Below are 56,150 nucleotides of genomic sequence, written 5' to 3' on the forward strand. Positions count from 1 at the left end.
CCCCACGCCCCGATGACCGCCTCCCCCGCTCCCGCAACCGTTCCGTTCCCGTGCGCCCGCTTCATCAAGGAAATCGGCCGCGGCCCGCACGGCGCGCGCGCGCTGTCCGCCGAGGATACCTACGCGCTCTATCGCGCGATGCTCGACGGACGCGTGTCGGATGTGGAACTCGGCGCGATCCTGATCGCCTATCGGTTGAAGGGCGAATCCGCCGACGAACTGGCAGCGATGCTGGCCGCCGCGCAAGCGTCGTTCGAGCCGGTGCACGTGCGGGACGCCGCGTTTCGTCCCGTGTCGATCCCGAGCTACAACGGCGCGCGCAAGCAACCCAACCTCGTGCCGCTGCTTGCGCTGCTGCTCGCGCGCGAAGGCGTGCCGGTGCTCGTGCACGGCGTCGAGCGCGATCCGGGCCGCGTGACCAGCGCCGAGATCTTCTCGGCGCTGTCGCTCGCGCCGTCGACGTCGCACGATGCGATCGAGGACACGCTCGCCGAGCGCCGCGTCGCCTTCGCACCGATCGAGGCGCTGGCGCCGCGCATCGCGCGCCTGCTGGCGATGCGCGGCGTGCTCGGCGTGCGCAACTCGACGCACACGCTCGTGAAGATCCTGCAGCCGTTCGCGCCGGCCGGCCTGCGGCTCGTCAACTACACGCATCCGCCGTACCGCGACAGCCTCGCGCAGCTGTTCCGCGATCATCCGGACGCCGCGCAGGGCGGCGCGTTGCTTGCGCGCGGCACCGAGGGCGAAGCCGTCGCCGACACGCGGCGCCAGGTGCAGGTCGACTGGCTGCACGACGGCGTGTGCGACACGCTGATCGAGGCCGAACGCTCGTCGGCCGATGCGCTGCCCGTCGCGCTGCCCGAATCGCGCGATGCGGCGACGACGGCGGCATGGACGGACGCCGTGCTGCGCGCAGAGGTGCCGGTGCCCGACACGGTTGCGCGACAGGTCGAGACGATCGTGCGGATCGCCCGCATCGCGCGTTGACGGCGCGCCGGGCTCGAGCGCCGGGCATTTGACAGGCGCCCGCATCCTGGCATAGAGTTGTCGCCATGCGTTCCTTTCCGAACACCCTCCGAATTACCTCCGGCCGCCTAGCGCGGCCGCTATCGCTACGACTAGCCTAAGGCTTTCGTAGCGCCGTGTGCTGTCCGCACGGTCCCTTCCAGCAGTTCCGCGGTTCCCCTCTCGCCGTTTTTACAACCCGAAGTCGTCAGCATTCGTCCGTCTATCCGTCGGTCGATTCGCGAAGATCATCCGTATCCGCAGCGCGATCGCGCGCCGCGGTGCGAGGCAGCGCCAACCGTCGCCCATGCCGCCCGTCTTCGCTCGCGACTTGAGACCCGAGGTCCAGAAGATGATGCGCAATCCGCAAGACAAGTACCGCCCGTTCGAGCCCGTCCGCCTCAATGGCCGCAAATGGCCGTCGCGCACCATCGAGCGCGCGCCCGTCTGGATGAGCACCGACCTGCGCGACGGCAACCAGTCGCTGATCGAGCCGATGAGCATCGAGCAGAAGCTCGCGTTCTTCGACATGCTGGTCGAGATCGGCTTCAAGGAGATCGAGGTCGGGTTTCCGTCGGCGTCGCAAACCGACTTCGATTTCGTCCGCAAGCTGATCGACGACAAGCGGATTCCCGACGACGTGACGATCGAGGTGCTCGTGCAATCGCGCGAGGACCTGATCGCCCGCACGTTCGACGCCCTCGAAGGCGTGCCGCGCGCGATCGTGCACCTGTACAACGCGGTCTGCCCGTCGTTCCGCCGCATCGTGTTCGGGATGTCGAAGGCCGACGTGAAGGCGCTCGCGGTCGACGGCACGCGCATCATCAAGGCGCACGCCGCCGCGCGCCCCGAGACGCACTGGACCTTCCAGTACTCGCCGGAAACCTTCAGCATGACCGAGCTGACGTTCGCGCGCGAGATCTGCGACGCGGTCGCGCAAACCTGGCGCCCGACCCGCGACCACAAGATGATCGTCAACCTGCCGGCCACCGTCGAAGCCGCCAGCCCGAACGTGTTCGCCGACCAGATCGAATGGATGGACCGCAACCTCGCGTACCGCGACAGCATCGTGCTGTCCGTCCATCCGCACAACGATCGCGGCACCGCGGTCGCCGCGGCCGAACTCGCGCTGCTCGCCGGCGCCGACCGTATCGAAGGCTGCCTGTTCGGCAACGGCGAGCGCACCGGCAACGTCGATCTCGTCACGCTCGCGCTGAATCTCTACACGCAGGGCATCGACCCGGGCCTCGATTTCTCCGACATCGACGCGGTGCGCCGCGTCGTCGAACGCTGCAACCAGATTCCCGTGCATCCGCGCCATCCGTACGCGGGCGACCTCGTCTTCACCGCGTTCTCGGGCTCGCACCAGGACGCGATCCGCAAGGGCTTCGCGCAGCAGCGCCCCGATGCCGCCTGGGAAGTGCCGTACCTGCCGATCGACCCGGCCGACGTCGGCCGCGGCTATGACGCGGTGATCCGCGTCAACAGCCAGTCCGGCAAGGGCGGCGCGACGTTCCTGCTCGAACGCGGGATGGGATTCACGCCGACGCGCCGGGTGCAGATCGAATTCAGCCACGCGGTACAGACGCTCGCCGACGCGTCCGGCGAGGAAGTGACGGGCGACGCGATCTGCGCGCTGTTCGCCCGGGAATTCTTCGAGACCGACGGGCCGGCCGCGCGTCACGGCGGCGGCGCGCGCTGGCGGAACCGCGAAATCGCGGCGGCGCCGGCGGCCGACGGGTCGCCCGAAGACGCCGTGCGACGTTTGGCCGCGGCATTCGCGGCGGCCGCCGGCGTCGCGATCGAGGTCGCCTCGTGCGAACACGCGCGCACGAAGGACGGGCGAAGCGCGGTATCGGTCGGGTGCCGGGTCGGCGATGCGCCGTCGCGGCACGGCGTCGGCCTGCACGCCGATGCATCGAGCGCGGCGCTCGACGCGGTCGTCAGCGCGATCAACCGCTCGGCCTGGCATTGCGCGGATCGCCGCGCGGCGGCCTGAGCGCCAGGCCCCGAATCAGGGTTCGAATATCAGCGAACGGAGCGCGACCGCCCGTGCGCCGCGCGATCCGCGCCGCACGAGGCAGCAAAAAGCGGCCCAGAAGGCCGCTTCGGTCGGGACATGAAAAGGGGCGCCATGCGCGCTCATGTCTCGGTCGCGCAGCGGGTCGCCTGCCAGGCGAGCAGGCACCAGCGGCCCTGCTCGTGAGTGTGGACGGACGTATAGGCAATCGGGAAGACCAGGCCGCCGTTGTTCGTTTCCATCTCGATCAGCGCGCGCCCGGTGACGACGCAGGTCTCGCCGCCGACGGGCAGCAGATCCTGCGACTGGACCTCGATCTGGCGATAGCGGCGGCGTCCGGCGACGATGGCATCGATGAACTGCTGCTTGGTTTCGCGTTTGCCGTTGGTGTGCACGAAGAACACCTTGTCCGACAACAGCGCGTCGAGCGCTTCGCCGTCCCCGTCCACCATCGCCCGGAACCGATCGCGCTCGAGCGCGCGGATCGCATCGACCAGCTTCGCCATCGCCTGACTCCTCGGCAACGCGCCCGCCTTGCGCGGGCGGGCCGATCAGAAGTTGTACTGCACGTAGAACTGGTGGAAATTTACCCCAGGATTCGGCTCTTTGATACCCGCGTTAGACACATGTTGAAAACGGTAACCGACCTGATACTGTTGCCGTTCTCCGAACTGTGCGCCGACGCCGGCGGTGGGCGCGAACTGGAACGCGGTCGACAGCGAGAAGTGGTCCGAGATCGTCGGGTGCGTCAGCAGCCGGACGCCGCCGCCGGCCTCGATGAACGGGCGGATCGGCCCGGCGCTCTTGATGAAGCGGAACAACGGCGTCACGCCGAATTCGCCGATGTTGCCGTGGACGTTGCCGCCCGTGTGCCAGTAGCCGGCGTGCCCTTCCACCACGAAGGCGAAGTGCCAGCCGCCGATTTCCCACCAGTTCCAGCCCGGATCCCACACGACGCCGAGATCGGCCTTGTCGATTCCGTGGCGATCCGAAAAGCCGCCGCCCGCCTGAATTCCCCACCGATCCGCGAATGCCGCACCCGATCCGCCCAGAAGGGACGCTGCCAGCATCGCATGCAGCGCAAGCCGGCTGCAGGGCCGGCGATTCTTCTTATTGTTCATCTGTCACTCCAACTTTGTGGGTTGAATGGAGCCTGCCGCTTCGGCCGGCTCGAGCGAACTGAATGGTATGGTAAAGGACTTTTCGGATCGGCATCACCAAGCGAAATGGCTTCCTTCCAAAACGACAAAAATCGAAATCGTCTACTGATTACCATCAGAAACAACGGCTTACGGAACTTCGGCTCACCCTCTCTGTCGCAAAGTAGACTATCGGCTCGACAATTCCAATAGAAAAACGGGAACTCCGATGTCCACGCCCGCTCTAAGGAATTAGCACTCGGATTGCGGGAGTGCTAAGATGGCCCACGGAATCTCATTCGAGACCGGGGGTTTGTCCCTGATTCCAAAGGAGTTTTTTAGTGAGCAACGCCCTGACCCTCCCGAACACCCTGAGCCCGACGCCGGCCAAGGCCGAATCGGCAGGCTCGCTGGCGCTCGCAGCACAATCGATGTTGCCCGGCCAGCTCGGCAACATCGACGCGTACATCCAGGCCGTCAATCGCATTCCGCTGCTGACGGCCGAAGAGGAACGCCAGTACGCGACCGAATTTCGCGAACACAACAACCTCGACTCGGCGCGCCGCCTCGTGCTGTCGCACCTGCGGCTCGTCGTGTCGATCGCGCGCAACTATCTCGGCTACGGGCTGCCGCACGGCGACCTGATCCAGGAAGGCAACATCGGCCTGATGAAGGCCGTGAAGCGTTTCGATCCGGCCCAGAACGTACGTCTCGTGTCGTACGCGATCCACTGGATCAAGGCCGAGATCCACGAGTACATCCTGCGCAACTGGCGCATGGTGAAGGTCGCGACGACGAAGGCGCAGCGCAAGCTGTTCTTCAACCTGCGCAGCCACAAGAAGGGCATGCAGGCGATGACGCCCGAGGAAATCGACGGCCTCGCGCAGGAGCTCAACGTCAAGCGCGAAGACGTGACCGAAATGGAAACGCGCCTGTCGGGCGGCGACATCGCGCTCGAAGGGCAGGTGGAAGATGGCGAGGAGTCGTACGCGCCGATCGCCTACCTGGCCGATTCGCACAACGAGCCGACTGCCGTGCTCGCCGCGCGTCAGCGCGACACGCTGCAGACCGACGGCATCGCGCAAGCGCTCGATGCGCTCGACGCACGCAGCCGCCGCATCATCGAGGCGCGCTGGCTGCATGTCGACGACGACGGCTCGGGCGGCTCGACGCTGCACGATCTCGCGGCCGAGTTCGGCGTGTCGGCGGAACGCATCCGCCAGATCGAAGCGAGCGCCATGAAGAAAATGCGCACCGCACTCGCCGAATACGCGTAAAGCCCGGCGATTTAGAGCAAATCATCGAAAACCGCTGCCCGACCGGCAGCGGTTTTTTTTCGGCCTTTTTTCGCGCTTTTCATTTCGCTCTCCGTTCATTGTCGGCCGATTAATTGACCTGATTCGTCAGGTAATACGCCATTTGCGGCCCCCTTCCGCATAACCTTGATCTGCCTCAAATCCGGGCCCGTGTTTCGCGACGGTCTGCCGCAGCGCAGCACTCGGCATCGGAAAGCACTCCTTTTAAAATTGGCATGTCAGGCGCAAAAGGATTAAAACAGCTTCACGGCCGTCATAAATCCAACGTAAAGTCGCCCCCCAAAACCGCCTTAAATCGATTCAGGATAATCGCCTTGATCTCGATCAATAAAGAGCCTGCGCCGCCTCCCGCGCGGCCGGCCGGCACGATCGGCTGGCGCGCGCGCATTGCCGCATGGGCACGCGGCCCGACCCTCGCCCGCGACATCACGCTGGTGCTGATCGTCAAGCTGATCCTCTTGATGTCGCTCAAATACGCATTCTTCAATCATCCGCAGGCTGAGCACATGTCGCTGCCGCCTGCCGCCGTCGCCGAGAAGCTGCTCTCGGTACCGGCGCCTGTATCTACCGAGGGAGACCACCATGATAAGTAGCGAAGTCGTCGATCTGTCGCGTCTGCAGTTCGGCATCACGGCGCTCTACCATTTCCTGTTCGTGCCGTTGACGCTCGGCCTGTCCTGGCTGCTCGTCATCATGGAAGCCGTCTACGTGATGACCGGCAAACAGGTGTACAAGGACATGACCCAGTTCTGGGGCAAGCTGTTCGGCATCAACTTTGCGATGGGCGTGACGACCGGCATCACGCTCGAATTCCAGTTCGGCACGAACTGGTCGTACTACTCGCACTATGTCGGCGACATCTTCGGCGTGCCGCTCGCGGTCGAAGGCCTGATGGCGTTCTTCCTCGAGTCGACGTTCGTCGGCCTGTTCTTCTTCGGCTGGAACCGGCTGTCGAAGGTCAAGCACCTGCTCGTCACGTTCCTCGTCGCGCTGGGCTCGAACCTGTCCGCGCTCTGGATCCTCGTCGCGAACGGCTGGATGAACAACCCGGTCGGCGCCGAGTTCAACTACCAGACGATGCGCATGGAGATGACGAGCCTGTTCGACGTGCTGTTCAACCCGGTCGCACAAGTGAAGTTCGTGCACACGGTGTCGGCCGGCTACGTGTCGGCGGCGATGTTCGTGCTCGGCGTGTCGTCGTGGTACCTGCTGAAGAAGCGCGACGTCGACTTCGCGCTGCGCTCGTTCGCGGTCGCGGCCGGCTTCGGCCTCGCGGCGACGCTCTGCGTGATCGTGCTCGGCGACGAGTCGGGCTATACGACCGGCGAAGTGCAGAAGATGAAGCTCGCCGCGATCGAATCCGAATGGGAAACGCAACCGGCGCCCGCCTCGTTCACGCTGATCGGCATTCCGAACCAGAAAGAACAGCGCACCGACTACGCGATCAAGATCCCGTATGCGCTCGGCCTGATCGCGACGCGCTCGATCGACGAACCGGTGATCGGCCTGCGCGATCTCGCGAAGCATAGCGAGGAGCACATCCAGAGCGGGATGATCGCGTACGGCGCGCTGCAGAAGATCAAGGAAGGCGATACCAGCGCGGCAACGCACGAACTGTTCGACCAGCACAAGCAGTATCTCGGCTACGGGCTGATGCTCAAGCAGTTCACGCCGAACGTGGTCGATGCGACGCCGGAGCAGATCAAGGCCGCCGCGAAGAAGACGATCCCGCCGGTCGCGCCCGTGTTCTTCTCGTTCCGGATCATGGTGGCCCTCGGCTTCCTGTTCGTCGCGACGTTCATTGCCGCGTTCTGGTTCTGCGCGCGCCGCGAACTGCTGCAGGACAACCGCCGCTGGTTCCTGCGCTACGCGGTGTGGGCGATCCCGCTGCCGTGGATCGCGATCGAATTCGGCTGGGTCGTCGCCGAGCTCGGCCGCCAGCCGTGGACGATCGCCGGCGTGCTGCCGACGCACCTGTCCGCGTCGAGCCTGACGCCGACCGACCTGTACCTGAGTCTTGCGGGCTTCATCCTGTTCTATACCGCACTGTTCGTCATCGAGATCAAGCTGATGTTCAAGTACGCGCGTCTCGGCCCGTCGTCGCTGCATACCGGCCGTTACCACCACGAACTCGCGGCCGCCAGCGAGCGCGCCCCGGCTTGAGCACGCAACCGAAACGGAACAAGGAATCGCTATGGACTATGCAACTCTCAAGCTGATCTGGTGGCTGCTCGTCGGCGTGCTGCTGATCGGCTTCGCCGTCACCGACGGCTTCGACATGGGGGCGACCGCGCTGCTGCCGTTCCTCGGCAAGACCGACGACGAGCGCCGCATCATCATCAACACCGTCGGCGCGACGTGGGAAGGCAACCAGGTGTGGCTGATCACGGCCGGCGGCGCGATGTTCGCCGCGTGGCCGCTCGTCTACGCCGCGTCGTTCTCCGGCTTCTACTTCGCGATGCTGCTCGTGCTGTTCGCGCTGTTCTTCCGGCCGGTGGGCTTCGACTACCGCAGCAAGCGGCCCGACCCGCGCTGGCGCGCGGGCTGGGACTGGGGCCTGTTCGTCGGCGGCTTCGTGCCGGCGCTCGTGTTCGGCGTCGCATTCGGCAACCTGCTGCAAGGCGTGCCGTTCCAGTACGACAGCGACCTGCGCGTCACCTACCACGGCAGCTTCTGGGCGCTCCTGAACCCGTTCGCGCTGCTGTGCGGGCTCGTCAGCCTGACGATGCTCGTCGCGCACGGCGCCGCGTTCATCCGGATGAAGACCGAAGGCGTGATCGCACGCCGCGCGTCGATCGCCCTGCGCGTGTCGTCGTTCCTCGCGGTCGTGCTGTTCGTGCTGGCAGGCGTGCTGGTCGCGTCGTATATCGGCGGCTTCCACATCACGCACGCCGCGCCGACCGACACCGTCGCGAATCCGCTGCTCAAGGACGTCGCCGCCGGCTCGGGCCTCTGGCTCGCGAACTACGGCGAGTTTCCGTGGATGATCGCGGCGCCCGTCGTCGCGATCGCGGGCGGCCTGCTCGCACTGCTGCTCGCCGGCTCGAAGCAGGAAAAGACGGCGTTCTTCTGCACGGGGCTGATGATCACCGGCGTGATCCTCACCGCGGGCTTCTCGATGTTCCCGTTCATCATGCCGTCGTCGCTCGACCCGCGCAGCAGCCTGACCGTGTGGGATTCGACGTCGAGCCACATGACGCTGCAGGTGATGCTGTTCGCGGTGATCGTGTTCCTGCCGCTCATCCTGCTCTATACGAGCTGGGTGTATCGCGTGATGCGCGGCAAGGTCACGCGCGAGGTGCTCGAAGAGAACAAGCATTCGATGTATTGAACCGGGCCGGGGCGCGCAGGCGCCCCCGTCCACCGTTTCGCAAGGAGTCGGATCATGTGGTATTTCAGCTGGATTCTCGGTATCGGCGTCGCGCTGTCGTTCGGCATCGTCAATGCGATGTGGCTCGAAGCGCGGCAGAAGACGCAGGAAGCACGCGCCGGCCGCGACTGACGCATGCGGCCGGTCACGCCGCGGCCGCCCGCAACGAACCTCGCCTCGCGCGAGGTTTTTTTTCGTCCCGGCCGGCCGGACAGGTCGCGCGAATCGATGCCAATTTAGCGCCAGATTGATACCACTTGAATACCAATAAAAGGTTTCATATGATCTTTTGACACGGCCGCAGACAGGCCGAATCCATCTGGGTGGGGGAGACATGCGCATCCCGTGTGAGGCGCGCGCCTGCGCGCCGTGTCGACGTCCGCGCGCGACGGCGCCCGCCGCCGCGATCGCGCGCGGCCGGCCGAATGCCGCCGCTTGCGACCGCCTCGCCGCCACGGCGCTTGCCGCGCGCAGCCGATGAGCACGCATCCGCCGCCCCGCCGATCCGATCGGCACGCCTGCCCGCCTCCCGTTCCGTAACGCACGCCCCCGCGTGCCGCCTGCGCGCGGTGCGGCCGCATCGCCCCGCACGCAGGCATCTCCCGCAGCTCCGTAGAAAGACCCGACCGCAGCGACGTCGTCCATCGACGCCGCCACGCCCCCTTTTTTTCAGGAGTTCGAATGAAACGTACCTTGCCATGCCTTCTTGCCGGCCTGCTGATCGCGGCGGCGCCGCCCGCCTCGATCGGCGCCCAGCCGGCGTCGGCCGCGCCCGGCGCGACCGCCCGTGCCGCGCTGCCCGCCACACCGCCCGCAGCAGCCGCGAGTCTCGCGGCGCTGCTGTCGAACGGCCTCGCGTTGCGCGTCGCCGTCGACAACAACCACGCGGCCGCGGCGGGCGTACCGTGCGCCGACCTCGGCGCCGACGGCGCGGCCTGCGCGACGGGCCGCCTGATCCTGCAGAACCGCGGCCACCAGGCGATCGCCGACGGCGGCTGGAAGCTCTATCTGCACAGCATCCGCCGCCTGCTGCGGATCGACCGTCCGGGCTTTGCACTACGGCGGCTCACCGGCGACCTGTACGAACTGACGCCGCAGCCGGGCTCGGTGCGGCTGGCGCCCGGCGAGCGCATCGAGCTGCCGTTCGTCGCCGAATACTGGCTGCTGCGCTACAGCGACGTGATTCCGCGCCCGTACGTGGTCGTCGACGGCGCGCCGCCCGCCGTGCTCCGCTACAACGACACCGACGACGAGCTGCGCTACGTCGAATCGCTGCCGGCCGACGCGCAGAACAACTCGACCGGCAATGCGCCGCCCGTGGCCGCGCGGCCCGATGCGAGCCGCACGCTGCCGAGCGCGAAGCGCCAGCAGGCGCTGCCCGGCACGCTCGACCTGCGCGGCGTCGAACTCGCGCTGCCGGACCTGCCCGACGCGCAGGTCGCGGCGCTGCGCGAACGCGCGGCGACACTCGGGCTCGACGGCGCGGGCATGCCGGTGCGGGGCGCCGTCGCGCCGCGCCGGCTGCCCGCCGACATCGCGATGCCCGGCGGCTACCGGCTCGCGATCGGGCCGCGCGGCGCATTCATCGAAGCATACGATCGCGCCGGCCTCTACTACGGCGTGCAGACGCTGTTCTCGCTCGCGCCCGCCGGCGGCGGCCCGATTCCGGCGATGCTGGTCGAGGACGCGCCGCGCTTCACGCATCGGGGAATGCACGTCGATCTCGCACGCAACTTCAAGCACCCGGCGACGTTGCGCCGCCTGATCGACCAGATGAGCGCGTACAAGCTCAACCGGCTGCACCTGCATCTGTCCGACGACGAAGGCTGGCGCATCGAGATTCCCGGCCTGCCCGAGCTGACCGAAATCGGCGGGCGCCGCTGCCACGACCCGGGCGAGACGCGCTGCCTGCTGCCGCAACTCGGCTCCGGCCCCGACAACCGTTCGGGCGGCGGCTACCTGACGCGCGACGATTACGTGGCGCTGGTGCGCTACGCGGCCGCGCGTTTCGTCGAGATCATCCCCGAGATCGACATGCCCGCGCACGCGCGTGCCGCCGTCGTGACGATGGAGGCGCGTTACCGGCGGCTCCATGCGGCCGGCCGCGAGCAGGAAGCGAATGCGTACCGGCTGCTCGATCCGCAGGACACGTCGAACCTGACGACAGTGCAGTTCTACGACCGGCGCAGCGACCTGAATCCGTGCGTGCCCGGTGCGCTCAATTTCGCGTCGAAGGTGATCCGCGAGATCGCGGCGATGCATGCGGACGCGCAGGCGCCGCTGCACGTCTGGCATTACGGCGGCGACGAGGCGAAGAACATCTTCCTCGGCGCGGGCTTCCAGCCGCTGAACGGCACCGACCCGGGCAAGGGGCGCATCGATCTCGCCGCGCAGGACAAGCCGTGGGCGCGTTCGCCCGCGTGCGCGGCGCTGCTCCGGCGCGGCGAGATCAAGTCGATCGACGAGTTGCCGACGCGCTTCGCGACACAGGTGAGCGCGGCGGTCAACGCGAACGGGATCGACACGATGGCCGCATGGCAGGACGGTATCAAGCACGCAAGCGGGCCGCAGGACTTCGGCACGCGCCACGTGATGGTGTCGTTGTGGGACACGATCTTCTGGGGCGCATCGGACAGTGCGCGCGACCTGAGCGGCAAGGGCTACCTGACGGTGCTCGCGCTGCCCGACTACCTGTACTTCGACTTTCCGTACACGCTCAACCCGCGCGAGCGCGGCTACTACTGGGGTTCGCATGCAACCGACGAGTACAAGGTGTTCTCGCTCGCGCCCGAGAACCTGCCGCAGAACGCCGAGGTGATGGGCGACCGCGACGGCAATGCGTTCGAGGTGACGGGCACGGGCCCCGCGCCGCGCATCGAAGGGATGCAGGGGCAGGCCTGGGGCGAGGTGATGCGCAACGGCACGTTCCTCGAATACATGGCCTATCCGCGGCTGCTCGCGCTCGCCGAGCGCGCGTGGCATCGCGCCGACTGGGAGCTGCCGTATGCGGCCGGCGTGCGCTACAAGCGCGGCGACACGCATCACGTCGACATGGCCGCATTGCAGCGCGACTGGGCCGGCTTCGCGACGCTGCTCACGCAACGCGAATTGCCGAAGCTCGACCGGGCCGGCGTCGGCTACCGGAAGCCGACCTTCACGCTGACGAACCCGTGAGCGGCTGAGCGGCCGGGCCGACGGGCAACGCGCGATGCGCACGCGTCGCGCCGTCGCCCGCCCCGAAACAAAAACGGCTTGCGACACATCGCAAGCCGTTTTTCGTGTTGCCGGCCGACCCGGATCCGCCGCGCGGATCGGGCCGGCTTCGCCGCATCAGGCCGGTTGTACGGCGGCCCCGCTGCCCGACGGCGGCAGGCGCGCGCCGAGCTGTTCGGCGTAACGCGCGGCCGCGTTGCCGCAGACGATGTGGAACGTGTCGAGCGACACCCACGCGACGTCGAGCGTGCCGAGACGATCGCGATCGACCGCCGACGGATCGCGGACGACGACGCGCAGGCGCGTGGTCGCGACCGCGTCGAGCGACGCGACGTTGGTCGCACCGCCGAACACCGCGAGCCAGCGGGCCGGTTCCGGATCGAGCGGGCCGGCGGACGCGCCCGTGACGGGCTGCGAGGCGGCGACCGTGCCCGTCGAGGCGGCGCCCGCTGCCGCGCCGATCGCGACACGCATCTCGTCGGCAATGATGTCTGCCTCGGGCCCGATGATCACCTGCACGCTGTTGCCGCCGCGCTTGAGCACGCCGCGCGCGCCGATCGATTTCAGTTCCGGCTCCGACACCTTGTCCGGATCGACGACGGTCAAACGCAGGCGTGTCGTGCAGGCGTCGACGACCGACAGGTTGCCCGCCCCGCCGAGCGCGGCGATGTAGCGTTGCGCGCGCGGCGCGGCAGCCGTCGCGGCCGGCGCGACGAAGCCGCCCGATGCGTCCGGTTCCGCGGCCGCATCGGCCGATGCCGGCTCACGGCCCGGCGTCGCCATGTTGAACTTGCGGATGAAGAAGCGGAACAGCCCGTAGTACGCGACGCCATATGCCACGCCGAGCGGAATCGCGATCCAGCCCTTCGTCGACAGCCCGTAGTTCAGCACGTAGTCGATCGCGCCGGCCGAGAACGTGAAGCCGAGCTTCACGCCGAGGATCTGGCAGATTGCGAGCGACAGCCCCGTCAGCACCGCGTGGATCACGTACAGCACCGGCGCGAGGAACATGAAACTGAATTCGATCGGCTCGGTCACGCCGGTCAGGAACGACGTGAGCGCCATCGAGAACAGCAGGCCGCCGACCATCGCGCGGCGCTCCTTCGGCGCCTCGTGCAGCATCGCCAGACACGCGGCCGGCAGGCCGAACATCATGATCGGGAAGAAACCGGCCATGAAGGTGCCCGCGGTCGGGTCGCCCGCGAAGAAGCGGTGCAGGTCGCCGTGCACGATGTCGCCGCCGGCGGGCGGCGTGAAGTTGCCGAACACGAACCACGCAAGCGAGTTGATGATGTGGTGCAGGCCCGTGACGAGCAGCAGGCGGTTCAGGAAGCCGAACACGAACGCACCGACCGCGCCCGCCGTCGTCAGCCACTGGCCGGCCGCGTCGATCGCATGCTGGACCGGCTGCCACACGTACCCGAACGCGATGCCGAGTATCACGCAGACCAGCCCTGTGATGATCGGCACGAAGCGTTTGCCGCCGAAGAACGCGAGGTAGTCCGGCAGCTTGATGTCCTTGTAGCGGTTGTACAGCAGGCCCGCGACCACACCCGCGATGATCCCGGACAGCACGCCCATGTTCAGCTTGGGATCGATGTCCTTCATGATCGCGGTTTCGATCAGGTAGCCGATCGCACCCGCGAGCGCCGCAACGCCGTTGTTGTCCTTCGCGAAGCCGACCGCCACGCCGATCGCAAACAGCAGCGGCAGGTTGTCGAAGATCGCGCCGCCCGCATCCGCGATCATCTTGATGTTGAACACGTCCGGCTGGCCGAGTCGCAGCAGGATGCCGGCGACCGGCAATACCGCGATCGGCAGCATCAGTGCCCGGCCCAGGCCCTGTATTTTCAGAAACGGATTCCCGTTCATTCAGTCCTCCAATCCTTGTCTCGTCATTAATCGTCGTTGAGCTGATTGCTTTCGTAGTGAAACGGGCCGCGAACCTGCCGTCGACGTTCAGTCGAGCGGCCAGACCTCGCGGCTTGCTGCCCTTACCGCCTGCGCCGAATCGAGCGCGAGCAGATCCTGCGCACGCTGACGGCACAGCTGGTAATCGAGGCGACGCACACGCGCCTTGATGCCCGGCACCGATACCGGGTCGACCGACAGCTCGGTCACGCCGAGGCCCACCAGGACCGGCACCGCGAGCGGATCGCCGCCGAGCGCGCCGCATACGCCGACCCACTTGCCGTGCTTCGCGGCGCCGCGCACCGCGATGTCGATCAGGCGCAGCACGGCCGGATGCAGGCCGTCGGACTGCGCCGCCAGGTCGGCCTGGCAGCGATCCATCGCGAGCGTGTACTGCGTCAGGTCGTTGGTGCCGATCGACAGGAAATCCGCGTGCTGCGCGAGCTGGTCGGCCAGCAGCGCGGCCGACGGCACCTCGATCATCACGCCGACCTCGATCGGCTCGGTACGGCCCTGCGCGCGCGCGAATTCGTCGATGCGCTTGCGCAACCGCACGAGTTCGCCCGCGTCGGTCACCATCGGCAGCAGGATGCGCACCGCGCCGTACGGCTTCACCGCGAGCAGGCCCTGCAACTGGTCGTCGAGCAGATCGGGGCGCACCTGCGCGAGGCGGATGCCGCGCAGGCCGAGCGCCGGATTCGGTTCGGGCGGCAGCGTCAGGTAGTCGACCTCCTTGTCGGCGCCGACGTCGAGCGTGCGGATGATCGCCGTGCGGCCTTGCAGCGCGTCGACGATCGACTGGTAGCTCTGCTGGTGCTCGACCACCGTCGGCGCGACCTGGCGATGAATGAACATCAGCTCGGTGCGCAGCAGGCCGATCGCATCCGCGCCGTTGTCGACCGCGGTGTGCGCGTCGTCGAGCGTCGCGATGTTCGCGGCCACCTCGATCGCGCGGCCGTCGACCGTCGCGGCCGCCGAACCGGCCTGTTGCCGGTTCGCCTCGCGCACCCCGTCCAGGCGCTGGCGCTCGTGCCGCGCGCGCTCGACGTCGAGCGCGGTCGGCGCATGTTCGAGCCGGCCCGCGCTCGCGTCGACGACCACCTGCGTGCCGTCCGGAATCGCGTACAGCGCGTCGCCGACCGCGACCAGCGCCGGGATGCCGAGCTGCCGCGCGATGATCGCCGCGTGCGACGTCGCGCCGCCGCGCGCCATCACGAGCGCGGTCACGCGCTGGCGATCGAGCGACGACAGATCCGACGGCGTGAATTCCTCGGCCGCGAGCACCGCCTCGTCGGGCAGCGCACGCGCCGCGCCGTTCGTATGGCCGAGCGCGCGCAGCACGCGCTTCTCGATGTCGCGCAGGTCGGCCGCGCGTTCGGCGAGCAGCGCGTCGTCGAGCTTCGACAGCGTGTCGATCTGCGTGCGGATCGTCGCGCGCCACGCGAACCCCGCGCTCTTGCCGAGGCTGATCAGGTCGCGCGCCGCGTCGATCAGCGTCGGGTCTTCCAGCAGCACGCGATGCACCGCGAAGATGCCCGCTTCGCCCACCGCGCCGCGCGCCGAAGCGTTGCGCACCGTTTCGTCGAGTTCGCCGTCGACGGCCTTCAGCGCCTGATCGAGGCGGCGGCTTTCCGCCGCCGGCGTGCCGGACGCCTGCTCGGGCGGCACGATTTCCGCATCGTCGAGACGCACCAGCGTGCCGACCGCGATGCCGGGCGCCGCGCACACGCCCGCAAGCGTGTGCGGATCGAGCGGCGCGCCGTCGCGCGGGAGCCCGGCGTTGCGCACAACCGCCTGCGGCGCGGGCGACTTCAGTCGCGCCGGCTGTTCGTCGACCTCGCCGTGCGCCGCGCGCAGCAGCTCGTGCTCGACCGCATCGACGGCCTGCTGCGCGTGCGCGCCGCGGCCGACGAGAACGACCGTCGCGCCTTCGCCGGCGCCGAGGCCGAGCAGGCCGACCACGCTCGCGATCGACGCCTGGCGGCCATCGAACAGCACGTCGACGGACGCGTCGAACCCGCGCACGGCTTCGCGTGCCCGCGCGGCCGGCCGCGCATGCAGGCCGCCCGGCTGCGCCAGCACGATTTCGCGGCGCACCTCGTTGATCGCCGCCGCGCCGGCTTGCGCCGCGTGCGCGGCCGCGTCGCCCCGGCCGCGCAGCACGAGCAGCGGCGTCTTGCCGGCGGTCGCGAAACCGTCGGCGCGGTCGACGACCTCGAACGCATCGGAGTTCGCGATCGCGATCACCGACACGAGCGAGTGCGCGCCGCGCGCGACCGCGTCCTGGTCGAATTCGATCAGCAGGTCGCCCGCCTCGACGTGCGCGCCGGCCTCGACGTGCGGGGCAAAGCCCTGCCCGTCCAGCTCGACGGTGTCGATGCCGATGTGCAGCAGCACTTCCGCGCCTTGCGGCGTCGTGATCGTCACCGCATGGCCCGTGCGCGCGAGATGCGACACGACGCCCGCGCACGGTGCGACGAGCTGGCCCGCGAGCGGGTCGATGCCGATGCCGTCGCCGAACATCCCGCCGGAGAACACCGGATCGGGCACGTCGGCCAGCGCGACGATCGGCCCCGTCAGCGGGGCAAGCAGGACGATCTGATCATGGGTGGGGCTCTTCAACTGGGATTCCTCGGCGCGTCTCATCGGCTGTCTCGGCTATCAGTGCGTTTCGGTAACTTTGTTCAGGTGGCGCGGCGTATCGGGATTGCGGCCGCGCGCGACGGCGAGATCCGCCGCCATCACGTAAAACGAAAGAATGGCGGCGATCGGGTCGAGCGCCGGATGGGCCGACTGGGCGAGCGGCAGCGTCGCGCCGGGCGTGCCGGCGGGCGCCGCGAGCAACACGGCCGCGCCGCGGGCGCGCATGTCGTCGGCCAACTGCAGCAGGCCGGCCTGCTCGGGCCCCGGCGGCGCGAACACGAGCAGCGGATAGTCGCGGTCGATCAGCTCCATCGGGCCGTGACGCACTTCGGCGCTCGAGAATGCCTCCGCCTGGATGCCGGAGGTTTCCTTCAGCTTCAGCGCGGCTTCCTGCGCGATCGCGAGGCCGAGACCGCGGCCGATCACGATCATCCGCTCGACGCCCGACAGCGCGGCGACCGCCGGAGACCAGTCGAGCCGGCCGGCCTGCGCGAGCACGTCGGGCAGGCCGCGCAGCGCGGTCATCAGCGCGGCGTCGCGCTGCCAGTAGGCGACGATCTGCGCGGACAGCGACAGCATCGCGATATAGCTCTTCGTCGCGGCGACCGACAGTTCGGGGCCGGCGAGCAGCGGCAGCTGGTGTTCGCACGCATCGGCGAGCGGCGACGGCAGCACGTTCACGGCGGCGACGGTGCGCGCGCCGGCTTCGCGCAGCGCGGCCATCGTATTGACGAGATCGGGGCTCTTGCCCGACTGGGAGAACGCGATCGCGAGCTGGTCCTGCACCTTCAGCGGCGCTTGCTGCAGCGTCGCGACCGACATCGGCAGCGATGCGACCGGCACGCCGAGGCGGCTCATCGTCAGGCTCGCGAAATAGCTCGCGGCGTGATCCGAGCTGCCGCGCGCGACCGTCAGCGCGACGGCCGGCGGGTGATCGAGCAGTTGGCCGGCGAGCGCTTCGACGCGCGTGGTGTCGGCGAGCTGCGCGGCGACGACCTGGGCGGACTCGCGCGCTTCCTTAAGCATATTCGACAATCGATTCTCCTTCGACGTAGGTCGCGGTGAGGTTCAGGTCGCGGTCGAACACCGCGAGGTCGGCCCATGCGCCGCGCTCGAGGCGGCCGCGATCGGTGACGCCGAGGTAGTCGGCCGCATAGCGCGACATCCGGTTCGACACGTCGGCGATCGGCAGGCCGAGCGATACGAGATTGCGCAGCGCCTGGTCCATCGTCAGGGTGCTGCCGGCGAGCGTGCCGTCGGCGAGCCGCACGCCGCCGAGGCACTTCGTCACGTGCTGGCTGCCGAGCCGGTATTCGCCGTCGGGCATGCCCGTTGCGGACGTGCTGTCGGTCACGACGTACAGGCGCGGGATCGCGCGCAGCGCGGCACGAATCGCGCCCGGGTGCACGTGCAGCAGATCCGGGATGATCTCCGCATATTCGGCATGCGCAAGCGCCGCGCCCACCAGGCCCGGGTTGCGGTGATGCAGCGGCGACATCGCGTTGAACAGGTGCGTGAAGCCGCACGCGCCGTGCTTGAGCGCGGCGACGGCGTCGTCGTAGGTCGCGAGCGAGTGGCCGAGCTGCACGCGCACGCCGCGCGCGGCCATCTCGCCGATGATCTCGATGTGGCCGGCGATTTCCGGCGCGAGCGTGACGACGCGGATCGGCGCGATCGACAGGTACTTCAGCACTTCGTCGAGCACGGCCGACACGGCCGCGTCGGGCTGCGCGCCGAGCTTGCCGGGGTTGATGTACGGGCCTTCGAGATGCACGCCGAGCACGCGCGCGCCGCCCGGCGTGCGGGTACGTGCGACCGTGCCGAGGTTCGCGACGACCTGCATCAGTTCGTCGCGCGGCGCGGTCATCGTCGTCGCGAGCAGGCTCGTCGTGCCGTATTGCGCGTGCGTGCGGGCGATCGTCTCGATCGCGTCGCCGCCTTCCATCACGTCGGCGCCGCCGCCGCCATGCACGTGCAGGTCGATGAAGCCGGGCAGGATGTACGGCGCGTCGTTCTTCGCGGGATCGACGGGCTTGCCGTCGAGCGTGGTGATGCGGCCGTTCTCGCTATCGATCGAGCCGTGAATCCAGCCGTCGGGGGTCAGGATGTTTCCAGTCAGCATGACGTTCTCTTGATGATCTGGTGACGCGTACATCCGCGTCGTGATTTGCAAATTCGTGTCGTTGCTTCGCGCGCGGGCAGTCTCGCGCGTCAGCGTTTCAGTTCGGCGACGAAGTCGTAGTAGTCGTCGCGGCAATACGTTTCGGAAAGTTCGATCGCGCGCTGGTCGGCGCCATAGCCGATCCGCGTGATCACGAGCAATGCCGAGCCCGGCTTCACCGCCATCCATTTCGCGATCGCGTGCGTCGCATTCGCCGCGCGAAAGTGCTGCAGCGCGCGCACGACGGTCATCCCGCGCGCCTCGAGGTATTCGTACAGCGACGCGCCGAGCACCTGCGGATCGGGCACCACCGCGGCCGGCAGCGTCGAATGCTCGACGGCCATCACGATGCCGTCCGCGCGACGCAGCCGTTCGAGCCGCGCCACCGTCGCGCCGGGCGCGAGGCCGAGATGCGTGATCTCGTCGCGGTTCGCGGCGCGCAGCGCGCGCGACAGCCACACCGAATCGGGCACGAAGCCGCGCTGCCGCATCTTCGCGGTGAAGCCGACGAGACGCGACAGCGGATCGGCGACGCGCGGCGTGATGAAGCTGCCCGCGCCGCGGGCCCGCTTGATCAGCCCCTGTTCGACCAGCAGCATCAGGGCGCGGCGGGCGGTGATCCGCGACACGCCGACCGACGCCGACAGCAGCCGCTCCGACGGCAACGCCTCGCCGGCCCGCCACGCGCCGGCGTGAATCGCGCTCGCCAGGTTGCGGGCAAGCTGCAGATAGAGCGGCGTGTCGCTGAGGGGATCGGGCGCCAGTTCGGGCCAGCCGGTTTCCATGTGCCTCCAGGTGTCGGACGACGACCTCGGGCCGTCGAAAGTGAACGCATTATATAACCACCATAATACCAGTCAACGAACTGGTATTAGCCGTGTGAAAATCGCCGAAAGCCTTGTCGGACAAGCGTTTTAGCTTCGACAAAGCCTTTGTTTACAAAGCAGTACAGGATAGGGATTTACCCGGAGTGGTATGCAAGGGGACAGTTCCGGGGCGTGTCCGTGCCGGGTTTCAATGGAAAATACGAGACCGGAATAGAACCAGTTGAGCCGACTGGTATGCACCAGCGGAAGGGGCGCCGGCACGCTGCGCTCGTCAGTGGAACTCGCGGCTCGACGTGCGCAGACCGCCGAGCAACGGCGTCAGATCCTCGAAATGCTGCGCGACGAGGTGCCTCACGTCGCTCGCGACCTGCCATACGCCCGACGCCGCGAGCAGCCGCGAATCGAGGGTTTCGCGGCGCTGCCGCGCGAGCAGTTCGGGCCGGACGATCACGTTCACGCAGCCGGTTTCGTCCTCGAGCGTCATGAACATCACGCCTTTCGCGGTGCCCGGCATCTGCCGCGCGGTCACGAGCCCGCACGCGCGTGCGAGCCGGCCGTCGGGGCGATCGTGCAGTTCCGCGGCGGACGACAGCCGCCGCGCGCGCAGCGCGGATCGCAGCAACGCGACCGGGTGGCGGTTCAGCGTGAGGCCGGTGGTGTGATAGTCGGCGAGGATGTCGTCGGCTTCCGACGGCGCGCCGAGCGTGGGCTTCTCCGCCTCGTCGATCGGCGCGGCGGCGAGCAGGTCGCGCTCCGGCGCCGCGGCGACGGCCTGCCACAGCGCGTCGCGGCGATGGCCCGCGAGCGTTGCCAGCGCGTTCGCGGCGGCCAGCGCTTCGAGGTCGCGGCGCTCGAGCCCTGCGCGGCGCGCGAGGGTGTCGACGTTGTCGAACGGGCCGGCCGCGCGCGCGGCTTCGATGCGGCGTGCGGCGGCTTCGCCGAGCCCGCGGACGAGCGACAGGCCGAGCCGCACGGCGGGTTGCCCGTGTGGCGGCGGCTGGCCGGGCAGTGCCTCGAGCGACGCTTCCCGGTTGCTTTGCGTCACGTCGATCGGCAGGACCTGCACGCCGTGACGCTTCGCGTCCTGCACGAGTTGCGACGGCGGGTAGAAGCCCATCGGCTGGCTGTTCAGCAGCGCGGCGAGGAAGATCGCCGGTTCGTGGCATTTGAGCCAGCTGCTCGCGTAGGCGAGTTTCGCGAAGCTTGCCGCATGGCTTTCGGGGAAACCGTAATCGCCGAAGCCCTTGATCTGCTCGAAGATCTGTTCGGCGAAGTCGGAGGGGTAGTCGCGCTCGCGCATCCCGTCGACGATCTTGCGGTGATATTTCTCGAGATTGCCCTTGCGCTTCCATGCGGCCATCGCGCGACGCAGTTCGTCCGCCTCGCCGGGCGTGAAACCTGCCGCGATCATCGCGATCTGCATGACCTGTTCCTGGAAAATCGGCACGCCGTACGTGCGAGCGAGCGCAGGCTTCAGATCCTCCTTCGGATAACTGACCTTCTCGATTCCCTGACGCCGCTTCAGGTACGGATGCACCGCCCCGCCCTGGATCGGCCCCGGCCGCACGATCGCGACCTCGATCACCAGATCGTAGTACGTGCGCGGCCGCAGGCGCGGCAGCATCGACATCTGCGCGCGCGATTCGATCTGGAATACGCCGACCGTGTCGGCGCGGCAAATCATGTCGTAGGTCGCGTCATCGTCCTGTGGAATGTGTTTCAGCGTGAACGGCTCGCCGCCCGGCTCCGGCGGCCCGCGCCACGCGGTGCGCATGTCGAATGCGCGATGCAGCGCGGACAGCATGCCGAGCGCCAGCACGTCGACCTTCATCAGTCCGAGCGCCTCGAGATCGTCCTTGTCCCACTGGATCACGCGCCGCCCGTCCATCGCGGCGTTTTCGACCGGGACGAGCCGCGTGAGCTTGCCGCGGCTGATCACGAAACCGCCCGAATGCTGCGACAGGTGGCGCGGGAAGTTGAGCAGCCGCGCGGCGAGCCGGGCCCACGCCTGGATCAGCGGTGTCTGGGGATCGAGCCCGATCGTCACGAATTGCTGAAGCAGGTCGCGACTGCCGTCGAACCAGCGATGCCCCTTCGCGACGCGATCGATCAGCATCGGATCGACGCCGAGCGCCTTGCCGGTTTCGCGCAGCACGCCGCGCGGGCGATAGGTCGACACGGCGGCCGCGAGTGCCGCGCGGTCGTGCCCGTATTTTTCGTAGATGTGCTGAATCACCTCTTCCCGGCGCTGATGTTCGAAGTCGACGTCGATGTCGGGCGGCTCGCCGCGCTCCGCGCTGATGAAGCGCTCGAACAGCATCGTGCTCTGCTCCGGATTCACCTCGGTGATGCCGAGGCAATAACAGACGACCGAGTTCGCGGCCGAGCCTCGGCCCTGGCACAGGATGTTCCGGCTGCGCGCGTACTTCACGATGTCGTAGACGGTCAGGAAGAACGGTTCGTAGCGCAGTCTTGCGATCAGGTCGAGCTCATACCGGATCTGCTTCGCCACTTTCTCCGGGATGCCGTTCGGATAGCGCCCGGCCGCCCCGGCCCGGGTTTCCTGTTCCAGATAGCTGGTTGGCGTGAGCCCCTTCGGCACGATTTCGTCGGGATACTCGTAACGCAGCGAATCGAGTTCGAAATGACACGCATCGAGAATCGCGCACGTCTGCGCGATCTCGTCCGGCGCAAACAGCTGCCCGATCCGCCCGCGCGAGCGCAGATGCTGCTCCGCGTTCGGCGCGAGCGCATAGCCGCATTCCGACACCGGCAGCCCGACCCGGATCGCCGTCATCACGTCCTGAAGTTCCTTGCACGAGCGCCGGTGCATCGTCACGTCGCCGAGCGCGACGACACCCACGCCGCGCCGCTCGCCCGCGGCACGAATCTCCTCGCGTTGCGCGCCGTCCAGCGCGCGCTGCAGTTGCACGAGCCCGAGCCGCGCACGCTCGCCGAACGTCGCGCGACACCACGCGACCTGCGCCTCGAGTACGTCGGCGCGCACCGGATACGCGGGCACGAGAATCGCGAAGCAGTCGGGCACGCCGCGCAAGTGCGCAAACTTCGCCGGCGGCGCGGACAGCATCCGCGGCGTCAGCGTGTAGGCGCCCTTCGGCGATTCCATCCGCCGCCACGAAATCAGCTCGGACAGGTTGCCGTAGCCCTCGCGGTTCTGCGCGAGCAACACGAGCCCGAGCGCGCCGGGCCCCGGATCGTGGCCCGGCGCGACCTCGTCGGGCGTGACGTCGAAATACGAACCGACGACGAGCGGCAGCCCTTTCGCCTTGGCCGCGACATGCATGCGCGCTGCGCCGGCGAGCGAGCATTCGTCGGTGATCGCGATCCCGCGATAGCCGAGTTCGGACGCGCGCTCGACCAGTTCCTCCGCATGCGATGCGCCATGCAGGAACGAGAAATTCGAGCGGCAGAACAACTCCGCGTAATCGGGCAACCAGCTGAATTCCGCCACCATCGCCGCTCACCCGAACAGGCCGTGCAGGAACCAGCGCGGTTCGGCGTCGCTCCCCGCCCGCTCCCGGAACACCCAGTAGCACACGCCGACCTCGTCCTGTGCGACCTGGTAATCGCGCGCGACGAGCCGGCCGTCGAACCACCCCGCCTCGATCCGCTCCGTCGACGACATCATCCTGAGCGGCGTATGAAAGACCGGCCGGTTCTCGCGCATCAACAGCGGCAGCGGTTCGGCCAGCAGCCATGCGGGCCTCGGCGGCACCGCCGGCGGCCCGCCGGCCGGCTTGCCGGCCTGCGCATCGAGCGGCAGCCAGCGGTTCCCGGCCTCGGGCCGGTGATCGGCGACGGGCGCCGCGCGCAGCACGTTCTCCGCGCCGAGCCGCGCGACCAGCAGCTCGAACAGCCGCGCCCGCGTCTCGCGCGTACCGCCCGGCTCGGGGAAAAGATCGTCGGCCGGCGGCGCGACCGATTCGACGCGCGTGGCCGTCAGACGCACCGCGATCACCGCGGCCGGCAACTCGACGCGCGCGAGCCGCTCGCCGAGCAGCCGCATGAAATGCGTTTCGTCGCGCACGGGAGCGGCGAACGCGAGCGCGAGCGGCGTCGGCGGCACGGCCTGGCGGCCGCGCTCGTGCTCGAGATCGAACGTCATCGCCGCCAGCGACAGCTGCCGCGCGGCCAGCCAGCCGCAGAGCTGCACGACGAGCCGGCGCGCGGCGAACAGCACGGCTTCCGCGTATTCGACGCGCTCCGGCAATTCGAGCCGCACGTCGAACACGGGCGGCACGGCCATCCACGCCAGCGGCTCGACCGCGTCGCCGTACGCGCGATCGAGCGCGGCCAGCAACGCGGGGCCGCAACGGCGCTGCAGCCCCGCGCGCGGCAGGCGGCGCAGATCGGCGAGCGTGCGGCAGCCGAGGCCGTCGAACCAGCCCGCATACGGACGCGCATCGGGCAGCAGCACGCAGGGCAGCCGGTCGAGCGAACGGGCGAGCGAGGTCCCGCTCGCGATGCGGCGCCGGATGCGCGCACGCGCCGACGTACGCGCGAGCAGCCACGCGCCGCGCCCGGTCGGCGCGGCGGACAGGCGCGCCGCATAGCCGAGCGCCGCGAGCGTCGCGCGCACCTGGCGGCACAACGACGGCAGGCCGCCGAACAGGCGCAGGCTCGGGCCGACGTCGACGATCAGCGTGGCTTCGTCGTCGAGCGCGACGCACGGCGAGAAGCGCAGCAACGCGAGCGCGACCGCGCGCAGCGCATCGGCCTCGCGCGCGGGATCGCGTTCGACGAGCCGGGTCGCGGGCGCGAGCGTCAGCACGCCGCCGCGCTTCATGCCCGCGCGCACGCCATGCCGGCGCGCGGCCGCGTCGGCGATCAGCACGGCGCCCTGTTCGAGCACCGCGCAGCCCGCGCCGCCGTCGTCCGCATCGTCCGCCGCGCCGTCAGACGGCGGCGGGGCGCACACGTCGAGCGGCAGGCGCGGCAGATGGATGCCGAGCAAGACGCGCATAGCGGCTCTCCACGATGGGCGACGGCAAATCGAGCACGAGCGGCTCGCCGCGCGCGGGCCCGCGGCGCTTGACGAGATCGAGCGACACGCCGCCCGGCACCGGATGCAGCGCGACGCGCAGCACGGCCGGCGACGGCTGCCGTGCGGCCGACAGCGGGCGCAGCATCACGAACAGCGTGTCGCCCGTGCGCGCGGCCGCGAGATGCAGGCGCCGCAGCGCATCGGGCCGCGGGTCCTGCCAGAGCAGGAGCGCGCCGCAACAGCCGGTCTTGAGCGCCTGCTCGGCGGCCCACAGCGCATCGGTGCGGCTGCCGGCGCGCAGCCACAGCAGCGCGTCGGCCGGCACGCCGAGACTGGCGAGCGCGGTCGCATGCGGCGCTTGCGGCGGCGCGACGAGCGCGAGCGGACGCCGCGCGCTGACGGTGCGCGCAAGCGCGGGTGCAAGCAGCCGCATCTCGCCGCAGCCCGGCTGCGCGGCCAGCAGTTCGACGAGCCCGCCGACCGGCCAGCCGCCGCCCGGCAACTCGGCCGACAGCGATGCGAAGCCGGTCTCGATCGTGCGCGGACCACCGCGCGCGAGCTGCGAGCCGCGCCAGAGCGACGGATGAAGGGATTCGGGAGAAATGGAGGATGCGAGCATGACGCCACCCACAACTGTATGGATATACAGTATATGGCAATGCGTCTGCGTCGCACAGCGCCGGTGCGAAACCGGTTTTCGTCAGAGGAAAATCTGCGGAGAACCCGGCGCGGCCGTCATGTTACCCCGCGCCGGGGCGGGCATGCCCGAGCGCATCCGGGCGCGACCCCGCCGGGCCCGTGCGGCCTGCCCGCGGGCGACCCGGCGCGACGCGGCATCGCGCGCCGCGCCGGCCCGCCCGCCGCCCGTCAGCCGAGCAGCAGCGCGTCGTCGTCGAGCTGCTCGTGACGCACCTTCTCGAACATCTGCAGCAGGTCAGGCACGTCGAGCCCCTTGCGCGCGTCGCCCGACACGTCGAGCACGACCTGCCCCTGGTGCAGCATCACCGTGCGGTCGCCATAGTCGAGCGCCTGCCGCATGCTGTGCGTGACCATCATCGTCGTCAGCCGGCTCTCGGCGACGATGCGCGCGGTCAGCTCCAGCACGAACGCGGCCGTCTTCGGGTCGAGCGCGGCCGTGTGTTCGTCGAGCAGCAGGATCCGCGACGGCCGCAGCGACGCCATCAGCAGGCTCACGGCCTGCCGCTGGCCGCCCGACAGCAGCCCGATCCGGTCGGTCAGCCGGTTCTCGAGACCGAGATTCAGGAGCCGCAGCTTGTCGCGGAACAGCTCGCGCGACGGGCGGTCGAGCGCGGCCCGGAAGCCGCGCCGCACGCCGCGCGCCATCGCGAGCGCCATGTTCTCCTCGATCGTCAGCGCCTCGCAGGTGCCGGCCATCGGATCCTGGAACACGCGCGCGACGAGGTGCGCGCGATCCCACGCGGCCTTGCGCGTCACGTCGGCACCGTCGATCGCGATGCGTCCCGCATCGACCGGCTGGTCGCCGCTGATCGCATTGAGGAAGGTCGACTTGCCGGCGCCGTTCGAGCCGATCACCGCGACGAACTGGCCATCGGGAATCTCGAGCGACAGTCCGCGCAGCGCGCGCGTCTCGATCGGCGTGCCGGGGTTGAAGGTCAGTGTCAGGTCTTGTGCGGACAGCATGTCAGGCTCCCCCGTTCTTGCGCGCGAACAGCTTCTTGCGCGTCGCCGGCAGCACCAGCGCGATCGTGACGAGCGCGGCCGTCACGAGGTTCAGATCCTGCGCCTTCAGCCCGATGAATTCGCTGTTCAGCGCGAGCGCGATGAAGAAGCGGTAGACGATCGCGCCGAGCACGACCGCGAGCGTGGTCAGCACCAGCCGGCGCGCGGGCAGCAGCGTCTCGCCGATGATCACCGCGGCCAGCCCGATCACGATCGTGCCGATCCCCATCGAGATGTCCGAGCCGCCCTGCGTCTGCGCGAACAGCGCGCCGGCAAGCGCGACGAGCGCGTTCGACAGCGCCATCCCGGCGAGCGTCGCGCGGCCCGTCGCGATGCCTTGCGCGCGCGCCATCCGCGGGTTCGCGCCGGTCGCGCGCATCGCGAGGCCGAGCTGCGACGAGAAGAACCAGTCGAGGCCGAGCTTCGCGACCACGACGACGATCGCGAGCAGCGCCGGACGCAGCACGTAGTCGGGCAGCCAGTCGGGCTGCAGCATGGTGAACAGCGTCGGCTCGGTGATGAGCGGCACGTTCGGCCGGCCCATGACCCGCAGGTTCACCGAATAGAGCGCGATCATCATCAGGATGCTGGCGAGCAGATCCATGATCTTCAGGCGCACGTTGAGCCAACCCGTGACGAAACCGGCCAGCGCGCCCGCGACGATCGCGAGCGCCGTCGCCGAGAACGGGTCGTAGCCGGCGGAGATCAGCGTCGCGGCGACGGCCCCGCCGAGCGGAAAGCTGCCGTCGACGGTGAGGTCGGGGAAGTTGAGGATGCGAAACGAGATCAGCACCCCGAGGGCGACGAGACTGAAGATCAGGCCGATCTCCAGCGCGCCCAGTAACGAGAACAGAGACATGATGGGGAAATCCTGTTGCTTCCCGGCCGGACGTGTACGGCCGGGCGAAGCGAACGGGCGGCCCCGGGTAGGCGCCGCCCGTCCGGCGGTGTCGTTCGGGCCCGGATCGGGCCGGCAAGGCGCGGCGCCCGGGCCGCGGCTTACTTGATGACCGTCCTGGCTTCCTTGACGAGATCCGACGACAGCGTCACGCCCTGCTTCGCGGCGGCGCCCGTATTGACGAACAATTCGAGGTTGCTGCTCGTCTCCGAGGCGATCGCGCCCGGCTTCTCGCCCTTCAGGATGCGCGCGACGACCTTGCCGGTCTGCCGGCCGAGGTCGCCGTAGTTGATGCCGAGCGCCGCGATGCCGCCGCGCTTCACGCTGTCGGTGTCGCCGGCGACGAGCGGGATCTTCGCTTCGTTCGCGACCTTCACGAGCGCTTCATACGCGGACACGACGTTGTTGTCGGTGTTCGTGTAGATCACGTCGACCTTGCCGATCAGGCTCTTCGCGGCCGGGCCGATGTCGACGGTACGCGGCGCGGCCGCCTCCTTCAGCGTCATGCCCTGCTTCGCGAGGATCTCCTGGAGCGCCTTCACGACGACGACCGAGTTCGCCTCGCCCGGGTTGTAGACCATGCCGACCGTCTTCGCATTCGGCACGACGCGCTTGATCAGCGCGACCTGGCGATCGAGCGGCAGCTTGTCGGACACGCCCGTCACGTTGGTGCCCGACGGGCCCCAGCCCTTCACGAGCTGCGCGGCGACCGGATCGGTGACGCCCGAATAGACGACCGGCACGCTCCTGGTCGACGCGACCACCGCCTGCGCAGCCGGCGTCGCAATCGCGACGATCACGTCGGGCTGGTCGCCGATGAACTTGCGCGCGATCTGCGCGGCCGTCCCGGTGTTGCCCTGCGCGCTCTGATATTCCCACTTGAGCTTGTCGTCGCCGTAGCCCTGTGCCTTCAGCTCGGCGCGCACGCCGTCGCGGATCGCGTCGAGCGCCGGATGGTCGACGATCGACAGCACCTTGACGGTCTGTGCGTGCGCGGCGCCCGCCAGCGCGAGTGCGGCCGCGCCGGCCGTGATCGAGCGGATCGCGAAAGTCTTGAATCGCTTCATGGATGAGTCTCCCCCGTATTGTGTCGGTTCTGGATGATGGATTCCCGCCGCCGTCATGCGGGCGCCGCCGCGCGTGCGACGCGCTGACGGCCGGCCCGTGCGCGCCCCGGGAAGGCGCGCAGCGGCGAACGCACGAGCATACCATTCCGCAGACCACCACCTGACTCCGTGCTTTCACGAAGGCGCCGGGGCGCGGCAGGCCCCGGCGCGCCTCCGGGCGCGTGCGAAGCCCGGCCCGCAACGGTTCCCGCCGGCGTCCGGGCAACGCGTCGGTCGCCCTCGCGGCTTTACGTTATGCTGTCTGCCGACCCAGTCCACTCCATCGGAGCGCCCATGAAACGGGGAGTCCGTACCATCGCATGCGTGGCCGCCATGCTGGCGCCGCCGGGCGCGGCCTACGCGCTGACCGACGGCAATGCGCAATACGACGAGTGCATGCTCGGCGCGCTGCGCGACAGCCGCAACGGCGCGGCAGCCCAGCTGATCCAGCGCTCGTGCGACGCGCTGTACCGCAACAACGCGATGCTGCTGCCGCGCGAGCAGCGCTATCACGCGTGTGTCGTCCAGTCGCTGCCGGGCGTGCGCGACAACTACGCGATCCAGCAGATCATGGCGATCTGCTCGCGCCGCGGCGAAATGTGAGCCGGCGCTGAACGTCACGCGCCGCGCGGACGCCGGACGGTCGCGCCAATGAAAAAGGGCCTGCGCGATGCAGGCCCTCTTCATTCAGCGGTCCGACCGGTGTGCGGCGTTCAGAACGACGCGACCATCGAGCCCTTGAACTGCTTCTTGATGAACTCCTTCACTTCCGGCGACTGGTACGCCTTGACCAGCTTCTTCACCCACGGCTGATCCTTGTCCTTCGCGCGCACGGCGATCAGGTTCGCATACGGGCTCGTCAGCGATTCGAGCGCGATCGCGTCCTTGGTCGGCTGCAGGTTCGCGGCGAGCGCGTAGTTCGTGTTGATCACGGCCGCGTCGACGTCCGACAGCACGCGCGGCAGTTGCGCGGCGTCGAGTTCGGAGATCTTCAGCTTCTTCGGGTTCTCGGCGATGTCGAGCACCGTCGCGTTGTTGCCGCCCGTGCCCGCGCCGGCCTTCAGCTTGATCACGCCTTGCGTCTGCAGCAGCAGCAGCGCACGGTTCTCGTTCGACGGATCGTTCGGCACCGCGAGCTTCGCGCCTTGCGGCAGGTCCTTCAGCGACTTGAACTTCTTCGAGTACACGCCGATCGGCGAGATGTAGGTCAGGCCCGCGCTGACGATCTTGTAGCCGCGCTGCTTCACCTGGCTGTCGAGGTAGGGCTGGTGCTGGAAGCTGTTCGCGTCGAGGTCGCCCGAATCGAGCGCCGCGTTCGGCTGCACGTAGTCGTTGAACTCGATGACCTTCACGTTCAGGCCTTCCTTCTCCTTCGCGACCTTCTGCACGACCTGCCACACTTCCGCATCCGGGCCGGCGACCGTACCGACCTTGATGACCTTGTCTTCTGCGTGTGCGCCTGCCGACAGCGTCAGCGTGGCACCGGCGGCCAGCACGGAAAATACCTTCAGGAGACTGCGACGCTTCATCTGTTTCTCGCTTTCTTGCTTACTGGAAATAGGGCGCGATACGGGTATGCCCCGACTCGCAGGAAGGGGCAAATGGTGTCACAGGATCGGCGGGAAGTGAAATACATCCCGCTCATATGGGTATGCGCCGCAGCCATGCTGGCGGCGGATGCGCGACTTGGCCGTTAGTTGCGTTTCCGGCTCGCGCATCCACGCGTCCGCGTCACGCCACCGTCGGCTGGCCAGCGCCCTTCGCATCGAATCCCGGTTCGCCGGCCTGTCGGCCAGCCTCGCGCGGCGACTGGCCGTCGGCGCCGCCGACCCGGAACGCGCCGACCGCATCGCGCAGCCGCGCCGCCTGTTCCTGAAGCGACGCGGCAGCCGCGGCGGCCTCCTCGACGAGCGCCGCGTTCTGCTGCGTCACCTGGTCCATCTGCGTGACCGCGCGCCCGACCTGCGTGATGCCGCTCGCCTGTTCCTCGGACGCGGCCGCGATCTCGCCCATGATGTCGGTCACGCGCGCGACGGCCTGCAGGATCTCGCCCATCGTCGTGCCGGCCTGGCCGACCAGCGTCGAGCCGTTGCGCACCCGCTCGACCGAGTCGACGATCAGCTCGCGGATCTCCTTCGAGGCCGTCGCGCTGCGCTGCGCGAGCGAACGCACTTCGCCCGCGACCACCGCGAAGCCGCGGCCCTGCTCGCCTGCCCGCGCGGCCTCGACCGCCGCGTTCAGCGCGAGGATGTTGGTCTGGAACGCGATGCCCTCGATCACGCCGATGATGTCGGCGATCTTGCGCGAGCTGTCGTCGATCTGGCCCATCGTGCCGATCACGCGGTTCACGACGTCGCTTCCCGTGCGCGCGATCTCCGATGCGTTGTTCGCGAGCCCGCTCGCCTGCCGCGCGTTGTCGGCGTTCTGCTTCACCGTCGCGGTGAGCTGCTCCATGCTCGCGGCCGTTTCTTCCAGCGAGGCGGCTTGCTCCTCGGTGCGCTGCGACAGGTCGTCGTTGCCGGCCGAGATCTGACGGCTCGCCGACGCGATCGATCCGGCCGACTGACGAATGCCGCCGATCGTCGCCTGCAACCGCGCCTGCATGTCGTGCATCGCGGCCATCATGCTCGTGCGGTCGCCCGCCCGCACGGGCACCCGCTGCGTCAGGTCGCCCTGTGCGATGCGCATCGCGAGCGCGGCCGCCTCGTCCGGCTCGCCGCCGAGGCTGTTGCGCACGTTGCGGATGATCACCAGCATCGCCGCGCTGATCACGAAGCCGATCACGAACACGACGGCCAGGTGGCCGAGCAGCGTCCGGTAGTAGATGGTGTCGATGTCCTTCAGGAACACGCCGCTCGAGATGTTCCAGTCCCACGGCGCGAAACGCGTGACGTAGCTGATCTTCGGCACGGCGGTCTCGCTGTGCGGCAGCCGCCCGCGATATTCGGCGAAACCGCTGCCGGTGGCCTTCGCCGCATTCAGGATCGTGACGAACAGCGGCTTGCCATCCGGATCGAGATAATCGCCGACCTGCGTACCGACCAGCTTCGGCAGCGTCGGATGCATCAGCACGACCGGCTTCGAATCCATCACGAACACGTAGCCCGAATCGCCGTAGCGCATCGCGGCCAGGCTCGCGAGCGCATCGCGCTGCGCGTCGGCCTCGGGCAGCGCGCCGCTCTGCGCGAGCGCGTGATACGCCTTCACGATGCCGGCCGCCGAATCGACGAGATTCGCGATGCCCGCCTTGCGTTCGTCCAGCATCGTCGCGCGCGTCTCGTACGCGCTCCATGCGCCGACGCCCAGGAGACCGATCCATACCAGCGCAAGCGCGAGCCACAGCTTGCGGTTCAAACTCATTCTGCTCATCTGCGTGCCTTTGTCGATGTCGATGCGCACGCTGCGCGCAAACGGCCTGCCGCGCGCACACGGTGCCCTTTTATTTACGGCACCGAGGCTTACAACTTGAATACGCGTCGATGCGGCGAACCGCCGAACGGCGGCCCGGCGTTCGACACGCCGCGCCGCCTCGTCGCGCTCCGCCAGGCAGCCTGCGACAGCCCGCGCCCGCTGTGCTAAAAAGACCGGCTGGCCGGCGCTCGAAGCGCCGGCCCCATTCCAGGGCCATCCATGTACGTCATCGACATCCACTACACCGCATCGCTCGAGCGCATCGACGATGCGCTCGAACGCCACCGCGCGTATCTGCAGCCGCTGTTCGACAAGGGCATCTTCATTGCGGCGGGGCCGAAGGTGCCGCGCGAAGGCGGCATGATCCTCGCGGCCCGCATCGATCGCGACGAGCTGGACGCGATCCTGAAGACCGATCCGTTCGTCACCGAGGGGCTCGCCACGTATCGCGTGACGGAATTCCGGATCACGCGCGCCGCCTCCGGTTTCAACGTACCCGCGCTGCCGTAACGCAACGCCCGCGCGGCGCGCGCGCAGGCCGACCCGCCGCCCGGCGGGCGGCGCATGCGAACGATGAACGGGGAGGAACGGCGTGACGAAGCGCAGCGGCCGTCACGCGATCGCCGGGCCGGGCGCCCGGCGGCAGGCGCTCAGCCGACCAGCAGCTTCAGGTCGTGGACCCACGGGGCGGGGCCCTGGCCGTCGCGCACGAACAGGCGCAGCTTGCCGTCGCGGTCGAACACGTAGCTCGCGGCGGTGTGATCCATCGTATAGCTGCCGGGGGTCTTGCCGGGCACCTTCGCGTAGTACACGCGAAAATCCTTCGTGATCTTCTTCAGCGCGGCTTCGTCGGCCGGCCGCAGCCCGACGAACGACGGATCGAATGCCGGCACGTACTGGCCGAGCAGCGCCGGCGTGTCGCGCTCCGGGTCGACGGTGACGAACAGCACCTGCACGCGCTTCGCCGCATCGGGCCCGAGCTGCTTCAGCGCCTCGGACAGCTCGGCCATCGTCGTCGGACACACGTCCGGGCAGTGCGTATAGCCGAAGAACATCACGACGGCCTTGCCCTTGAAGTCGGCGAGCGTGCGCACCTTGCCGGTCGTATCGGGCAGCGAGAAATCGTTGCCGAATTGCGTGTTGCCGGTGATGTCGAGATTCTGGAATTTCGGTGCGTTGTCGCATCCGGCGAGCAGCAGCGCTGCCGTGAATGCGCACGCGAGCATCCAGCCTTGGCGCGCGCGGCGCCCGAACCGTGAATGGAGCATTGCGTTCAAACCGTGCGGTTACACGCCGAGCAGCGGGCGTGCGTAGTGATCGACGAGCAGCGCGGCGAACAGCAGCGACAGGTAGACGATCGAGTAACGGAAGGCCTTGCGGGCGAGTTCGTCGGAATAGTCGCGATGGATCTTCCACGCATACGCGAGGAACACCGCGCCGAGCAGCACCGCGCTCGCCAGGTAGACGGCTCCGCTCATCCCGGAGATGAACGGCATCAGCGTGACCGCGAACAGGATCACCGTATACAGCAGGATGTGCAGCCGCGTGAATTTCTCGCCGTGCGTGACGGGCAGCATCGGCAGACCCGCGTTCTCGTAGTCCTTGCGGCGATACAGCGCGAGCACCCAGAAATGCGGCGGCGTCCAGACGAAGATGATCAGCACGAGGATCCACGCGTCGCCCGGCACCGCGCCCGTGACCGCGGCCCACCCGAGCGCCGGCGGCATCGCGCCCGACGCGCCGCCGATCACGATGTTCTGCGGGGTCATCGGCTTGAGCAGCAGCGTGTAGATCACGGCATAGCCGACGAACGTCGCGATCGTCAGCCACATCGTCAGCGGATTCGTGAACGTATAGAGCGTCCATGCGCCCAGGCTGCCGAGCACGGCCGAGAACAGCAGGATCTGCGGCGTCGTGATCTCGCCGCGCGCGGACGGGCGCCACGCGGTGCGGCGCATCATCGCGTCGATCTTCTGTTCGACGAGGCAGTTGATCGCGAACGCGGCGCCGGCCAGCAGCCAGATGCCGACCGTGCCGCCGATCAGCACACGCCACGGCACCATGCCCGGCGTCGCGAGGAACATGCCGATCACCGCGCAGAACACCGCGAGCTGCGTGACACGCGGCTTCGTCAGCGCCATGTACTGGGAAAAGCGGCTACCGGGCGATTGGGAGAGGGTGCTTTGCATGGGGACGGTCACGCCGGGGCGGCGTCGCGCGCGGGCTGCGCGACACGGCCGGGGCGGCTTGAAAGGATGCGAAAGTTTAACATGACGACGAGCAGCAGCAGGATCGCGGCGCCGCCGTTGTGCGCGACGGCGACCGGCAGCGGCCACTGCAGCACGATGTTGGTCAGGCCCGTGACGAACTGCAGCAGGACCACCAGCAGCACGCCGTTCGCGGGCCGCCGCAGCGATTCGAAGCGGCGCATCCGCAGCGCGAACGCCACCAGATACGCGACCACGACGAACGCGAAGGTACGGTGCGTCCAGTGGATCGCGACCAGCGCGTCCTGCGTGATCGCCTCGCCGTCCTTCGTCATCCCGAGCGCGCGCCACAGGTGGAAGCCGTGCTGGAAATCCATCGGCGGGATCCACTGGCCGTTGCAGGTCGGGAAATCGGTGCATGCGAGCACCGCGTAGTTGGTGCTCACCCAGCCGCCGAGCGCGATCTGCACGACCAGCAGCACGAGCGCCGCGAGCGCGGCCGCACGGTAGCGCCCGGCCTCCGGATCGTACGACGGCAGCGGCGTCTGCCGCGCCGCGAGCCAGCCGAGCGTGCCGAGCAGCGTGAGGCCGAGCAGCAGGTGGATCGTGACGATCACCGGCTGCAGCTTCATCGTGACCGTCCACGCGCCGAACGCGCCCTGCACGAGGATCAGCAGCAGCAGGCTCGTCGGCCACCACGGCGATACGCGCAGCGGGCGCCGGCGCAGCCGCGCGGACCACGCGATCACGACCTGCGCGATGATCAGCACGCCGATCGCCATCGCGAAATAGCGGTGGATCATCTCGATCCACGCCTTCGTCATGCTGACCGGGCCCGTCGGCATCGCCTGGTGGGCGGCCGTGATCGCGGCGTGCGCGATGAACGGCGACGACGTGCCGTAGCAGCCGGGCCAGTCGGGGCAGCCGAGCCCCGAATCGGTCAGCCGCGTGAAGCCGCCGAACATCACCAGGTCGAGCGTCAGGAAGGTGGTGATCCACACCAGCTTGCGGAACTTGTCGTCGTCGGCCTTCACCCACACGTACGACAACGGCAGCAGTGCGATGCAGAAGCCGATCAGGCCGAGTTGCAGTAGATACGACATCGGTTATTGCCTCTCGTCTTGCCTTAGCCGATGCTCGACCACTTCAGCAGCTTCGTCACGTCGGACTTGATCTTGCTGGGGTTCGGATCCTTCGGGAAGCGCATCATCAGGTTGCCGTTCGGATCGACCATGTAGATGTGGTCGGTGTCCTTCGTGCCGGCGTCGGCCGGCAGCCACGCGGCCACGGCGGCCGGATCGGCGACGAGCCGGCGCGTGTCGGGATAGGCGTCCAGCACCTTCTGCGGCATCGCGCCCGCATCGCTGCGCAGCCACACCATCGTGATCCGGTGCCGCTCGCCCGCCTGCGTGACGCGGATCTGGCGCATGAAATAGAGCTTCTGCGCGCACGCTTCGTCGCATGCGCTGCTGTCCGTCATCACGAACAGCCACACGCCGCGCAGCGACGCGAGCGGCACGGCCTTGCCGGTTTCGTCGGTCACCTGCAGATCCGCCGGGATCGGGCGCTGCGGCTCGATCAGCGTGCCGTAGTTGGTCGACCCGCCCTTCGGCTTGATCACGTAGTAGGTGAAGTACGACGCGATCATCGGCGCGGCGCACACGAGACCCAGCAGCACGAGCATCCAGCGGCCGCGCTTGCGGGCCGCCGGCGAGATCGGCGCTGCGGCCGGACCCTGACGGGAAGATTGCATGGACAAATCAGACCTCTCGAAACGAACCCGCGGCGCCTGCGCCGCGTCCTGGCATGGCGCTCACGCGCCGGCCGACTTCTTCGCCGCGCGCCGCGCGGCATACAGGCCGAAGCCGAGCGCGGCCGCCGCCATCGCCCACCACTGAAACATGTAACCGTAATTGCGCTCGACGCCGGTCGTCGCCGCCGGCCAGTCGCGCACGAGCTTGTCGCCGTCGTCGCTCGTCTGCTGGATCACGAACGGCTGCAGCGGCAGCCCCGTTTCCTGCGCATACGCGGCGACGTCCAGGTTCTGCCGGATCTTCTGGTGCGCCGCCGACCCGCCTTCGCCGAGCTCGAACGCACGCGACGCGTCGGCGCGCGCGATGCCCACGATCTCGACGTCGCCCGCGGGCGTCGCGAACGGCTCGATCGCCGTGCGATCGGAGATATTGCGCGGCAGCCAGCCGCGGTTCACGAGCACTACGCCGCCGCCCGTGAGTTTAAACGGCATCACGACGTAAAAACCCGGCTGGTCGTTATACGGCCGATTGTCGAGAAACACCGCCTGCCCGGGCATGAAACGGCCCGTCGCACGCACGCGATGAAATTCGATCGACGCGAGCGACACCGGCTGCGCGCCGATCTCGACGGGCGCCGCCTGCTCGTAGCGCGCGATGCTCGCCTGCAGCGCCTCCTTCTGGTGCGCGCGGTCGCGTTGCCAGAACCCGAGACGGATCGTGACCGCGACGACGACGAGAATCAGCAGCGCGGGCAGCCAGCGAATCTTCATCATGCGGCCCGCCCGGCACCTGCGCGAAAGCGAAATGCGATAATTATCCCCTTCCTTTCGAATTGCCGTCGTCCGGTTCGTGCCATGCACATACTCGTTCCCATCGCCTTCGTCCTCATCATCGCCAGCATGGGCTCGGCGCTCTACTTCATGATGCACGACCGCGGCCACACGAAACGCATGGTCTGGTCGCTCGCCACCCGCGTCGGGCTGTCGGTCTCGCTGTTCGTGCTCATCCTGCTCGCGAACCGGATGGGCTGGATCCATTCGACCGGCCTGCCGATCGGGCGTTGACGCATTCGACCCGGCAGCCGTTGATGCGGCAGCCGCTGTGACATTTCGCCGCACGATCGCGACGCCATGCAAAAGCGCCGCCTGACTGAGTCGCGGCGGCGCCCGGGGGTGTCGACGGCGGCCGGGCCGCCCGGTCGACACCAATGAAAACGGCCCGCGCATCGCTGCGCGGGCCGTTTTTCCATTTACAGCCAGTAGACGACGACGTACAGGCCGAGCCAGACGACGTCGACGAAGTGCCAGTACCAAGCGGCGCCTTCGAATGCGAAGTGGTGATCGGGCTTGAAGTGGCCGCGGATCATCCGCACCAGCACCACCGCGAGCATCGTGCCGCCGAGGAACACGTGGAAGCCGTGGAAGCCGGTCAGCAGGAAGAACGTCGAACCGTACACGCCCGAATTCAGCGTCAGGTTGAGTTCGTTGTACGCGTGGTAGTACTCGAAGCCCTGCAGGAACAGGAAGCAGATACCGAACGCGAGCGTCGCGGCCAGCCACGCGATCGCCTTCTTGCGATGGTCGTCACGCAGTGCGTGGTGCGAGATCGTCAGCGTCACGCCCGACGACAGCAGGAACGCCGTGTTCAGCGTCGGGATCGGCCACGGGCCCATCGTCTTGAAGTGACCGGCGAGCGCGGCGGGGCCTTCGTTCGGCCACACGGCCGAGAAATCCGGCCAGATCAGCTTGTAGTCGAGGCTGCCGAGCTGGTGCAGCGCGATCTCACGCGCGTAGAACAGCGCACCGAAGAATGCGCCGAAGAACATGACTTCCGAGAAGATGAACCAGCTCATGCTCCAGCGGTACGACTTGTCGACGTTCTTGCCGTAATGGCCGCCTTCCGATTCGGCGATCGCGTCGCCGAACCAGTGGTACAGCGTGAAGAGCAACCAGAGCAGGCCGAGCAGTGCCGTGAACGGCGCCCAGTCGTGACCGTTGATCCACAGCGCTGTCGATCCGAGCATGACCAGCAGGCCGGTGGCCGCGCTGATCGGATGCTGCGACGGATGCGGCACGAAATAGTACGGGGTCTGGTTTTGACCGCTCATGCTTGATTCTCCACTTCAGTCCAATTTGTGTACCGGAAACCGCTCCGGCTTTATTTCTTGCGCGGCGCGACCGCCACCGCTCATTCCCGCACGCGGCGCCTCGGCGCCGCGCCCTGCATTCCTTCCTCGCCGCGGGCCTCAGCCCACGACCGCACGCACGATCAGGATCAGCACGCCGATGAACACGCCGGCCGCGATCAGCGCGACGATCAGCACGTGCAGCGGATTGAGCTGCGTCGCGTCGGCCTCCAGGTCGCGCCGCTTGCGCACCCCGAAGAACGACCACAGCACCGCTCTCAGCGCCTGGCCGAACGACCCGCCCCGCTTGACCTCCGTCATCGCCACGCCTCCCTCGTCATGCGTCCGGCTTCGCCGCACCCTGCGCCGCGGTCTTGCTCGGCGCCGGTGCCGGCGTGGCCGGCGTATTCAGCTCGAAGAACGTGTACGACAGCGTGATCGTCTTCACGTCCTTCGGCAGTTTCGGATCGATCACGAACACCACCGGCATCTTGCGCGACTCGTTCGCGGCCAGCGTCTGCTGCGTAAAGCAAAAGCACTCGATCTTCTTGAAGAACTCCGTCGCCTGCTTCGGCGCGTAGCTCGGAATCGCCTGCGCCACGACCGGCCGGCCCTGCCCGTTCGTCACGTCGTACACGATCGTCGTCAGCTCGCCCGGATGCACGTCGAGGCTATTGTGCTCCGGCCTGAACCCGAGCGGCCCGCGCGCGTTCGCATCGAACTCCACCGACACCGTGCGGCTGTAGTCGACCTGCGAGTTCTTCACCTCGCGCTCGCTGACGTCGCGCTGCACCAGGTTGTTGATGCCGGTGATCTGGCAGATCGCCCGATACATCGGGATCAGCGCGAAGCCGAAACCGAACATCAGCCCGGCGACGACGAACAGCTTCACCAGCATCGAACGATTGAACGCGCGATCGACGGCGCCTTCTTCCGGCTTCGACATACGACGACTTCCTCGCTACTGCGTCTGTTGCTGCATCAGTGAGTGGACAGCCACCACTGCTTGATCACGACACCCACAAAAAAAACGGCGGCGATGACGAGCAGGATGAGGCCGAGCCGCTTGTTGCCCGCGCGGATCTGCTCGGGCGTTCGTCTTTGTTGTGGATTCCGGTTCATCTGGCGCTTCGGGGTTCGGCACCCGCCGCTGCCCGCCTGCGCGGCAGGCAGCGGTCGGGCGCACTGTGAAACTTACTCGACGTGCGGCGGTTGCTCGAACGTGTGGAAGGGAGCCGGGCTCGGCACCGTCCACTCGAGGCCCGTCGCGCCATCCCACGGCTTGTCCGACGCCTTTTCCAGCTCGCCGCCGCCACGGTAGGCCGGCAGCGCGACCGCGAACAGGAAGTACACCTGCGCGAGGCCGAAGCCGAATGCGCCGATCGTCGCCACCTGGTTGAAGTCCGTGAACTGCGCCGGGTAATCCGCATAGCGGCGCGGCATGCCCGCGAGACCGACGAAGTGCATCGGGAAGAACGTCAGGTTGAAGAAGATCATCGACGCCCAGAAGTGGATCTTGCCGCGCGTCTCGTTGTACATCCAGCCCGTCCACTTCGGCGCCCAGTAGTACCAGCCCGAGAACAGCGCGAACAGCGAGCCCGCCACCAGCACGTAGTGGAAGTGCGCCACCACGAAGTAGGTGCCGTGATACTGGATGTCGAGCGGCGCCATCGCGAGCATCAGGCCCGTCAGGCCGCCGAACGTGAACACGAACAGGAAGCCGATCGCGAACAGCATCGGGGTTTCGAACGTCATCGAGCCGCGCCACATCGTCGCGAGCCAGTTGAACACCTTCACGCCGGTCGGCACCGCGATCAGCATCGTCGCGTACATGAAGAACAGCTGGCCGGTGACCGGCATGCCCGTCGCGAACATGTGGTGCGCCCAGACCATGAACGACAGGATCGCGATCGACGCCGTCGCGTACACCATCGAGCTGTAGCCGAACAGCGTCTTGCGCGCGAACGCCGGGATCACCTGCGACACGATCCCGAACGCCGGCAGAATCATGATGTACACCTCGGGGTGGCCGAAGAACCAGAAGATGTGCTGGTACATCACCGGATCGCCGCCGCCCGCCGCGTTGAAGAACGACGTGCCGAAGTGGCGGTCGAACAGCACCATCGTGATCGCGCCTGCCAGGACCGGCATCACGGCGATCAGCAGGTAGGCGGTGATCAGCCACGTCCATGCGAACATCGGCATCTTCATCAGCGTCATGCCCGGCGCGCGCATGTTCAGGATCGTCACGACGATGTTGATCCCGCCCATGATCGACGACGCGCCCATGATGTGCACCGCGAAGATCGCGAAGTCCATGCCCGGGCCCATCTGCGTCGACAGCGGCGCATACAGCGTCCAGCCGGCGGCCGTCGCGCCGCCCGGCGCGAAGAACGAGCCGACCAGCAGCACGGCCGCGACCGGCAGCAGCCAGAAGCTGAAGTTGTTCATCCGCGCGAACGCCATGTCGGATGCGCCGATCTGCAGCGGGATCATCCAGTTCGCGAAGCCGACGAACGCCGGCATGATCGCGCCGAACACCATGATCAGGCCGTGCATCGTCGTGAGTTCGTTGAAGAACTCCGGACGCATGATCTGCAGGCCCGGTTCGAACAGCTCGGCCCGGATCGCGAGCGCCATCACGCCGCCCGACAGGAACATGATGAACGAGAACAACAGGTACAGCGTACCGATGTCCTTGTGGTTGGTGGCGAACAGCCAGCGCCGCCAGCCATGCGGCATTTCGTGCGCGTGGTCGTCGTGCGCGTGGTCCGCGGCTACGTCGTGCCCGATGCTAGACATGAGAATCTCCTAATGCGAATACGTCGACTAACTCAGCGACACGTCAAGCCGCCGGACCGATCTCGACACGCCGGGCTTCCTTCGCGTCAGCCCCGCCCGTGATCGTTTCCGGTTTTTTGAGAATAATGTGGTCTTCCGCCACGCCTGCTGCCTTCAGCGCATCGCGCACGGCTTGCGCGCGATGCTTGGCCAGTTCGGCATTCGCGCCGGACGAGCCCGTCTGGTCGGTAAAGCCCGACAGCGCGAGCTTCGCGTCCGGATGTGCCTTCGCATAGTCGGCCGCGGCGGCGATCGCCGCCTTCGCGTCGGCCGGCAGCACGCTCTTGCCGGTCTCGAAGTAGATCGTCGACAGCGCGGTCGAAGCCGCCGGCTGCTCGGCTGCGCCCGACGCGGCCTGCTCCGGCGCCGAAGCCGCCTCGGCCGGCGCTGCCGCGCCTGCCGTGTCTTCCGGCATCTTGCCGTTGCGCGCGTCAGCCACTTGCTTCGGCTGCAGCAGGTCGTTCTTGTGGTTGCCCCACGAATTGCGCTCGTACGTGATGACCGAGGCGATGTCGAGATCCGACAGCGACGCCCACGAGGGCATCGCGCCCTTGCCGTGCAGCACGCGCTCGACGTGGCCGGCGATCGGGCCGTTCACGATCGCGCTGCCGTCCATGGCCGGGAATGCGCCGAGGCCCTTGCCGTTCACCTGGTGGCAGGCCGCGCAGTTCGCCTTGTAGACGTCCTCGCCGTGCGCGACGAGTTCGGCCATCGTGTAGACCTTGTTCGGATCGACCGCCGCGCTGGCCAGCTTGGCCTTCTGCGCGGTCACCCACTTCGCGTAGTCGTCTTCCGACAGGACTTCGACGACGACCGGCATGTACGCGTGCTCCTTGCCGCACAGCTCGGTACAGAAACCGCGGAAGGTGCCGACCTTGTCGGCCTTGAACCACGTGTCGCGCACGAAGCCCGGGATCGCATCCTGCTTCACGCCGAACGCGGGCACGTACCACGAGTGGACGACGTCGTTCGCGGTCGTGATGATGCGGATCTTCTTGTTGACCGGCACGACGAGCGGGTTGTCGACTTCCTGCAGATAGGTGTCGGTGATCGGCGTCTTGCCCATCACTTCGTCGCGCGGGGTGCTGAGCGTCGACAGGAAGCCGATGCCCTCGCCCGGGCCCTTCACGTAGTCGTAGCCCCACTTCCACTGGTAGCCGGTGACCTTGATCGTGAGATCGGCGTTCGTCGTGTCCTTCATCGCGACGACGGCCTTCGTCGCCGGCAGCGCCATCAGCACGACGATGATGAACGGCACGATCGTCCAGATGATTTCGACGGTCGTGCTTTCATGGAAATTGGCGGCCTTGTGGCCTTTGGATTTGCGGTGCGCGAAGATCGAATAGAACATCACGCCGAACACGCCGACGAAGATCACCGTACACAGGATCAGCATCATCGTGTGGAGATCGTAGAGCTCCTCGGCGATCTTCGTGACAGGCGGCTGAAAGTTGATCTCGTTGACGCGGGGGCCGCCCGGGCTATCACCGACCGCCAGGGCGGCACCGGCAAAGAGCAGTCCGCTGCATGCCAGCACACCCGTGAGGGCTCGCTTGATTGTTTTCATAGCATCCTTACCCAAAATTTCCATTCAAACCCTCCCCCCCGTCGCAAGCCGCCGGCCAGTACCGGCCCGGCGCCCGCGCCTCGTCAGCCGCAGCGCCTGAGCGACACGCGCAGTTCGTCGGCGAACTGCGCGCGCTTGTACTGCGCGAGATGCTGCCCGATTACGACGGTCTGCCCGCGCGATACCAGCCGAATCGGATCGCGTGGCGTCGCGCCCGGCTCGACCCGCACCCAGCGCGGGTTGAATTCGATCTGCGTGAGCCGATCCGCATCCATCCGTTCGATCACGAGCCGGTGCGGAAACAGCCTGATGCGCTCGTAATCGACCGCATGGCGAGCATAGATCGCAAATGCGACACCCACCGCCAGCAACTCGATTCCGGTGAAGGGCATGACGAGCCAGGCTCCACGCCACGTCAGCAATGCCGCGATCACCAGCGAAAAGCCCGCGAGCGACGCGTAAAACAGCACGAACTGGCGCGGCGACACCGAACAGTTGCGTTTGATCAGCCAGTCTTCGAGGACCGGCTCGCCGTTCGTCGTCTCCGCCAAAACCGTCGCTGCTTCCATCGCCGCCTCACGCGAATGGCATGCGATGCATGCCTGCATCGGACTCGCCGTCCCGTATTGCGGGGACCCCGGGATGACAAGCTGACGCATTATAGGCGGGTTCAATGGCATCCACAAGCAAGCGCCTATCGCCCCGCAAGCCAAGCGCGACAAGCTTTCCGGCCGTTTTTGGCGCCTATTCGACCCCGCTTTGCGCTGCTAATTTCAGACATAACAAAACCCCTCTTTACCGCTTTACCGATTCTTCGGACGACCTTTTCCGATGTCCTCGATACGCACGATCCCGTGCCCTTCGGCGGTCGTGCGCGGCACGGCCTTCCACGCGTGGCCGTAGATCACTTCGAAGGTCAGGGCAATCGTGCCGTCCGCGCGCCGGCGCGCCTCCAGCGCGTCGCCGAGGGCCGCGCGAAAGCGCCGCGTCGCGCGCTGCGGCGCGGCCCGGTCGAACGGGTAGGCGCCCCAGCGGCGCACGTCGGCCAGCAGGGAGTCGGGGGATTTGTAGGTGACGGTCAGCACTTCCTGATCCATCACGGGAATCTCGAAGCCGCTCTCGACGAGCATGTCGCCGAGGTCGTGCATGTCGACGAAATCGATCACGCGCGCGCCGGGCGGCGCGATGCCGAGCGCCGCCTCGGCGTCCGCGCAGGCCGCGCGCAGTTCGCGCAGCGTGTCGGGGCCGAGCGTGCTGAACATCAGCAGCCCGTTCACGCGCAGCACGCGCTGCCACTCGGGCAGCACCGCATCGGGGCGCGAATGCCAGTGGAGCGCGAGATTCGACCAGATCAGGTCGAACGCGCCACCCGCGAACGGCAGCGCGGCGAAATCGGCCTGCGCGACGCGCGGGCCGCGCTGACCCAGCGCGCGGCCGAGCGAGGCCGGCAGCCAGCGGCGCCAGCTCGCCTGCTCGACCTCGCGCTGGCCGGCTCGCGCGAGCATCGCGCCGGACAGGTCGACGCCGAACACGGGCGCCTCCGGAAAGCGCGCGCGCAGCGCCGGCAGATCGTCGCCCGGGCCGCAGCCCGCGTCGAGCACCGCCGTGGGGCTCACCTTGATGTATTCGAGGCGCTCGTTCATCCGTTGCGCGATCTCGCGCGGCAGGAATGCGACCGCGTCGAAGGTGGCGGCGCGGCGATCGAAGATCCGCCGCAGGCGCCTTGCGTCATTGGCCGGACGGCCGGTTGAAGTCGAAGCTGGGGACATGTCGGGCACACTGGCGAAGAGCCCGAAGTATACTCGCTCGCCCCGCCTGCTTCATTGAAGCGGGGTGTCAGGAGTGTTGCGATGATCCGCCGTTCCGCTCCGCGCACGATGCGCGTCGTTTTGTCGCAGGTTCGCGTACTGGCCGTGCGCGTCGCCGCGGTCGCGCTGCCCAATCGCTGCGCACTGTGCGGCAATTTGTCACACACCTCGATTTGCGGTGCGTGCGACGCCGCGTACTGGAACGAGGCGCGGCTGCGCTGCGGCGTCTGCGCGTTGCCGCTGGGCGTCGGGCAGCCGCGTTCGCGCGCGCCCCGCGGCGCTCAGGCCGGCGCCGGCCGTGCGGCCGCGTACCGGTGCGACGCGTGCCGCACGGCGGCGCCGCCGTTCGACGCGACGCTCGCGCTGGCGGATTACCGCGCGCCGCTCGACGGGCTCGCGCGCGGCCTGAAGTTTCACGGCCGGCTCGCGCTCGGCGCCGAATTCGCGGCACGGCTCGCCCGGCTGATCGACGATACGCCCGGCGCCGGCGGCTTCGACCTGGTCGCGCCCGTGCCGCTGTCGCACCGGCGGCTGGTCGCGCGCGGCTACAACCAGGCGTGGGCGATCGCGCGTCCGCTCGCACGGCGACTCGGCGTGCGCGCGGACGCGGCGCTGCTCGCCCGCGTCGCCGACACCGCGCCGCAGTCGCGGCTCGACCGGCTCGCCCGGCGCGACAACGTGATGGCGGCATTCGCGGTGGCGGGCGGCGTCGCCGGCCGCCATGTCGCGCTCGTCGACGACGTGATGACGTCCGGCGCGACGCTCGCGGCCGCCGCGCAGGCGCTGAAGGCGGCAGGCGCCGCGCGCGTGACGAATCTGGTTGCGCTGCGCACCGCCAGGGATTAATTAGATAGGAGGCCGGCCGCCGGAACGCGGCGCCGGCCGTCACGAACCGGCCGGCCGGGAACGCGCGCGCAACGCGCCGCCCCGGCCGGCCCAGCCAAACCGAAACATGTTCAACGTCGTTCTCGTCGCGCCCGAAATTCCGCCGAACACCGGCAACGTGATCCGCCTGTGCGCCAACACGGGCGCGCGCCTGCACCTGATCGAGCCGCTCGGCTTCCCGCTCGACGACGCGCGGATGCGGCGCGCCGGCCTCGACTATCACGAGTATGCGCAGATGCGCGTGCATCGCGACTGGGACGCGTTCGTCACGGCGGAAACGCCCGATCCCGCGCGCATGTTCGCGTTCACGACCCGCGGCTCGGGCCGCTTCCACGATCATGCGTTCCTGCCCGGCGACTGGTTCGTGTTCGGCTCGGAAACGCGCGGCCTGCCCGCCGAGCTGCTCGAGCGCTTTCCGGGCGAACAACGCGTGCGGCTGCCGATGCGGCCGGACAACCGCAGCCTGAACCTGTCGAACACGGTCGCGGTGGTCGTGTTCGAAGCCTGGCGCCAGGCCGGCTTCGAAGGCGGCGCCTGACGCACGCGCCGCCCGCCGGCCGGCTCAGGCCCGCACGAGCCGCGCGCGATACAGGTCGTAAATGTCGGGGGAAAAGCACGCGAACAACACGCGTGCGAGGTTCGGCGCTTGCGGCAGCATGTCGGCGACGGTGCCGACCGCGATGCCGACGGCCTCTTCAGCCGGATAGCGGTAGATGCCGCAACTGATCGCCGGGAACGCGATCGACGTCGCCGCGACCTCCTCGGCCAGTTCGATCGCCCGCCGGTAGCACGACGCGAGCAGGTCGGCCTCGCCGCGCCCGCCGCCGTACCACACGGGCCCGACGGCATGGATCACGTAGCGCGCCGGCAGCCCGTGCCCGCGCGTGAGCTTCGCGTCGCCCGTCGCGCAGCCGCCGAGCATGCGGCATTCGGCGAGCAGGCCGGGGCCGGCCGCCCGGTGGATCGCGCCGTCGACGCCGCCGCCGCCCAGCAGCGAACCGTTCGCGGCGTTGACGATCGCGTCGACCTCGAGCGTGGTGATGTCGACGACCTGTGCGTCGAGCGTAGTGGAACCGATCTGCAGCATGACACCCTCCCGGAGCGCCGGAGACCGTTCAAGCGTAGCGCGCTTCGACGCCGCGCGCCCGATGCGCGCGCCGCGCCCGGCGGCGCTGCCCGGCGCTACTCGGCGCGCGCGTCGCGCCGCAGCAGGCCGCTGACGGCGTCGCGCGGCGCGATGCCGTCGAACAGCACGCCGCACACGGCTTCGGTGATCGGCATTTCGATCGACTGCGCGCGCGCGATCGCCAGCACGGCTTGCGCGCAGCGCACGCCTTCGGCCACGTGACCGAGGGCGGCGAGGATGTCGTCGAGCGTGCGGCCGGCCGCCAGTTGCAGGCCGACCGTGCGGTTGCGCGACAGGTCGCCCGTCGCGGTGAGGATCAGGTCGCCGAGGCCGGTGAGGCCCGTGAAGGTTTCCGCGCGGCCGCCAAGCGCGACGCCCAGCCGCGACATTTCGGCGAGCCCGCGCGTAATCAGCGCGGCCCGCGCGTTCAGCCCGAGGCCGAGGCCGTCGGCAATGCCGGTCGCGATCGCCAGCACGTTCTTCACCGCGCCGCCGACCTCGACGCCGACCACGTCGTCGCCCGTATAGATCCGCATCGCGCCGTGATGGAACGCGGCGAGCGTGCGCTCGCGGCAGGCGGCGGACGCGCTCGCCACCGTCAGCGCGACGGGCAGCGACAGCCCGACCTCCCGCGCGAAGCTTGGCCCCGACAGCACGCCGTTGCTGTGCTGTTCGGGCAACTCGGCCGCGATCACCTGATGCGGCAGCAGATGCGTGTCGGCCTCGAAGCCCTTGCAGACCCAGACGACGTGCGCGGGCACGCAGCCCGCGTCGCGCATCGCGCGACACAGCGTGCGCAGCCCGGCCACGGGCGCGGCGATCACGCACAGCGCATCGTCCGCGGCGCCATGCGCGAGCGCGGCGCCGAGATCGGCGTCGTAGCGCAGCGCGTCGGGCAGCGCGATGCCGTCCAGATAGCGGGAATTCTCGTGCCGGGCCTGCAGCCCGGCGATGAGCGCGGCGTCGCGCGCCCACAGAAGCGTATCGTGCCGCGCGGCCAGATGGCCCGCGAGCGCGGTGCCCCAGGCACCGGCGCCGAGAACGGCTACTTTCATACCCAGCACCGGTCCGCGTTCAACGTCAGTTCAGCGTCGTGCCGTTCGGCGCGCCGGCGGCGGCGCCAGCCTGCTGCTGAAGCTGCGCGAGACGCTGCTCGTAGAGCGCCTGGAAGTTGATTTCCGCCAGATGGATCGGCGGGAAGCCCGCGCGCGTGATCGCATCGGCGATGTTCGAACGCAGGTACGGGAACAGGATCGTCGGGCAGGCGATGCCGACCAGCGGGTCGAGCTGTTCGTCCGGAATGTTGCGGATGTCGAAAATGCCGGCCTGCTTCGCTTCGATCAGGAACGCGACCTTGTCCTTCACCTTCGCGGTGACGGTACCCGACACGACGACTTCGAACACGCTTTCCGCGAGGCGGTCGGCCTTGACGTCGACTTCGACTTCAACCGACGGCATGTCCTGCTCGAGGAAGATCGCCGGCGAATTCGGCTGCTCGAGCGACATATCCTTCAGGTAGACGCGCTGGATGTTGAAGAACGGTTGGTTTTCGACGTCGGACATGGTGTTTCCCTAAAAATGGTGACGGAGCGGCCCGGCTTCTCGCCGGCCGCCACGGATGAATCCTGCGCGCTCAAGCCGCGGCGCGGCCGGCGGCCATTCTGCCCTAATCAGGCCGCTTGCAGAAGCGGTACGAGGCCGCCTTCGCGGTCGAGCTTCGACAGATCGTCGTAACCGCCGACGTGCGTGTCGCCGATATAGATCTGCGGCACCGTGCGGCGCCCCGTGCGCGTCATCATTTCCTCGCGGCGGGTCGGATCGCGGTCGATCAGCACCTTTTCGATCTGCTCGACGCCGCGCAGCTTCAGCAGGCGCTCGGCCTGAATGCAATACGGGCACACCTGCGTGCTGTACATGACAACCTTGTTCACTTCGCCACTCCTTGTTTGACGACCGGCATCCCGGCCTGCTGCCATGCGGCCACGCCGCCCTCGAGCACGTGCACCTCGGCGTAGCCCGCCGCCTCGACCTCGCGCGCCGCCTTCTGCGACTGCTGGCCGTTCTGGCACACGAGCAGCACGGGCGTGCTCTTGTTCTTCGCGACCTGCGCGATCTTCGCGCCGATCTCGCCCGCCGCGACCTGACGCGCCGACGGCAGGTGGCCGGCGGCGAAATCGGACGCGGCGCGCACGTCGATCACGACCGCGTTGCGGCGGTTGATGAGTTGCGTGGCCTCCGCGGCCGACAGGCCACCACGGCCGCGGCGCAGCGCGGGCCAGGCTAGCAGGCCGCCGGATACCACCAGGATCGCGATGAGGGCCAGGTTCGTGTAATCGGTAAAGAACGTCACGGAATTCCGCCGGAAAAAGAGAAATCGGATAAGGACAATCCCGCCATTATAAAATAACCGTCTTGCGCGATGGCGGGCCCGGGTCGGGTCCCGCGCGACGCGCACCGCTTCCTTCACTACCGACCGCAAGATCCATGTACAAACTCGTTCTCATCCGCCACGGCGAATCGACGTGGAACAAGGAAAACCGCTTCACCGGCTGGGTCGACGTCGACCTGACCGAGCAGGGCCGCAACGAGGCCTACCAGGCCGGCGAATTGCTCAAGGAGGCCGGCTACACGTTCGACATCGCGTACACGTCGGTGCTCAAGCGCGCGATCCGCACGCTGTGGCACGTGCAGGACCGGATGGATCTCATGTACCTGCCGGTCGTCCACTCGTGGCGCCTGAACGAGCGTCACTACGGTGCGCTGTCGGGCCTGAACAAGGCGGAAACGGCCGCGAAGTTCGGCGACGACCAGGTGCTCGTCTGGCGCCGCAGCTACGACACGCCGCCGCCCGCGCTCGAGCCGACCGACGAGCGCGCGCCGTTCAACGACCCGCGCTACGCAAAGGTGCCGCGCGAGCAGCTGCCGCTCACCGAGTGCCTGAAGGACACCGTCGCGCGCGTGCTGCCGCTGTGGAACGAGTCGATCGCCCCGGCGGTCCGCGCCGGCAAGCAGGTGCTGATCGCCGCGCACGGCAACTCGCTGCGCGCGCTGATCAAGTACCTCGACGGCATCTCCGACGACGCTATCGTCGGGCTGAACATCCCGAACGGCGTGCCGCTCGTGTATGAGCTCGACGAGAACCTGAAGCCGATCAAGCACTATTACCTCGGCGACCAGGAAGCGATCGCGCAGGCGCAGGCCGCCGTCGCGAAACAGGGCAAGGCGGGCTGACGCCGCCAGGGCCGGGCGGGCCGCGCGAACCTTCGCGGCCCCGCCACTGTCGAATCCGCTTTCGAACCCGCTGCGTGTCCGGCGGTGCCCCGCCCCGCCGGCTCCGGGCCCCGTTCGACGCTTTTCGCGCCGTTCCACTGAGTCATCGGACGAACAGTTATACTTGTCCGCTACATCCCCGCTACCGCCACGCGCTTCCCGACCGCACCAGATCTCTATGCGAATGAAATTGAAGAACATCGGCCTGATTGCCGCGGGCCTCGCCACGGGCGTATTCGCCACGCTGCAGGTTTCCGCGTCGGCCGAGCAGACCGCCACCGCGCCGCTCCCCCTCGACCAGCTCCGCCTGTTCGCGGAAGTGTTCGGCCAGATCAAGCGCGAGTACGTCGAACCGGTCGACGACAAGAAGCTGCTGACGGCCGCGATCAAGGGCATGGTGTCGAGCCTCGACCCGCACTCGTCGTTCCTCGACAAGACCGACTATGACGAGCTGCAGGAACAGACGAAGGGCCGCTTCGCGGGTCTCGGCATCGAGATCTCGCAGGAAGACGGCCTCGTCAAGGTGATCTCGCCGATCGAAGATACCCCCGCGTTCCGCGCCGGCATCCGGCCGGGCGACCTGATCACGCGCATCAACGACAAGCCGGTGCGCGGCATGACGCTCGACAAGGCCGTGAAGCAGATGCGCGGCGAGCCGGGCACCAAGGTCACGCTGACGATCTTCCGCAAGAGCGACGACCGCACGTTCCCGGTCACCGTCACGCGCGCGATCATCAAGGTCCAGAGCGTGAAGATGAAGATCCTCGATCCGGGCTATGCGTACATCCGGATCACGAGCTTCCAGGAGCGCACGACGCCCGATCTCGCGCAGAAGCTGCAGGACATCGCGCGCCAGCAGCCGAACCTGAAGGGCCTGGTCCTCGACCTGCGCAACAACGGCGGCGGCCTGCTGCAGAGCGCAGTCGGCGTGGCCGGCGCGTTCCTGCCGCCCGACTCCGTCGTGGTGTCGACCAACGGCCAGATCGCCGATTCGAAGCAGGTCTACCGCGATACGTACGACAATTACCGCCTGCCGTCCTTCGACGGCGATCCGCTGAAGAACCTGCCGCCGGTCTTCAAGACGGTGCCGATGATCGTGCTGACGAACGCCTATTCGGCGTCCGCGTCGGAAATCGTCGCCGGCGCGCTGCAGGATTCGAAGCGCGCGCAGATCATGGGCAAGACGACGTTCGGCAAGGGTTCGGTGCAGACGGTCCGCCCGATGACGGCCGACACCGCGCTGCGCCTGACCACCGCGTACTACTACACGCCGAGCGGCCGTTCGATCCAGAACAAGGGCATCACGCCGGACGTGCCGGTCGATCAGTACGCGGACGGCGATCCGGACGACGTGCTCGTGACGCGCGAGGTCGACTACTCGAACCACCTCGCGAACACGCAGGATCCGAACGAGAAGAAGGAACAGGAAGATCGCGAGCAGCGCCGGATGGATCAGCTGCGCATTCTCGAAGAGCAGAACGACAAGAAGACGCCGGAGCAGCGCCAGAAGGATCGCGATCGCAAGCCGATCGAGTTCGGCAGCGCCGACGACTTCATGATGCAGCAGGCGCTCAACAAGCTCGAAGGCAAACCGGTGCAGGAATCGAAGTCGCTGCTCGCCGAGAGCGCGACGAAGAGCCCGGCCAAGGCTGCCGCGGTGCCGAAGGCGTCGGGCGCCGGCGCGAAGCCGGCGGCCGCACCGAAGCCCGCGTCGGCACCGCAGTAAGCGCCGGCCGGCATCCGACGGGCCATCGCGGGAAGACCGCGATGGCCCGTTTTTCATGCGCGCCTAAAATAACGACACGTCCGCCCGCCTCGCCCACGACTCCCCATGAACGACGATCAACTCCTTCGCTACTCCCGTCACATCCTCGTCGAGGAAATCGGCATCGAGGCGCAGCAACGCTTTCTCGACGCGAATGCGATCGTCGTCGGCGCGGGCGGCCTCGGCTCGCCCGCCGCGATGTACCTCGCGGCATCGGGCGTCGGCGCGATCACGCTCGTCGACGCCGATACGGTCGACCTCACGAACCTGCAGCGGCAGATCCTGCATGCGACCGCATCGGTCGGCCGCAGCAAGGTCGAATCGGGGCGCGACGCGCTCGCGCAGCTGAACCCGGAAGTGAAGGTGGACGCGGTCGCGCAACGCGTCGACGATGCATGGCTCGACGCGCACGTGCCGCGCGCAACCGTCGTGCTCGACTGCACCGACAACTTCGCGACGCGCCACGCGATCAACCGCGCATGCGTCGCGCACGGCGTGCCGCTCGTGTCGGGCGCCGCGCTGCGTTTCGACGGCCAGATCAGCACGTTCGATTTCCGCGATCCGGCCGCGCCCTGCTACGCCTGCGTATTCCCGGAGGACCAGCCGTTCGAGGAAGTCGCGTGCGCGACGATGGGCGTGTTCGCGCCGACGGTCGGGATCATCGGCACGATGCAGGCGGCCGAAGCGCTGCGCGTGATCGGCGGGATCGGCAAGACGCTCAGCGGGCGGCTGATGATGCTCGATTCGCTGCGGATGGAATGGACGACGATGAAGATCGCGCGCCAGGCCGACTGCCCCGTGTGCGGGGGCCGGCACTGACGCGCGGGCGGCGGCCCGCGCCGGACGGCGCAGGCGCGACGGGCCCCAGTGACGCCGCCTAGGCGGCGGCGTCCGCGCGCGGCTCGGCGACCGACAGGCGCTTCAGCGCCGCCTGCACTTCCTCCGGCTCGAACGCGGCCAGCACGTCGGCCGTCGGCTTCTCGAGCGCCTTCAGGTGTGCGCGCAGGATCTCCTGCTTCACGACGAGCAGCTGGCTCGGGTGCATCGAGAACTCGGTGAGCCCCATCCCGAGCAGCAGGCGCGTGAGCGCCGGATCGCCGGCCATCTCCCCGCACACCGACACGGATACGCCCGCGCGCTTCGCTTCGCGCAGCGTGTAGGCGATCAGGTGCAGCACGGCCGGATGCAGCGGGTCGTACAGGTGCGCGACCGCGTTGTCCGCGCGGTCGATCGCGAGCGTGTACTGGATCAGGTCGTTCGTGCCGATCGACAGGAAGTCGAAGCGCTTCAGGAACAGCGGCAGCGCGATCGCCGCGGCCGGAATCTCGATCATCGCGCCGATGCGCACGTTCGGGTCGTACGCGAGCCCCGCGTCGTCGAGCTGGCGCTTCGCCTCGCGGATCAGGTCGAGCGTCTGGTCGATCTCCTGCGCGTGCGCGAGCATCGGGATCAGGATCTTCACCTGGCCGAACGCGGACGCGCGCAGGATCGCGCGCAACTGCGTGAGGAACATCTGCGGCTCGGACAGGCTCCAGCGAATCGCGCGCAGGCCGAGCGCGGGATTCGGCGCCGTCTCGTAGCCCTCGTCGAGCGCTTCGAGCGGCTTGTCGGCGCCGACGTCGATCGTGCGGATCGTCACCGGCATGCCCTTCATCCACTCGACGGCGCGCTTGTACGCGGCGAACTGCTCCTCTTCCTCCGGCATCGCCTTCTGATGCATGAACAGGAACTCGGAACGGAACAGCCCGACGCCGACCGCGCCGGCCTCGACGGCCGCCTTCGCATCGTCGGGCAGCTCGATGTTCGCGTACAGCTCGATCTTGGTGCCGCACAACGTTTGCGTCGGCGAGAACTTCAAACGCTGCAGCTTGCGTTGCTCCAGCAGCTTCTCGGACTGCCGGTACGAATATTCCTCGAGAACGATCGGCGCCGGATCGACGATCACGATGCCCTGGTCGCCGTCGACGATGATCAGGTCGTCCTGGCGGATCAGCGCGCTTGCGTGCTGGACGCCGACCGCGGCCGGAATGCCGAGGCTGCGCGCGACGATCGCCGTGTGCGACGTGCGGCCGCCGAGATCGGTGACGAACGCCTGGAACGACTGGGTCTTGAACTGCATCATGTCGGCCGGCGCGATGTCGTGCGCGACGACGATCATTTCGTTCGTGCCGTTCGCGGCCGCGCGGTCGAGCGCCTGCGACGCCGACGGCGCGCCGGCGAGCGCCTTCAGCACGCGCTCGACCACCTGCTCGATGTCGGCCTTGCGCTCGCGCAGGTATTCGTCCTCGATGTCGTCGAAGTGACGCGTGAGCAGCTCGAGCTGCTCGGTGAGCGCCCACTCGACGTTGTAGCGGCGCGTACGGATCAGGTCGATGGTTTCCTGCACGAGCATCGCGTCGCTCAGGATCATCGCGTGCACGTCGATGAATGCGCCGACCTCGGTCGGGGTGTCGTCGGTCAGGTCGGCGCGCAGCGCCTCGAGTTCCCGATGCACGACGTCGAGCGCCGTGCGGAACCGCTCGACCTCGGCATCGATCTGGTTGGCCTCGACAAGGTAATGGGCGACGTCGAGCGCCGCCGGCGCGATCAGATACGCTCGACCGATCGCGATACCTCGTGAGACGGGAATGCCAAGCAGCGTGAAGGACACGCGCACCTCCTCTGTACAAGTAAAGCCGCGGCACACTGCTGCGATGCGCTTATGACCCCGGTTAGCGATTATAAATTCCGCGACTCCCTGCTGACTGCATGCACCGCAGCATTGCGCATTCCGCATCAATGCTGCCGGCGAAAAAAATGCCGCGAAATTCGCGGCATTCCGACTGGAATCGGCAACGATCCCACCCGGGGATCACTGGCCTTCGCCGAACTTGTCCGCGATCAGTTTCAGCAGCGCGTCCATCGCTTCCCGCTCGTCGGACCCTTCGGTCTCGATCGTCACGGTACTGCCGATGCCCGCCGCCAGCATCATGACCCCCATGATGCTCTTCGCATTGATCTTGCGCCCGTTGCGCGTCATCCAGACTTCCGACTGGAAGTTGCCGGCCAGTTGCGTAAGCTTGGCCGATGCGCGCGCATGGAGCCCCAGTTTATTGACGATGGTGGTTTCTTGTTGAAGCATGATTCTCGGTCGGGTCGGTCGGGACCGCCGGCGGCGCGCGTCGGCGGGTCGGTCTAAAACGAAATAACGGGTATCAGTGCGATTCGGTGCGCGCTTGCGGTTCGGGCGGAATCGGCGCGCACTGGCCGCAGCCGGTTTCGGTCGGTGGCGGCGGCGTGCCGGCCGCGACTTCGTGCACGCCCTTCGCCCCGCCGGACAGCGCCTTGTCGACCAGCTTGTCGAGCGGCACGGTGCGATAGCAGACGGCCCGCACGAGCATCGGCAGGTTGACGCCGGCCAGCACGCGCACGTTGTCGATCTTCGCCAGCTGGCCCGCGATGTTCGCGGGCGTCGCGCCGTACATGTCGGTCAGCACGACCACGCCGTTCTCTTCCTTGAGCCGCGCGAGTTCCGCGTGCGCGAACGCCATGACCTGGGTCGGGTCGCTGTCGGCCATTACGTCGATGCAGCCGATGCGGGCGGGCACGCCGCCATAGATGTGCGCGATGCAGTCCCGCAGCGCGGTGGCGAGCGGAGCGTGCGCGATGATCAGGATCCCGGCCATGTCAGATCGCTCCCGTCCGCCCCTGGCGGACCGACACCCCGCGGCGGGGCAACGAGCGTAGCGAGTGTGGGAGACGTTTCATGTTCAGCCTTGCGACAGTTTCGGGCCCGACCGCCGGGCCTTCGGTGCGCCGATCACGGCACCTGGCAGCGGGCATTGTAGCAGGCCGGTCGAGCTGCTCCGGCGACGGGGGACCTGCGCGGCCGCCGCCGGGGTTGCGCGGGAAACGGCCTAGGCGGCCGCACGCTCCAGCGCGTCGATGAACATCGCGGCGACGTCGAAGCCCGTCTGCTCCATGATCTCGCGGAAACACGTCGGGCTCGTCACGTTCACCTCGGTCAGCCAGTCGCCGATCGCATCGAGGCCGACCAGCAGCAGCCCGCGCGCCGCGAGCACGGGGCCGAGCGTCCGGGCGATCTCGCGATCGCGCTCGGTCAGCGGCTGCGCGACGCCGAGGCCGCCCGCCGCGAGATTGCCGCGCACCTCGCTGCCCTGCGGAATCCGCGCGAGCGAATACGGCACCGGCTCACCGGCAATCAACAGGATGCGCTTGTCGCCCGACTTGATCTCCGGAATGAACTTCTGGATCATCAGCGAACGCGTGCCGTCGTGGCCGAGCATCTCGATGATCGCGCCGAGGTTCATCCCGTCGGCCTTCACGCGGAACACGCCCATCCCGCCCATGCCGTCGAGCGGCTTCACGATCACGTCGCCGTGCTCGGCGTGGAACGCGCGCAGGCGCGTCGCATCGCGCGTGACGAGGGTCGGCGCGACGAATTGCGGGAATTCCCCGATCGCCAGCTTTTCCGAATGATCGCGGATCGACTGCGGCTTGTTGAACACGCGCGCGCCCGCACGCTCGGCCAGCTCGAGCATCCACGTGGCCGTCACGTATTCCATGTCGAACGGCGGATCCTTGCGCATCAGCACCGCGCCGAACGACGTCAGCGCACGGGATTCGTGCGCGGCCGCCTCGTACCACGGATGGCGGTGCAGGTCGGCCGTGTCGCCCACGATCGTCACGCGCTGCACGTCGGCCTCGACGCCCGAACCCGTCCACGCGAGCTGGTGCGGCTGGCACGCATAGACCGCGTGGCCGCGCCGCGCGGCCTCGGCCATCATCGCGTAGGTCGAATCCTTGTAGATCTTGAAGCGCTCGAGCGGGTCGGCGATAAAGAGAATGTCCATGAGGTCCTGTACGTAGCGAAGGTGCGTTACACCTGGATGGCTTCGGGATCGGTCTTTTCCAGTTCGATCGACGACGCGATCAGCGACAGCCGCGCGACGACACCGTACATGTAGAACCGGTTCGGCGGTGCGGCGCCCGGCTTCGCGCCGGCATCCGGCAGCGCGGTGTGCTCGAAGCCGAGCGGCACGTAGTGCATGCCGGGCGCGTTCAGGTTCTGGTCGC

General features: G+C 68.1%; 54 protein-coding genes (1 of these 54 running past the window's edge). 16 read left to right on the forward strand and 38 right to left on the reverse strand.

What is annotated here, in order from left to right:
• Positions 1-12 precede the first annotated feature (12 nt).
• Both ybiB and leuA read left to right on the forward strand, forming a co-directional pair.
• The gene (ybiB, locus tag GQ56_RS0125220) at positions 13-987 is read left to right on the forward strand and encodes a DNA-binding protein YbiB (RefSeq protein WP_031401284.1); all 975 of its coding nucleotides are present in this window, start codon (positions 13-15) and stop codon (positions 985-987) included.
• Positions 988-1,357: 370 nt separating this feature from the next.
• Complete coding sequence (gene leuA / locus GQ56_RS0125225; RefSeq protein WP_031401285.1) at positions 1,358-3,004, forward strand: 2-isopropylmalate synthase; 1,647 nt, start codon at positions 1,358-1,360, stop codon at positions 3,002-3,004.
• A gap of 143 nt (positions 3,005-3,147) precedes the next feature.
• Here the strand turns inward: leuA and GQ56_RS0125230 are convergent, their stop codons facing one another.
• Entirely contained in the window at positions 3,148-3,531 is a 384-nt protein-coding gene (locus GQ56_RS0125230) for a nuclear transport factor 2 family protein (RefSeq protein WP_031401286.1), read from the reverse strand.
• 45 nt (positions 3,532-3,576) lie between these two features.
• Positions 3,577-4,146, reverse strand: coding sequence for an acyloxyacyl hydrolase (locus GQ56_RS0125235; protein ID WP_031401287.1), 570 nt, complete (start codon positions 4,144-4,146; stop codon positions 3,577-3,579).
• A 359-nt stretch (positions 4,147-4,505) separates the two neighbouring features.
• Between GQ56_RS0125235 and rpoH the strand changes: the two genes are divergently transcribed.
• From rpoH to GQ56_RS0125270, 6 genes are all read left to right on the forward strand, one after another.
• On the forward strand, positions 4,506-5,441 hold the full coding sequence (gene rpoH, locus GQ56_RS0125240) for an RNA polymerase sigma factor RpoH (protein WP_031401288.1): 936 nt from the start codon (positions 4,506-4,508) through the stop codon (positions 5,439-5,441).
• A gap of 347 nt (positions 5,442-5,788) precedes the next feature.
• Positions 5,789-6,073, forward strand: coding sequence for a cytochrome oxidase putative small subunit CydP (gene cydP / locus GQ56_RS0125245; protein ID WP_031401289.1), 285 nt, complete (start codon positions 5,789-5,791; stop codon positions 6,071-6,073).
• Positions 6,063-7,643 carry a cytochrome ubiquinol oxidase subunit I gene (locus tag GQ56_RS0125250; RefSeq protein WP_031401290.1) on the forward strand — a complete coding sequence of 527 codons (1,581 nt, stop codon included), beginning with the start codon at positions 6,063-6,065 and terminating at the stop codon, positions 7,641-7,643. Before cydP ends, GQ56_RS0125250 begins: the two co-directional genes overlap by 11 nt.
• Before the next feature lie 31 nt (positions 7,644-7,674).
• Positions 7,675-8,811, forward strand: a complete 1,137-nt coding sequence (cydB, locus tag GQ56_RS0125255; protein WP_031401291.1) for a cytochrome d ubiquinol oxidase subunit II — start codon at positions 7,675-7,677, stop codon at positions 8,809-8,811.
• A gap of 54 nt (positions 8,812-8,865) precedes the next feature.
• Positions 8,866-8,982: a cytochrome bd-I oxidase subunit CydX gene (gene cydX, locus GQ56_RS40390; RefSeq protein WP_031401292.1), complete on the forward strand. Its 117-nt coding sequence runs from the start codon at positions 8,866-8,868 to the stop codon at positions 8,980-8,982.
• A 549-nt stretch (positions 8,983-9,531) separates the two neighbouring features.
• Positions 9,532-12,024 carry a family 20 glycosylhydrolase gene (locus tag GQ56_RS0125270; protein WP_031401293.1) on the forward strand — a complete coding sequence of 831 codons (2,493 nt, stop codon included), beginning with the start codon at positions 9,532-9,534 and terminating at the stop codon, positions 12,022-12,024.
• Between the two features lie 156 nt (positions 12,025-12,180).
• Here GQ56_RS0125270 and nagE read toward each other — a convergent pair whose 3' ends face one another.
• The 11 genes from nagE to GQ56_RS0125325 all read right to left on the reverse strand — a co-directional run bounded on the left by nagE (position 12,181) and on the right by GQ56_RS0125325 (position 28,276).
• The gene (gene nagE, locus GQ56_RS0125275) at positions 12,181-13,935 is read right to left on the reverse strand and encodes an N-acetylglucosamine-specific PTS transporter subunit IIBC (RefSeq protein WP_031401294.1); all 1,755 of its coding nucleotides are present in this window, start codon (positions 13,933-13,935) and stop codon (positions 12,181-12,183) included.
• An 87-nt stretch (positions 13,936-14,022) separates the two neighbouring features.
• On the reverse strand, positions 14,023-16,620 hold the full coding sequence (gene ptsP / locus GQ56_RS0125280; protein WP_031401295.1) for a phosphoenolpyruvate--protein phosphotransferase: 2,598 nt from the start codon (positions 16,618-16,620) through the stop codon (positions 14,023-14,025).
• 15 nt (positions 16,621-16,635) lie between these two features.
• Entirely contained in the window at positions 16,636-17,643 is a 1,008-nt protein-coding gene (locus tag GQ56_RS0125285) for an SIS domain-containing protein (RefSeq protein WP_031401296.1), read from the reverse strand.
• Positions 17,636-18,739: an N-acetylglucosamine-6-phosphate deacetylase gene (gene nagA / locus GQ56_RS0125290; protein ID WP_031401297.1), complete on the reverse strand. Its 1,104-nt coding sequence runs from the start codon at positions 18,737-18,739 to the stop codon at positions 17,636-17,638. Before nagA ends, GQ56_RS0125285 begins: the two co-directional genes overlap by 8 nt.
• 89 nt (positions 18,740-18,828) lie before the next feature.
• The gene (locus tag GQ56_RS0125295) at positions 18,829-19,563 is read right to left on the reverse strand and encodes a GntR family transcriptional regulator (RefSeq protein WP_031401298.1); all 735 of its coding nucleotides are present in this window, start codon (positions 19,561-19,563) and stop codon (positions 18,829-18,831) included.
• A gap of 313 nt (positions 19,564-19,876) precedes the next feature.
• Positions 19,877-23,080 (reverse strand): error-prone DNA polymerase, encoded by a 3,204-nt coding sequence (locus GQ56_RS0125300; RefSeq protein ID WP_031401299.1) that lies wholly within the window; start codon positions 23,078-23,080, stop codon positions 19,877-19,879.
• A gap of 6 nt (positions 23,081-23,086) precedes the next feature.
• Positions 23,087-24,589: a Y-family DNA polymerase gene (locus tag GQ56_RS0125305; RefSeq protein WP_031401300.1), complete on the reverse strand. Its 1,503-nt coding sequence runs from the start codon at positions 24,587-24,589 to the stop codon at positions 23,087-23,089.
• Positions 24,522-25,229, reverse strand: coding sequence for a translesion DNA synthesis-associated protein ImuA (gene imuA / locus GQ56_RS0125310; RefSeq protein ID WP_031401301.1), 708 nt, complete (start codon positions 25,227-25,229; stop codon positions 24,522-24,524). Before imuA ends, GQ56_RS0125305 begins: the two co-directional genes overlap by 68 nt.
• A 248-nt stretch (positions 25,230-25,477) precedes the next feature.
• On the reverse strand, positions 25,478-26,272 hold the full coding sequence (locus GQ56_RS0125315; protein WP_031401302.1) for an ABC transporter ATP-binding protein: 795 nt from the start codon (positions 26,270-26,272) through the stop codon (positions 25,478-25,480).
• 1 nt (position 26,273) lies between these two features.
• Positions 26,274-27,170, reverse strand: a complete 897-nt coding sequence (locus tag GQ56_RS0125320) for an ABC transporter permease (protein WP_031401303.1) — start codon at positions 27,168-27,170, stop codon at positions 26,274-26,276.
• A gap of 140 nt (positions 27,171-27,310) precedes the next feature.
• On the reverse strand, positions 27,311-28,276 hold the full coding sequence (locus tag GQ56_RS0125325; protein ID WP_031401304.1) for an ABC transporter substrate-binding protein: 966 nt from the start codon (positions 28,274-28,276) through the stop codon (positions 27,311-27,313).
• A 333-nt stretch (positions 28,277-28,609) separates the two neighbouring features.
• Between GQ56_RS0125325 and GQ56_RS0125330 the strand changes: the two genes are divergently transcribed.
• On the forward strand, positions 28,610-28,918 hold the full coding sequence (locus tag GQ56_RS0125330; protein WP_031401305.1) for a VF_A0006 family four-cysteine protein: 309 nt from the start codon (positions 28,610-28,612) through the stop codon (positions 28,916-28,918).
• Positions 28,919-29,028: 110 nt separating this feature from the next.
• Here the strand turns inward: GQ56_RS0125330 and GQ56_RS0125335 are convergent, their stop codons facing one another.
• Together GQ56_RS0125335 and GQ56_RS0125340 are read right to left on the reverse strand one after the other, a co-directional pair.
• The gene (locus tag GQ56_RS0125335) at positions 29,029-29,844 is read right to left on the reverse strand and encodes a MetQ/NlpA family ABC transporter substrate-binding protein (RefSeq protein WP_031401306.1); all 816 of its coding nucleotides are present in this window, start codon (positions 29,842-29,844) and stop codon (positions 29,029-29,031) included.
• 202 nt (positions 29,845-30,046) lie between these two features.
• Positions 30,047-31,684 (reverse strand): methyl-accepting chemotaxis protein, encoded by a 1,638-nt coding sequence (locus tag GQ56_RS0125340; RefSeq protein ID WP_031401307.1) that lies wholly within the window; start codon positions 31,682-31,684, stop codon positions 30,047-30,049.
• 261 nt (positions 31,685-31,945) lie between these two features.
• On the opposite strand from GQ56_RS0125340, the gene GQ56_RS0125350 reads away from it, so the two are divergent.
• Entirely contained in the window at positions 31,946-32,236 is a 291-nt protein-coding gene (locus GQ56_RS0125350) for a YciI family protein (RefSeq protein ID WP_031401308.1), read from the forward strand.
• 140 nt (positions 32,237-32,376) lie between these two features.
• Here the strand turns inward: GQ56_RS0125350 and GQ56_RS0125355 are convergent, their stop codons facing one another.
• The 5 genes from GQ56_RS0125355 to GQ56_RS0125375 are packed head-to-tail and all read right to left on the reverse strand — an operon-like array spanning position 32,377 to position 36,457.
• Complete coding sequence (locus tag GQ56_RS0125355; RefSeq protein WP_031401309.1) at positions 32,377-32,994, reverse strand: SCO family protein; 618 nt, start codon at positions 32,992-32,994, stop codon at positions 32,377-32,379.
• A gap of 18 nt (positions 32,995-33,012) precedes the next feature.
• Positions 33,013-33,915 carry a heme o synthase gene (gene cyoE / locus GQ56_RS0125360; protein WP_031401310.1) on the reverse strand — a complete coding sequence of 301 codons (903 nt, stop codon included), beginning with the start codon at positions 33,913-33,915 and terminating at the stop codon, positions 33,013-33,015.
• Positions 33,916-33,923: 8 nt separating this feature from the next.
• Positions 33,924-35,036, reverse strand: coding sequence for a COX15/CtaA family protein (locus GQ56_RS0125365; protein WP_031401311.1), 1,113 nt, complete (start codon positions 35,034-35,036; stop codon positions 33,924-33,926).
• A gap of 23 nt (positions 35,037-35,059) precedes the next feature.
• Entirely contained in the window at positions 35,060-35,686 is a 627-nt protein-coding gene (locus GQ56_RS0125370) for an SCO family protein (protein ID WP_031401312.1), read from the reverse strand.
• Between the two features lie 60 nt (positions 35,687-35,746).
• A complete protein-coding gene (locus tag GQ56_RS0125375) occupies positions 35,747-36,457 on the reverse strand; it encodes an SURF1 family protein (protein WP_031401313.1) in 711 nt (236 codons plus the stop codon).
• 84 nt (positions 36,458-36,541) lie between these two features.
• On the opposite strand from GQ56_RS0125375, the gene GQ56_RS0125380 reads away from it, so the two are divergent.
• Positions 36,542-36,751, forward strand: a complete 210-nt coding sequence (locus GQ56_RS0125380; protein WP_031401314.1) for a twin transmembrane helix small protein — start codon at positions 36,542-36,544, stop codon at positions 36,749-36,751.
• Positions 36,752-36,936: 185 nt separating this feature from the next.
• On the opposite strand, the gene GQ56_RS0125385 is transcribed toward GQ56_RS0125380, so the two are convergent.
• The 8 genes from GQ56_RS0125385 to GQ56_RS0125415 form a co-directional block, all read right to left on the reverse strand.
• Entirely contained in the window at positions 36,937-37,794 is an 858-nt protein-coding gene (locus tag GQ56_RS0125385; RefSeq protein WP_031401315.1) for a cytochrome c oxidase subunit 3, read from the reverse strand.
• 138 nt (positions 37,795-37,932) lie between these two features.
• Positions 37,933-38,133 carry a DUF2970 domain-containing protein gene (locus tag GQ56_RS0125390; protein WP_031401316.1) on the reverse strand — a complete coding sequence of 67 codons (201 nt, stop codon included), beginning with the start codon at positions 38,131-38,133 and terminating at the stop codon, positions 37,933-37,935.
• A 16-nt stretch (positions 38,134-38,149) separates the two neighbouring features.
• Positions 38,150-38,758, reverse strand: a complete 609-nt coding sequence (locus GQ56_RS0125395) for a cytochrome c oxidase assembly protein (protein WP_031401317.1) — start codon at positions 38,756-38,758, stop codon at positions 38,150-38,152.
• Between the two features lie 35 nt (positions 38,759-38,793).
• Positions 38,794-38,934: a cytochrome oxidase small assembly protein gene (locus GQ56_RS46085; protein WP_027789063.1), complete on the reverse strand. Its 141-nt coding sequence runs from the start codon at positions 38,932-38,934 to the stop codon at positions 38,794-38,796.
• 72 nt (positions 38,935-39,006) lie between these two features.
• Entirely contained in the window at positions 39,007-40,614 is a 1,608-nt protein-coding gene (ctaD, locus tag GQ56_RS0125400) for a cytochrome c oxidase subunit I (RefSeq protein WP_031401318.1), read from the reverse strand.
• Between the two features lie 43 nt (positions 40,615-40,657).
• Positions 40,658-42,244 (reverse strand): cytochrome c oxidase subunit II, encoded by a 1,587-nt coding sequence (gene coxB / locus GQ56_RS0125405; protein ID WP_031401319.1) that lies wholly within the window; start codon positions 42,242-42,244, stop codon positions 40,658-40,660.
• A gap of 59 nt (positions 42,245-42,303) precedes the next feature.
• Positions 42,304-42,828, reverse strand: a complete 525-nt coding sequence (locus GQ56_RS0125410) for a DUF2244 domain-containing protein (RefSeq protein ID WP_052001488.1) — start codon at positions 42,826-42,828, stop codon at positions 42,304-42,306.
• A gap of 195 nt (positions 42,829-43,023) precedes the next feature.
• The gene (locus GQ56_RS0125415; RefSeq protein ID WP_031401321.1) at positions 43,024-43,989 is read right to left on the reverse strand and encodes a methyltransferase domain-containing protein; all 966 of its coding nucleotides are present in this window, start codon (positions 43,987-43,989) and stop codon (positions 43,024-43,026) included.
• Positions 43,990-44,070: 81 nt separating this feature from the next.
• Here GQ56_RS0125415 and GQ56_RS0125420 point away from each other — a divergent pair, with 81 nt between their 5' ends.
• Positions 44,071-44,874, forward strand: a complete 804-nt coding sequence (locus GQ56_RS0125420; protein ID WP_031401322.1) for a ComF family protein — start codon at positions 44,071-44,073, stop codon at positions 44,872-44,874.
• Between the two features lie 106 nt (positions 44,875-44,980).
• Positions 44,981-45,451, forward strand: a complete 471-nt coding sequence (gene trmL / locus GQ56_RS0125425; protein WP_031401323.1) for a tRNA (uridine(34)/cytosine(34)/5-carboxymethylaminomethyluridine(34)-2'-O)-methyltransferase TrmL — start codon at positions 44,981-44,983, stop codon at positions 45,449-45,451.
• A gap of 24 nt (positions 45,452-45,475) precedes the next feature.
• Here the strand turns inward: trmL and GQ56_RS0125430 are convergent, their stop codons facing one another.
• The 5 genes from GQ56_RS0125430 to GQ56_RS0125450 all read right to left on the reverse strand — a co-directional run bounded on the left by GQ56_RS0125430 (position 45,476) and on the right by GQ56_RS0125450 (position 48,389).
• A complete protein-coding gene (locus GQ56_RS0125430; RefSeq protein WP_031401324.1) occupies positions 45,476-46,000 on the reverse strand; it encodes an O-acetyl-ADP-ribose deacetylase in 525 nt (174 codons plus the stop codon).
• Between the two features lie 95 nt (positions 46,001-46,095).
• On the reverse strand, positions 46,096-47,094 hold the full coding sequence (locus GQ56_RS0125435) for an NAD(P)H-dependent glycerol-3-phosphate dehydrogenase (protein WP_031401325.1): 999 nt from the start codon (positions 47,092-47,094) through the stop codon (positions 46,096-46,098).
• A gap of 25 nt (positions 47,095-47,119) precedes the next feature.
• Complete coding sequence (secB, locus tag GQ56_RS0125440; RefSeq protein ID WP_011353285.1) at positions 47,120-47,602, reverse strand: protein-export chaperone SecB; 483 nt, start codon at positions 47,600-47,602, stop codon at positions 47,120-47,122.
• A gap of 107 nt (positions 47,603-47,709) precedes the next feature.
• The gene (grxC, locus tag GQ56_RS0125445; RefSeq protein WP_031401326.1) at positions 47,710-47,970 is read right to left on the reverse strand and encodes a glutaredoxin 3; all 261 of its coding nucleotides are present in this window, start codon (positions 47,968-47,970) and stop codon (positions 47,710-47,712) included.
• A complete protein-coding gene (locus GQ56_RS0125450; RefSeq protein ID WP_021164238.1) occupies positions 47,967-48,389 on the reverse strand; it encodes a rhodanese-like domain-containing protein in 423 nt (140 codons plus the stop codon). Before GQ56_RS0125450 ends, grxC begins: the two co-directional genes overlap by 4 nt.
• A 134-nt stretch (positions 48,390-48,523) precedes the next feature.
• Between GQ56_RS0125450 and gpmA the strand changes: the two genes are divergently transcribed.
• From gpmA to GQ56_RS0125465, 3 genes are all read left to right on the forward strand, one after another.
• The gene (gene gpmA, locus GQ56_RS0125455; RefSeq protein ID WP_031401327.1) at positions 48,524-49,270 is read left to right on the forward strand and encodes a 2,3-diphosphoglycerate-dependent phosphoglycerate mutase; all 747 of its coding nucleotides are present in this window, start codon (positions 48,524-48,526) and stop codon (positions 49,268-49,270) included.
• A gap of 217 nt (positions 49,271-49,487) precedes the next feature.
• Entirely contained in the window at positions 49,488-51,035 is a 1,548-nt protein-coding gene (locus GQ56_RS0125460) for a S41 family peptidase (RefSeq protein ID WP_031401328.1), read from the forward strand.
• 105 nt (positions 51,036-51,140) lie between these two features.
• Positions 51,141-51,893: a HesA/MoeB/ThiF family protein gene (locus GQ56_RS0125465; protein ID WP_031401329.1), complete on the forward strand. Its 753-nt coding sequence runs from the start codon at positions 51,141-51,143 to the stop codon at positions 51,891-51,893.
• Between the two features lie 58 nt (positions 51,894-51,951).
• Here the strand turns inward: GQ56_RS0125465 and ptsP (GQ56_RS0125470) are convergent, their stop codons facing one another.
• The 5 genes from ptsP (GQ56_RS0125470) to gshA all read right to left on the reverse strand — a co-directional run.
• On the reverse strand, positions 51,952-53,724 hold the full coding sequence (ptsP, locus tag GQ56_RS0125470; protein WP_031401330.1) for a phosphoenolpyruvate--protein phosphotransferase: 1,773 nt from the start codon (positions 53,722-53,724) through the stop codon (positions 51,952-51,954).
• A gap of 201 nt (positions 53,725-53,925) precedes the next feature.
• Positions 53,926-54,195, reverse strand: a complete 270-nt coding sequence (locus GQ56_RS0125475; protein WP_031401331.1) for an HPr family phosphocarrier protein — start codon at positions 54,193-54,195, stop codon at positions 53,926-53,928.
• Between the two features lie 73 nt (positions 54,196-54,268).
• Positions 54,269-54,739 carry a PTS sugar transporter subunit IIA gene (locus GQ56_RS0125480; protein WP_031401332.1) on the reverse strand — a complete coding sequence of 157 codons (471 nt, stop codon included), beginning with the start codon at positions 54,737-54,739 and terminating at the stop codon, positions 54,269-54,271.
• 231 nt (positions 54,740-54,970) lie between these two features.
• A complete protein-coding gene (gene gshB / locus GQ56_RS0125485; protein WP_031401333.1) occupies positions 54,971-55,927 on the reverse strand; it encodes a glutathione synthase in 957 nt (318 codons plus the stop codon).
• Positions 55,928-55,953: 26 nt separating this feature from the next.
• Positions 55,954-56,150, reverse strand: partial view of a glutamate--cysteine ligase gene (gene gshA / locus GQ56_RS0125490; protein ID WP_031401334.1) — the 3' end only. The gene runs 1,093 nt beyond the window's last position; 197 of the gene's 1,290 nt are visible here — the last part of the coding sequence; its start codon lies beyond the right edge, outside the window; the stop codon is at positions 55,954-55,956.

Source organism: Burkholderia paludis, from assembly GCF_000732615.1.
GTDB lineage: Bacteria > Pseudomonadota > Gammaproteobacteria > Burkholderiales > Burkholderiaceae > Burkholderia > Burkholderia paludis.

Coding starts and splice junctions, on each gene's coding strand:
- ybiB (WP_031401284.1), top strand. CDS start 13: ATGACCGCCTCCCCCGCTCCCGCAACCGTTCCGTTCCCGTGCGCCCGC.
- leuA (WP_031401285.1), top strand. CDS start 1,358: ATGATGCGCAATCCGCAAGACAAGTACCGCCCGTTCGAGCCCGTCCGC.
- GQ56_RS0125230 (WP_031401286.1), bottom strand. CDS start 3,531: ATGGCGAAGCTGGTCGATGCGATCCGCGCGCTCGAGCGCGATCGGTTC.
- GQ56_RS0125235 (WP_031401287.1), bottom strand. CDS start 4,146: ATGAACAATAAGAAGAATCGCCGGCCCTGCAGCCGGCTTGCGCTGCAT.
- GQ56_RS0125250 (WP_031401290.1), top strand. CDS start 6,063: ATGATAAGTAGCGAAGTCGTCGATCTGTCGCGTCTGCAGTTCGGCATC.
- cydB (WP_031401291.1), top strand. CDS start 7,675: ATGGACTATGCAACTCTCAAGCTGATCTGGTGGCTGCTCGTCGGCGTG.
- cydX (WP_031401292.1), top strand. CDS start 8,866: ATGTGGTATTTCAGCTGGATTCTCGGTATCGGCGTCGCGCTGTCGTTC.
- GQ56_RS0125270 (WP_031401293.1), top strand. CDS start 9,532: ATGAAACGTACCTTGCCATGCCTTCTTGCCGGCCTGCTGATCGCGGCG.
- nagE (WP_031401294.1), bottom strand. CDS start 13,935: ATGAACGGGAATCCGTTTCTGAAAATACAGGGCCTGGGCCGGGCACTG.
- ptsP (WP_031401295.1), bottom strand. CDS start 16,620: ATGAGACGCGCCGAGGAATCCCAGTTGAAGAGCCCCACCCATGATCAG.
- GQ56_RS0125285 (WP_031401296.1), bottom strand. CDS start 17,643: ATGCTTAAGGAAGCGCGCGAGTCCGCCCAGGTCGTCGCCGCGCAGCTC.
- nagA (WP_031401297.1), bottom strand. CDS start 18,739: ATGCTGACTGGAAACATCCTGACCCCCGACGGCTGGATTCACGGCTCG.
- GQ56_RS0125295 (WP_031401298.1), bottom strand. CDS start 19,563: ATGGAAACCGGCTGGCCCGAACTGGCGCCCGATCCCCTCAGCGACACG.
- GQ56_RS0125300 (WP_031401299.1), bottom strand. CDS start 23,080: ATGGTGGCGGAATTCAGCTGGTTGCCCGATTACGCGGAGTTGTTCTGC.
- GQ56_RS0125305 (WP_031401300.1), bottom strand. CDS start 24,589: ATGCGCGTCTTGCTCGGCATCCATCTGCCGCGCCTGCCGCTCGACGTG.
- imuA (WP_031401301.1), bottom strand. CDS start 25,229: ATGCTCGCATCCTCCATTTCTCCCGAATCCCTTCATCCGTCGCTCTGG.
- GQ56_RS0125315 (WP_031401302.1), bottom strand. CDS start 26,272: ATGCTGTCCGCACAAGACCTGACACTGACCTTCAACCCCGGCACGCCG.
- GQ56_RS0125320 (WP_031401303.1), bottom strand. CDS start 27,170: ATGTCTCTGTTCTCGTTACTGGGCGCGCTGGAGATCGGCCTGATCTTC.
- GQ56_RS0125325 (WP_031401304.1), bottom strand. CDS start 28,276: ATGAAGCGATTCAAGACTTTCGCGATCCGCTCGATCACGGCCGGCGCG.
- GQ56_RS0125330 (WP_031401305.1), top strand. CDS start 28,610: ATGAAACGGGGAGTCCGTACCATCGCATGCGTGGCCGCCATGCTGGCG.
- GQ56_RS0125335 (WP_031401306.1), bottom strand. CDS start 29,844: ATGAAGCGTCGCAGTCTCCTGAAGGTATTTTCCGTGCTGGCCGCCGGT.
- GQ56_RS0125340 (WP_031401307.1), bottom strand. CDS start 31,684: ATGAGCAGAATGAGTTTGAACCGCAAGCTGTGGCTCGCGCTTGCGCTG.
- GQ56_RS0125350 (WP_031401308.1), top strand. CDS start 31,946: ATGTACGTCATCGACATCCACTACACCGCATCGCTCGAGCGCATCGAC.
- GQ56_RS0125355 (WP_031401309.1), bottom strand. CDS start 32,994: ATGCTCCATTCACGGTTCGGGCGCCGCGCGCGCCAAGGCTGGATGCTC.
- cyoE (WP_031401310.1), bottom strand. CDS start 33,915: ATGCAAAGCACCCTCTCCCAATCGCCCGGTAGCCGCTTTTCCCAGTAC.
- GQ56_RS0125365 (WP_031401311.1), bottom strand. CDS start 35,036: ATGTCGTATCTACTGCAACTCGGCCTGATCGGCTTCTGCATCGCACTG.
- GQ56_RS0125370 (WP_031401312.1), bottom strand. CDS start 35,686: ATGCAATCTTCCCGTCAGGGTCCGGCCGCAGCGCCGATCTCGCCGGCG.
- GQ56_RS0125375 (WP_031401313.1), bottom strand. CDS start 36,457: ATGAAGATTCGCTGGCTGCCCGCGCTGCTGATTCTCGTCGTCGTCGCG.
- GQ56_RS0125380 (WP_031401314.1), top strand. CDS start 36,542: ATGCACATACTCGTTCCCATCGCCTTCGTCCTCATCATCGCCAGCATG.
- GQ56_RS0125385 (WP_031401315.1), bottom strand. CDS start 37,794: ATGAGCGGTCAAAACCAGACCCCGTACTATTTCGTGCCGCATCCGTCG.
- GQ56_RS0125390 (WP_031401316.1), bottom strand. CDS start 38,133: ATGACGGAGGTCAAGCGGGGCGGGTCGTTCGGCCAGGCGCTGAGAGCG.
- GQ56_RS0125395 (WP_031401317.1), bottom strand. CDS start 38,758: ATGTCGAAGCCGGAAGAAGGCGCCGTCGATCGCGCGTTCAATCGTTCG.
- GQ56_RS46085 (WP_027789063.1), bottom strand. CDS start 38,934: ATGAACCGGAATCCACAACAAAGACGAACGCCCGAGCAGATCCGCGCG.
- ctaD (WP_031401318.1), bottom strand. CDS start 40,614: ATGTCTAGCATCGGGCACGACGTAGCCGCGGACCACGCGCACGACGAC.
- coxB (WP_031401319.1), bottom strand. CDS start 42,244: ATGGAAATTTTGGGTAAGGATGCTATGAAAACAATCAAGCGAGCCCTC.
- GQ56_RS0125410 (WP_052001488.1), bottom strand. CDS start 42,828: ATGCAGGCATGCATCGCATGCCATTCGCGTGAGGCGGCGATGGAAGCA.
- GQ56_RS0125415 (WP_031401321.1), bottom strand. CDS start 43,989: ATGTCCCCAGCTTCGACTTCAACCGGCCGTCCGGCCAATGACGCAAGG.
- GQ56_RS0125420 (WP_031401322.1), top strand. CDS start 44,071: ATGATCCGCCGTTCCGCTCCGCGCACGATGCGCGTCGTTTTGTCGCAG.
- trmL (WP_031401323.1), top strand. CDS start 44,981: ATGTTCAACGTCGTTCTCGTCGCGCCCGAAATTCCGCCGAACACCGGC.
- GQ56_RS0125430 (WP_031401324.1), bottom strand. CDS start 46,000: ATGCTGCAGATCGGTTCCACTACGCTCGACGCACAGGTCGTCGACATC.
- GQ56_RS0125435 (WP_031401325.1), bottom strand. CDS start 47,094: ATGAAAGTAGCCGTTCTCGGCGCCGGTGCCTGGGGCACCGCGCTCGCG.
- secB (WP_011353285.1), bottom strand. CDS start 47,602: ATGTCCGACGTCGAAAACCAACCGTTCTTCAACATCCAGCGCGTCTAC.
- gpmA (WP_031401327.1), top strand. CDS start 48,524: ATGTACAAACTCGTTCTCATCCGCCACGGCGAATCGACGTGGAACAAG.
- GQ56_RS0125460 (WP_031401328.1), top strand. CDS start 49,488: ATGCGAATGAAATTGAAGAACATCGGCCTGATTGCCGCGGGCCTCGCC.
- GQ56_RS0125465 (WP_031401329.1), top strand. CDS start 51,141: ATGAACGACGATCAACTCCTTCGCTACTCCCGTCACATCCTCGTCGAG.
- GQ56_RS0125475 (WP_031401331.1), bottom strand. CDS start 54,195: ATGCTTCAACAAGAAACCACCATCGTCAATAAACTGGGGCTCCATGCG.
- GQ56_RS0125480 (WP_031401332.1), bottom strand. CDS start 54,739: ATGGCCGGGATCCTGATCATCGCGCACGCTCCGCTCGCCACCGCGCTG.
- gshB (WP_031401333.1), bottom strand. CDS start 55,927: ATGGACATTCTCTTTATCGCCGACCCGCTCGAGCGCTTCAAGATCTAC.